The sequence below is a fragment of the Amycolatopsis albidoflavus genome (genome assembly GCF_039525725.1).
Classification (GTDB): domain Bacteria; phylum Actinomycetota; class Actinomycetes; order Mycobacteriales; family Pseudonocardiaceae; genus Amycolatopsis; species Amycolatopsis albidoflava.
The window spans coordinates 201,421-257,990 of the sequence record NZ_BAAAHV010000011.1 but is presented as its reverse complement, the minus strand read 5'-3'; the positions used below and the strand labels follow the sequence as shown (position 1 = coordinate 257,990).

Here is a 56,570-nt window from a genome sequence, read left to right as displayed (position 1 = left end):
GCTGCCAGGCGGCGTCGATGGTCTGCGCCCTGACGGCGGCGTCGACGGTGACGCGCTGCGAAGGGGCCAGCACGCGACCGGAGCCGCGGGCGGTGCGGGTGACGGCGGTGGCGATGTTGCCGAGCGGGCTGGGCGGCGTGACGGTGCCGTCGTTGTGGAAGGACACGCGCAGCCCGGCGTCGAGCGCGGATTGGGCCGCCATCCAGTGGCCGCCGTGGTCGGGGCCGAAGAGGTCGTCGAGGAGCACGTCGCCCCAGTAGTGCAGGTGCTCGATGAACAGGCTGACGGTGACGCCGAGCTTCGCGGCTCGCTGGAACTGGTCGGGACGCATGGCGCCGGCGTGTTCCAGGCGCAGCCGCCAATCGCCGGGATGCGCGGCGAGGGCGGCTTCGTAGGCGTCCAGGACGTCGTCGACGGCACCGTCGCCGTGCACGTGACAGGCGACTTGGAACCCTTGTCCGACAAAGGAAACGGCGAGTTCGCGGAGCTGGTCTGCGGTCCAGTTCGCGCCGCCGTGGTGGTGCGGTTCGAGACCCATCCGGCGGGTGGCGTCGGTGTCGAGGTAGCCGAAGGTGGTTTTGATGTTGCCCTGCCACGGCGACCCGTCGGCCCAGATTTTCATGCCGATCTGGCCGAACAGGTCGGTGTCGGCGGGCCACGGTCCGCTGCGGCGAGCGGGGTCGCGGGCGAGGTCGAGCGTGGCCATTTCGTACGCGCGCAGCCGGACCAGCGCGTCGGGGCCGGCGGCGGACAGCAGGTGCTGTTGTCCGGCGGAGTACGCGAGTTCGCTGACCGTCGTGGTGCCCGCGGCGGCGTGCTGGCGGAAGGCCCAGGCGAGGTTGGCCGGCAGGTTCTTGGCGATGGTCTCGACGGCGGGGCCGCCCAGCCGCTGGATCGCGGCGGCTTCGAGAACCTCGCCGGTGAGGTCGCCGGAATCGTCGCGGACGAAGGACGCTCCGGGCGGGTCGGGGGTGTCGCGGGCGAGGCCCGCGGCGGCGAGCGCGGCGTGGTTTCCGTAGGCGGCGTGGCCGCTGTTCGCGACGACCACCACGGGATTGCGCGGGGCGAGCCGGTCCAGCACGTCGGCGGTCGGCAGTTCCAGCCCGGGCTGGAGCAGGACGTCGATGCCGTAGAACAGCAGCGGCACGCCCGGTTGCGCCGCGGCGGCGGTGTCGGCGATGGTCCGCAGCACGGCCGCGCCGTCCTGGATCGCGAAGGGCCGCACGTCCACCGACGGCGGAGCGAGCGCCAGCGCCATCTGCGTGGGATGGCCGTGCGCCTCGACGAAACCGGGCAGCAGCGCCGCGCCGCCCAGGTCGACCACCTCGGTGGCGGACGTGCGACGCGCCACGACCTCGTCCCGGTCCCCGACGGCGGTGATGATCCCGTCCCGGACCGCGATCGCCTCGGCCTCGGGCCGCCCGCCGTCGGCAGTCAGGATCGGGCCGCCGGTGAAGATCAGGTCGGTCATAACCCGACAGTCGACCATGGATCCGCCCGCCGCGCCCTCCCCGGACGGCCTCGGCATCCACGGCAGGGTGTCGGTCGCGGCAGCCGGCCTGCCGAATTGGTTCCGGCCGCCGCCGAAAAGGGCCTGTTCGGCGAGCCCGATTCACGAACGATGTCATTGGCCAACGAATTCGTGGTCCGCGAATCAGGTGGCGCGCCGCCCATTCGAACTGGAATCCGCACGACGAATCACGGTTTCCGTTCCGCGGCGCGGCCCCCGGGCGAGACCTAAGCACATCCCGCCTTCGCGCTGCTCCGCTGAGCGGGATCTCCTTGACAGCACCTCGGTGCGCGCCGACGATGATTCATCAGATGTATCGGCCACTCGCTCGCCCAGATTCCCCTGATGATCGAGAAATTCCCGCTAGGCATCGGACCACTGGACTTCACCGTGGAGGTTCCATGACGACCTTTCCTCGTCGGCACGCACTCGGCATGGCACTCGGCGGCGCGGTGCTGCTCGGCACAGCGGGCACCGCGGCGGCCGCGAGCGGGCCTGCGCAGCCGGTGGTCACAGACGGCGCTGGCACCCCGGTCGTCCCGCCGCCTCCGCCCGTCCCCGTCCCTCTCGACGCGTGGTTCGACAACGACGGCATCGACTCCGCGAGCGCGCACGACGGGAACTTCGACGGATCCGGCTACACCTTCCCGGCGGAGCAGATCCCCGCAGGCAGCACCGTCACCGCGGGCGGCGTGCCCTATCTGCTCGGCTCGGCCGCCGCCGGAGCCAAGAACAACGTCATCGCGCTGGGCCAGCGCATCGACCTGCCGAAGGGCCGGTACTACGGGGCCGCGTTCCTCGTCGCGTGCAGCTACGGCAGCACCGGAGGCGACGCAACCGTCCACTACGCCGACGGCAGCACCAGCACCGCCGCCCTGTCCGGTTCCGACTGGTGGGGCTCCGGCGGCGCCGTCGTCTCCACCTTCCGCTACGGCCCGGGCGGGGTCACCGACCAGAACCCGGTGTCGATCAGCACCGCGCAGGTATGGATCGACCCGGCGCGCGAAGCGGTCGCCCTGACCCTGCCCAAGACCGCCCCGCCCGCCGCGAATGTGCCGAGCCTGCACGTGTTCGCGCTGACGCTGCAACCGATCGCGCAGGGTCGTTCGGCCACCGTCCTCGACGCCCGCGCCACCGCCAACCTGCTGCAAGACGGCGGTCCGCAAGCTGTCGAGGCGACGATCGTCAACACCGGCACCGTCTGGCTCGAAACGCGCGACCGGATCACCGTCACGCTCGACGTTCCCGGCGGCCGGGTCCGCACTCCCGCGCCGATTCCCCGCCTCGCGCCGGGCGAACAGACCACCGTGCGGCTCGGCCTCACCCCCGACCGCGGCCTGCCCGCCGGAACCCCCGCGACCGGCCGGATCCGCGTGCTCGCCGACCGTTCGACCATCGCCACCCAGACCCTGCCGGTGCCGCTCGGCATCCCGGACTTCCGGCCGACCGACGCGTCGCTGTCCACGCATCGCGCGCCGTATTGGTTCTGCGACGCCAAATTCGGGATCTTCATCCACTGGGGCGTGTACTCGGTGCCTGCGTGGGCGCCGGTCGGGCAGCAGTACGCCGAGTGGTACTGGAACAACCAGCAAGATCCCAATGGTCCCACCTATGCCTACCACGCGAAGACCTACGGCGAGTCGTTCGTCTACGACGACTTCATCCCGAAATTCACCGCCGCGCGGTTCGATCCGCGTTCGTGGGTGCAGCTGATCGAGGACGCGGGCGCGCAGTATTACGTGCTGACGTCCAAGCACCACGACGGTTTTGCCTTGTGGGACACCAAAGTCAGCGGCCGCAACGCGAAGAAGCTCGGCCCGCGCCGGGACCTCGTCGCCGATCTGTTCGCCGCCTCGCGCAAGTACACGCCCGGTCTGCGCAACGGTCTGTACTTCTCGCTGCCGGAGTGGTTCAACCCGGACAACCCGTGGATGGGCCACGCGCCGCGCAACCCCTACACCGGCGCTCCGGTGCCCTACACCGGCTACACCGCCGGCCGCGATTTCGTGAAGGACCTTCAGGCGCCGCAGGTGCTGGAGCTGATCTCCGGCTTCGACCCGGACGTGCTCTGGTTCGACATCGGCGGCGTGAACGACAGCCGCGACGTGCTCACCGAGTATTTCAACCGGGCCAAGAACCGCCGTCGCCCCAAGGACGTCACGTACAACGACCGCGGCGGCATCCCGGACCACGACTTCACGACGCCCGAGTACACGACGTACCCGAACACTGTCGTCGCGAAATGGGAGTCAAGCCGGGGACTGGACCCGTACTCGTACGGCTACAACCGCGCGACGCCGGACGACAAGTACATGACCACCGACGACGTGGTGCACACGCTGGTCGACGTGGTGTCTAAGAACGGCAACTTCCTGCTGGACATCGGCCCGGATTTCGACGGCACCATCCCCGCCGTGATGCAACAGCGGCTGCGCGAGACCGGGGCTTGGCTGCGCACCAACGGGGAAGCGATCTACGGCACGACTTACTGGTCGCGCATGGCCCAGCTCGGCGACCTGCGGTTCACGGTCCAGCCCGGTTCGGCTTTCTACCTCATGTCGCTCGTCGCCCCTGGGTCGCAGCTCGTGGTCGACGCCCCGATCCCGATCCGCCGCGGCGACCGCGTGTCGATGCTCGGCTACGGCGGCCCGCTGCACTGGAGTCAGAGCGACGGCCGCCTGGTGATCGACGTTCCCGCGGCCGCGCGTGCGGCCGGGAAGCACGCATGGGTGTTCAAAGTGGACTGGCGCTGACCCTGACCGGGGCGGTCCGCGACGGGCCGCCCCGGCAACCGCTCTCCAGATCCCTCGCCCGGGCCGCCACATCGGCGTCCGAGCAAAACCCGCGGCCGCTGCGCTTCAAACACAGCAGCCCCAGCAGCTTCCCGCACCTATCCACCACAGCCAACCGCCGACGGGACATCCCCAGCCACGTCGAATGCAGATCCGCGTCCGGGCCAACGACCCGACCAGACAACCGCCCCGCCCGATACGCCGGAAGCCCCTCCTCCAGCCCGTCAAGATCCGGCCGTTCCACGACGCTCAGCAGCGTCTCCCCGGAAACGACCAGCGCGGCATGCACATGATCATCCTCGAACAGCCCCCGAACCTCACCGACGGTCGCCGACGCGTCGAGCACCTTCGGGGCCCGGAGCATCGCCTCGCCGGCCGTCGACGCGCCGCGGAAATCCGGAGACGTCACTGCGGGTTGTTCCACTCCGCGTCGGACTGGTCCTCCGCCGCCGTGCGCTCCCGCGCCAGTTCCAGCGCGCGCCGGGCGGTGGCCTCGTCCGGGTACGGGCCGAGCCGGTCGACGCCGCGCGACTGGCGGCCGCGTTCGACCTCGTTCGTGCGCGTGTTGTAGTACCACTCTTCGGACATCGTCAGCTCCCCAACGAATCGATCGAGCGAGCCGAATCGACTCGCAGCGCCTGCATCGCGGTGACCAGTTCGGCCAGGTCCCGCGGATCGGTCAGCGTCCGGTCGGTGAGTTCCCGGATCCGGCGCAACCGGTACCGGACCGTGTTCGCATGGCAGTGCAGCACCTGCCCCGCGCGTTCGGACGAACCGCCGTGCGCGAAGTACGCGTCCAGCGTCTCCAGCAGCACGTCGCGTTCCTCGGCGGGCAGTTCCAGCACCGCCCCGAAGACCTGCTCCCCCAGCCGGCGGCCCTCGTCCGGGTCGTAGGCGACGAACGCCGCCAGCGGGCTCGGATCGAACGCGCGGACCTCGCCGCGCTCCGGCGGGATGCCGGACAGCGCGGTCCGCGCCAGGTGGACCGCGCGCGGGGTTTCGGTCAGGGAGCGAAACAGCGGGCTGACGCCGGTGCGGGCCAGCGCCAGCTCGCGCAGCAGGGCGAGCATCGCGTCGTACTGCTCCTCGCGCAGCGAGACGACGCCGGCCTGCAGCGTCGGCGAGAGATGCCACGCCGACACGATGCCGAGCTGCCCGAGCCGTCGTTCGATCCCGACCAGGCTCTCCTCGGCCAGCCCGCGCGTCTCGGCGGCGACCACGGTCAGCTTCCCGTCCAGCGACAGGCCGAGCAGCCGTCCCGCCTCCCACGGCCCGGAATCGGATCCGCGCGCGCCGGTCAGCAGCACCTCGGCCAGCGCGGACCGCCGCCGCTGCTGCGCGACCAGCAGTTCCGCGCTCGCCGCCCGGTACGCCTCGGTCACCCGGACCGCGTGCTCGTCGGTGACCTGCCACAGCAGGCTCGCGACGTCGATCAGCACATCGGTGCTTCCCGTCGCGCGGGCGCGGCCGACCAGCAGGTCCCACAGCATCGCGCAGGCGATCCGGTACACCTGCAGCACCTCGGGCAGCGGCGCGCCCTGGTGCGCCCGCCGCCGGCCGGTCTCCTTCGGCGCGCGCTGGTCCGGGGCCTCGGCGCCGCCCAGCGCGTCGACCATGAACCGGAGGTTCACCGCGATCGAGCGGTGCAGGTCGGCGCGCGGGACGATCTTCTCGTCCCGGTACATCCCGATCCGCTCGCAGCTGGCCGCGCAGACGTCGTCGATCAGCCGGGGCAGCCGTGCGTCGGCCCAGGCGACGAGTTCGGTCAGGGCGGCGGTCCGCACAGCGTTTTCCTCCCGGTCGGCCACGTCCGGGATCGTACCCGCGCCCCGGACCGGCCGCCCGCGCGGATTTCCCCCGCCCGGAAACGCGCGACGATTTACCGCGCATTTTGTGGGCCGCTACAGAAATGTTTGTCGGCGCCCACAATGGTGCCGTTCGCATTCTCCGCCCGGATGCCCCGCACGGTCCGCTGTGCTTGAATCAGAGAAGAGAAGCACAGATTCGGGCCGAGAGGGTTACGGTGGACGAGCAGCGCGAGGACCAGCCGGAGTTCAAGCCTTACCACCATCCGGCCGCGGGCTGGGGCGCGGCGAAAAGCGTGACGCAGTTCCTCGTCCGGGAACGGGAACTTCTCGCCGGACCGCGCGCGATCGTGAAGATGAACCACGAGAACGGCGGGTTCGACTGCCCGGGCTGCGCGTGGCCGGACGACACCAAGGGCCTGCATCTCGACATTTGCGAAAACGGGATCAAGCACGTCACCTGGGAGATGACGCGGAAACGCGTCGGCGCGGAATTCTTCGCCGCGCACACGGTGTCCGAACTGGACGGCTGGAGCGACACCGCGCTGGAGGCGCAGGGCAGGCTCACCGAACCACTGCGCTACGACGAGAAGACCGACCGGTACGTCCCGATCTCGTGGGACAAGGCGTTCCAGCTGGTCGGCGACACGCTGCGCGGCCTCGACTCCCCCGGCCAGGCGGCGTTCTACACCTCCGGACGGCTGGGCAACGAGGCGACGTTCCTGTACCAGCTGTGGGCGCGCGAGTTCGGCACGAACAACCTGCCGGACTGCTCGAACATGTGCCACGAGGCGAGCGGCCGCGCGCTGCAGGCCGCCATCGGCACCGGCAAGGGCACCGCGGACATCCACGACTGGGAGGCCGCCGACGCGCTGTTCATCATGGGCGTCAACGCGGCGTCGAACGCGCCCCGGATGCTCACCGCACTCGCCGAAGCACATCGGCGCGGCGCGCAGATCGTGCACATCAACCCGCTGGTCGAGGCCGGGGCCACGCGCACGATCATCCCGCACGACTTCGCCCGGATGGCCACTTTCCGCGCCACCCCGACGTCCACGCTCAACCTGCAGCCGCGCATCGGCGGCGATCTCGCCTTCATCCGGGGCATGGCGAAGGCCCTGCTCGAGATGGCGGAAACCGATCCTGCGGCGATCGACTCGGACTTCCTGGAGACCTACACGAGCGGCGTCGAGAAGTACCGCGTCGTCTGCGAAACCACGTCCTGGGCCGATTTGGAGCGGCAGTCCGGGCTGTCCGAGGCCGAAATCCGGGCGGCGGCGAAGATCTACCGCGACGCCGACCGGTCGGTCATCAGCTGGTGCCTCGGCGTGACGCAGCACGAGCACGGCGTCGACACCGTCCGCGAGATCGTGAACCTGTTGCTGCTGCGCGGAAACATCGGCCGCCCCGGCACCGGGCCGTCGCCGGTGCGCGGGCACAGCAACGTGCAGGGCAACCGCACCTGCGGCATCGACCACCGCCCGGCGCCGGAGTTCCTCGACAAGCTCGCGCGGGTCTGCGGCATCGACCCGCCGCGCCACCACGGGCTCGACACGGTCGGCACGATCGAGGCGATGCACCGCGGCGACGTGCGGGTGTTCGTCGGCATGGGCGGCAACTTCGCGCTCGCCGCGCCCGACACTCCCTATACCTTCGCGGCGTTGCGCAAATGCGAGCTGACCGTGCAGGTCAGCACGAAGCTCAACCGCAGCCACCTCGAACACGGCAAGCAGGCGCTGATCCTGCCCTGCCTCGGCCGGACCGAAAAGGACTTCCAGACCGCCGGGCTGCAGTCGACGTCGGTCGAGGACGCGATGAGCATGGTCCATTTGTCGACGGGGATGAAGAAGCCCGCCTCGCCGCACCTGCTGTCCGAACCCGCGATCATCGCCGGGATGGCGAGCGCGACGCTGCCGGGAAGCGCGACGCCGTGGGCGGACTACGTCGGCGACTACGACCGGATCCGCGACACGATGGCGCGGGTGCTGGACGGTTTCGAGGATTTCAACACCCGCGTCCGCGAACCGCTCGGCTTCCGCATCCACCAGGCCGCGCGCGAACGGGTCTTCCACACGCCGTCCGAACGCGCCGAGTTCTCGACCGCGGACCTGCCGGACGTCGTCCCCGCCGCCGGCACGCTCGCACTGGGCACGATGCGCTCGCACGACCAGTGGAACACGACGATCTATTCCGACGACGACCGGTACCGCGGCATCAAAAACCTCCGCACGCTGGTGTTCCTCAACGCCGAAGACATGCGCGACCGAGGTCTGGGCGAGTTCGACGAGGTCGACATCACTGCCACCGCGAAGGACGGCACGACGCGTTCGGTGCGGCGCTACCGGGCGATTCCCTACGACATCCCGCGCGGCTGCGCGGCCGGGTACATGCCGGAGATGAACGTGCTGTGCGCGATCGGCGACTACAGCACGCAGAGCGATCAGCCGCTGATGAAGCATCTGAAGGTCACGGTCGAACGCTCCGCGTGAGACCGGCGGTTCGGCACGGGGCGCGGACCAGCACCGCTGCCCCGATGCCGGCCGCGACGCCGACGAGCGTGTCCGCCACCCGCGCCGTGAGCAGCGTCTCCGGCGCGGCAGGCGCGGCCAGCTCCGTCATCACCAGGATCAGCGGCGTGAAGAACCCCAGCGCGATTCCGTAGTGGCGGGACATGAACAACTCCGTCGGGAACAGCAGCACGATCACCGCCGACGCCAGCGGTGCCGCCCCGAATCCGGGAAGCAGCAGCAACGCCGTGACGACCAGCCCGGCCAGCGTCCCGAGGACCCGGTGCGCGCTGCGGTCCAGCACGCTGCGCAGTCCCGGATGCAACCGGCTGCGCGGATCGGCCGCCGCCAGCGGAACCGCCGCCGAGGCCATCGCCCAGTTCGCGTGATCCACGCCGAGCAGCAGCCCGACCGCGCCCGCGGCAGCGATCGCCAGCGCGTACCGAGCCGCGTGCACAACCGCACACGCCGTACCGCAACCCGGCGCGCACCCTGGCGTTCCCGGTGCGGCCGAACGCTCCGGACCAGTCAGTCCAATAAGGACACACCCGGCGATTGTGCCCGCACACAACGCGATTCCCGCCCACGGCCCGACCCGCCCGGCAGGCACCAACGCGATCGCACCGAGCGCGAAAATCCCGAAGAACGGCCCGCGCGGGCTCAAGTCCAGCCGATTCGTCACCAGCGCACAGCCGAACGAGAACGCCGCTTCGGTGACCACCAGCAACCAGGCCGGTGCGTGAGATGCTGACAAGAGGACGCCCAGCGAGACCCCGCTCAGCAGCACCGCGCCCGCCTGAAGCTGATGTCGGAAGCGAAGAGCCCGCGTCTCGGCGCGGCCGTACATCCCGGCGAACGAACCGAACGCGGCGAAAATGATCAGATCCGGACGCCCCGCCGCGAGAAGCGCCAGCCCCGGAACCAGCAACCCCGCCGCGACCCGGCTTGCGTGCCACCATTCGCCGCCGCCGAACGAGCGCGCGGCCGCGGCCGAGGTCGCCACCGGCACGCTGTCCTCCGCTTGGTTGTTCTTGGCTGTTCGAACGTCGGCTACCGGGATCCGCCGGTCGTCCCACGATACCCGCGCGAGGGGCGGCGACCGGCCGGATTGTGGCGAGCCACAACGAAGTCTGCGCCGGGTGCCAATCAGCCGAGCTGGCTGAGCGCGCGGGCGATGTTCTGGTCCACGATGTCCAGCGTTGCCGCCCGGCGAGGTCCAGCGTGCCGCCGGTTGTCCAGGAACAACCGGTAGACGCCCTTTTCGAACCGCCCCGCAGCCTCCGCACCGACATCAGTTCGCGCGTGCCGAACGCCGCGCGCGCCACCCCGGGCCAAGTCCTGGTGGCCGAGCCACCCCGGGTTTCGCTCGGTTCCGCACCCTGCTGCCGCGGCGGATGTCCTTCTTGGCGGGAAACGTGGTACTCACTGCCGCTGGCGCGACGGTCCCCGCCGGTTCCGGCGCACACTCTCCCCACGAAAGGACACGAGACCACCAGCAGCCTCGGGAGCCTCCAGTGAGACGCACCAGAATCGCTCTCTTCGCCCTGCTCGTCCTCTGCGCCGCGAGTTTCAGCCCCGCCGCCGCGTCGGCGAACGCCAAACGCGACGCCTTCGCTCTCTCCAGCACCGCCTTCGCCGACGGCGGGATGATTCCGAAGGTCCACGACTGCGCCAGCAGCGGCGACGGCGACCCCGAAAAGAAGGACGAGTCGCCGCCGCTGGCCTGGTCCGGGGCGCCGGAGCAGGCCAAGAGCTACGCGGTCGTCATGCACGACCTCGACAACGGCATCATCCACTGGGTCATCTACGACATCCCGGCCGCCACCGCCGAGCTGCCGCAGAACGTCGACCACGCGTATCAGCCGGCCGTTCCCGCCGGGTCGCGGCAGGCCTACTACCGCGGCAGCGCGAACTTCTTCGGATACCAGGGGCCGTGCACGACGAACCACACGTACGAGTGGGCCGTGCACGCGCTGAACAAGGAGTCGCTCACTGAGCTCGACTCCAGCTCGTCCACCCAAGCCGCGGAGACGGCCATCGACGCGGCCACCATCGCGACTGCTTCGCTGCGGGGCAACTCGTAGGCGGGGTTCGAGGGGCGCGGCACCAGAAGGCGATCACCTGACGGGCCGCGCCCCGTCCAGCGCCCGCGTTGATCTCCGCCAGCGCGACAACCGGCGGTCACCTGAAGCGAGACGCGTCCGGGCGCGGGTTCAGAAAGCGATCACCTGGCGGACCGCGCCCCCGTCCCGCAGCCGGGCGAACCCCGCATTGATCTCCTCCAGTTCGATCGAATGCGTCAGCAACGCTTCCACCGGCAGCAACCCCGCTTGGTACAGCGCGATGAACCGAGGCACGTCCCGCCGCGGCACGCACGAGCCCAGGTAGCTTCCCCGCAGGGTTTTTTCCTCCGCTACCAGGCTTTGCGCGGGCAAGGTCAGTCCGGCCGACGGGTCCGGCAGGCCCACGGTGACCGTCGTCCCGCCCGGCCGGGTCGCTTCGTACGCCTGGCTCAGGGCGGCGACCACACCGGTGGTGTCGACGGCGTAATCCACCCCGCCGCCGGTCAGCTCGCGGATCTCCGCGACGTCACCGGTCAGCACCGTGGCTCCCAGCGAACGCGCCAGGTCCCGCTTGCTCGGCACCGGATCGATCGCGAGCAGAGTGCTGGCGCCGGCGGCCTTCGCAGCGAGCAGCGCGGACAGGCCGACTCCGCCGAGGCCGAACACTGCCACGCTGTCCCCGGGGCGCACGTCCGCGGCGTTGAACACCGCGCCCGCGCCGGTCAGCACCGCACAGCCGAACAGCGCCGCGATCTCGAACGGCAGCGCCTTGTCGATCCGCACCGCCGACCGGTCGGCCACGACCGCGTGCGAGGCGAACGCGGAAACTCCGAGGTGGTGCAACGGATTCCCGGCCGGAGACGACCACCGGACGCCCCCGCCGAGCAGCGTGCCCTCGCGGTTCGCCGCCGCTGCCGGTCCGCACAGCGCGGGGCGGCCCGCCGTGCACGGGGCACAGTCGCCGCAGGAGGGCACGAACGTCAGGACTACATGTTCGCCGGGCTGGAAATCGCTGCCCGGTCCGGCTTCGACGACTTCACCGGCCGCCTCGTGGCCGAGCACCATGGGCACCGGACGGGGGCGTGAGCCGTCGATCACCGACAGGTCCGAATGGCACAGCCCGGCCGCACGCACGCGCACCAGAAGCTCGCCGGGTCCCGGCGGGGCCAGCGTCAGCGTCTCGATCTCCAGCGGCTTCCCGACCTCGCGCAGGACCGCGCCGCGAACCTCCATCACGCGCCGACCGGGACGCAGCGGGTGACGAGCCGTTCGGACAGCAACGGCACGACCTCGCCGAGCACGATCCGCGTGAAATGCTCCGACGCGCAGTGCGCGGTGAAGTCCGCCTCGCTGTCGTACTCCTCGACGATCACCACGACCCCGTCCTCGATTCCCGTGTGGACGGTGTACCGCAGGCAGCCGGGCTCGCGCCGCGACGCCTCCGCCATCGGGCCGAGCAGTTCGACGACCCGGTCCCGCTCCGCGGTCACATACCGGGCCACCACTACGAAACTCATTCTTCTCCTGTACGCAGCCGGGACCGGGTCAGCGACCACAGCCCCGGATCGGAGGACGCGGCGGCCGCCGCGCCCATCGCCAACGAATGCGCCACGCCGTCCCGGTCGGTGACGAAACCGGCCGCGACGAACGGCGACATGACCTCCCGCGCCGACTCCGACATCCACGGGATGATCGGGGCCGGCATCAGCTCGACCAGGTCGGGACCGCTGCGCTTGACCGCCTCCAGGCTCCGGTTGAGGTTCGAGCGGTCGGTGACGAACACCTTGTGCATCGTCAGCATCGACAGCGCCCGCGCCCGTTCGATCGGCGCGACCCGGGTGCTGACCACCCCGGCCGCCCCGATCTCCTGGAGGAAGTCCACGCCCGCGCGGTCGGTCGCGAGGCCGGGGCACGAATCGATGTTGACGAACACGAGCTTCTCCCGCCCGGCCAGCGCCGCGACGATCTTCGGCAGCTGCCCGACCGGGACCGACGCGAGGATCCCTACCCTCGACGCGGCGGTCAGGAAATCCGGCACCTTCGCGACGCCGACCACCGACGCGCACACCGGGACGTCTTCGAACGCCGCTGTGATCTTCTCGTTCATGCGGTTCACCGTTTCATGCCTTCCGCGACTTCTCTCTCCCGTCCCGACCGCCTGGTCTGTGTGGGGTCCCGTCCCGAAACCAGCGTGTGATGGGGCCCCGCACCCCGAAGCTTGATTGTGCTGACGGTCGGGGGTTGCTTGTCAAGGCGGGAAAGATGCCTTGACAAGCAACCCCCGACCGCAGGGAGGCTTCGTATCGGGGTGCAGGGCGGGGGCTGGGTGCCTCGATTGTCGGGTGCGCGGGTGCGGTTTAGGGACGTGAGGGGAACCCTGAGGGACTCAGAGTCCCTCAGGGTTCCCCTCACGGACGACAACCCAGCCGCGCCGCCCGCTCGGCCAGGCAGCGGGCTAGCGCCGCGGTCCATCAGGGACCGGTCAGCTGGCCTAGCCCAGCGGGTTCGGGCCCAGGTCGGTGGGCAGGCCGAGCTTGCCGGGGTTGAGCAGCCCAGCCGGGTCCAGAGCGCGCTTCACGTCGACGAACGTGCCGAACCCAGTGCCGAGTGCGTCCGCCAGGTAAGGCCCCCGCAGCAGACCCGAACCGTGGTGGTGGCTCAGCGCTGCCCCGTGCCGCACCAGCACCGCGTTCGCCGCGTCCCACGCCGACCGGTACCAGTGCCGGCGCTTCTCCGGCTCCACGTCCCCGCGCAGTGAGAAGTACAGGCAAGCCCCATCGGTGTAAGCGTGCGATTGGTGCGCCGAAGCGGCCAGAGTCCCTGGCACCGCCTGAATAGCGGCCACTACCTCGTCGTAGATCGCCGGGAGCGCGGACCACGCACCGGCCATTTCGAGGGTGTCGGCGACGAAACCCGGGCCGGGCGTGAACCCGTCCGCGGACTTGCCGACCAGCATCCGCTCGTCCAGCCAGCGTTCGAACACCGGCTGACCGTCCAATTCGGACCCGCCAGCCGCGCATTCCTCCGCGCTGACCTTGATCATCGCGTCGACCAGCACCGGGTCGCCCTCGTCGGCGATGAGCAGCAGGTTGGTGTCCGGCTGCCCGAAGTGCGTGCCGCTCTCGTGCTTGTCGTACAGCCGCATCGCGGCGGGAGTCGCGCCGCGCTGCATGATCCGGCGGCAGGCGTCGAGCCCGGCGGCGAAGGTCTCGAAGCCGTAGGCGACGGCCTTCGAGTACGTCGGCAGCGGGTGCGTGCGCAGCCGCACCGAGGTGATCACGCCGAGCGTGCCTTCCGAGCCGACGAACAGCTGCCGCAGGTCCGGGCCGGTCGCGGCGCGCGGGTAGTCGCCGAAGCGGGCCAGTGTGCCGTCGGCGAGGACGACGTCGAGGCCGACCACCATGTCCTCGATTTTCCCGTACCGAGTGGACAGCTGACCGGCGCCGCGGCAGGCCACCCAGCCGCCGACCGTCGAGATCGCGAACGCGGACGGCCAGTGCCCGGTGGTCGCGCCGTGCGTCTCCTGCAGCTCCTTCTCGAACAGGTCGCCGAACATGCCCGCCTGCACTTCGACGATCTGCGACTCGGCATCGAAGGACACGATCTTGTTGAGCCCGCACACATCCAGCACGACCCCGCCGTACACCGGCAGCGCGGCACCGGTGACATTGCTCCGGCCCGCCGACACGGTCAGCGGCACCCGGTGCTCGCCGCACAGCCGGACGGCGGCTTGGATCTGCTCGACGGTGCTCACCTCGGCGATCACCGCGTCCGGCGTCGCCGGGGTGCCCGCGGTCTCGCCGATCATCGAGCCTGCCCACCAGTCGCGGGTGCGCAGCACGACCTCGTCGCGTTCGGTGTGCACCGAGTCGGCCAGTTCGCGCAGCGCCTCGGTCAGCGCGGCGGGCACGGCCACGGCCGCCGTCTGCAGCGACGCGTCGCCCTTGCCGGGTTCGGTGCGTCCGCCCCAGCGCGGCGGCGTCGGCGCGCCGACCACGTAATTGCCCCGGTTGAACGGGTGCGTGACGGTCTGGCGGCTGATCATGCGTTGGCTCCCAACAGGTTGTCTCCGAACAGGATCGACTTCTCCCGGGCGACGTCCGCCCGGTACTGCTCCACTTGCGCCGCAACGGTTGCCGGACTGAGGCCGAGTTCCGCGCCGAGCAGTTCGCCCACCAGCGGCGCGGCCTCGACCGACGCGTCCCGGGCGAACAGCCGCAGCCGGGTCCGCCGCGACAGCACGTCGTCCACCGAGCGCGCCATCTCGGAACGCGCCGCGAACACCACCTCGGCCTTGAGGAACGGCTGCCCCTCGATGAGCGGCTCCCCCAGTGCCGGGTTCTCGTCGACCAGCGCGCTCACGAACCGGGCCTCGGTGCCGTAGCGGCCGCCGAGGTGCGCGGCGACGCCGCCGGTCGCGGCCGTGGCCTCCGCGTCGTATCCGGCACCGCCGATCAGCGGCAGGTTCTTGGTGCGGCACTTGGCTTTCCGGCTCAGCAGGCCGAGCGCCTTGTCCACGACCAGCTCACCCATGTGCCGGCTCGTGGTGAGCTTGCCGCCGGTCACCGTGACCATGCCCGCGGACACCGTGATGTGGTGGTCGCGGCGCATGTCGAGCGTCGCGCCCTCCTTGCCGCCGACCAGCGGGCGCAGGCCCGCGTAGCTGCCCAGCACGTCGCTGGCGTCCAGCTTGGTGTCGAAGGCGATCTGGGCTCCTTCGAGGAGGAAGTCCATTTCCTCGCGGGTGCAGTGCACGTCGTCGGTCGAGCCGGTGTAGTCGGTGTCGGTGGTGCCGACCACGACGACGTCGCCCCACCGCGTGCAGGTGGCCCGCCGCGCGCGGCCCGGAATCGGCACGGTGACCGTGCAGTCGTTGCGGATCTTCGACCACGGCAGCACGATGTGCACGCCCTTGGCCGGACGAACCTGCGGCTGGTGCCCGTGATCGGCCATGCCCTCGACCCGGTCGGCCCACACGCCGGTCGCGTTGACCACGACGCGCGCCCGGATGTCGATCTGCTCGCCGTCGGCCCGCACCGTCGCACCGGTGACCCGTCCGCCGGCGGTGCGCAGCCCGGTCACCTCGGCACCGTTGACGACCACCGCGCCGTGCCGGGCGGCGCTGCGCACGATCGCCAGCGTCAGCCGGGCGTCGTCAGCGCGGCTGTCGTAATACATCAGGCCGCCCTTGAGGTTCTCCGCACGGAGCGTCGGGGCGTGCGAGAGCACCTCGTCGACGGTGAGCCGCTGGTGCAGCTTCCCGATCCGCCAGCCGCCCGCGAGGTCGTAGGTCCACAAGAGACTCTCGAAGGCCTTGGCGATCCGGGCGTCGAACACTCCGTCCTTCGCCAGGATCGGGAACAGGAAAGGCAGCCGCTGCACCAGATGCGGGGCGTTGCGGCGGAACCGCTGCCGCTCCAGCAGCGAATGCCGGACCAGGTCGAGGTTGCCCTGCTCGATGTAGCGCAGGCCGCCGTGCACCATTTTGGACGACTTGGACGAGGTTCCGGACGCGAAGTCGTCGCGCTCCACCAGCGCCACTTTCAGGCCGCGGGAGACGGCGTCCAGCGCGGTGTAGGCGCCGGTGACGCCGCCGCCGATCACCAGCACGTCGAACGTGCCGGTTTCGAGGTCGGTCAGTGCCGCGCGGCGGTCCAGCCGCAGCGGCGCGGACAGGGTCGCCCTCGCGGCGACGGCGTTCGGCCGTCGGGACGGCAGTGTGAACATGAGCTTGTCTCTCCACTCAAAAGTTGAAAACGTCCACAAAGGACGGTTAGGACAGCGAGACCGCGAGCACGTCCTGCCAGCGGGCGCGCAGTTCGCGCCGTTCGTCCTCGGGCAGCCGAGGCTCGAAGACCTCGCCTTTGCCTTGGTGCGCAACGGCTTCGGCCAGAGACGGCCACACGCCCAGCCGGACGCCCGCGAGATACGCGGCGCCTCGCAGGCTGGCGGTCGCCGAATCGGCTACTCGTTCGATCTCGACACCGGCGAAATCGGCTTGGCTTTGCAGGAGGACGTCGCTGGCGGCCAATCCGCCGCCGGCGCGCAGGCGGGTCACCGGCCGGTTCATCGTCGTGCGCAGCGCGTCAACGGTGTCGCTCACGGCGTGTGCGATGCCGTCGAGCACCGCACGCGCCACCACATCGCGGGTGGTGGCCAGGCTCAGCCCGGTCAGCACCCCACGCGCGCCGGGCCGTTGCACCGGTGTGCGCAGCCCGGCCAGCGTCGGCACGAACCAGGTCGAAGTGCTTCTCGGCTGAGCCGCGGCCAGTTCGCTGATCTCGGCGGCAGAGCGGAACAGTCCGAGATCCTCGGTGAGCCACCGCAAGGCAGAACCGGTGGTCGAGGTGTAGGCCTCCAGGCTGAACCGGCTGTGTCCGGCGCTGCGCCAACCCACCAGGCACAGCACACCGTCGACCTTGCCGAGCCCGTCCGGCGGTTCGTCACCGGCCAGCGCGCCGACGAAGGTGCCGGTCCCGTGCACGCACGTGCCCTGACCCGGAGTCAGGGCGCCGAGCGCGATCAGCGAGGCGTGCTGATCGCCCATCACCGCCGCGATCGGCACCTCGATGCCGAGCAGCTTCTCGTCGGTGTAGCCGAAATCGCCGTCGTCGTCGACCGGCGGAGGGGCCAGCTCAGGCGGGAAACCGAGTGCTGCCAGCCATTCCTGGTCCCACGCGTGTTCGCGCAGCCGGTATCCGCCGAACGCGACCGCGTTGGTCGCCGACATGACATATCTGGTGCATCCGCTGAGATGCCACACGAGCCAGGTGTCCACCGAACCGAACAGCACCCGGTCGGCGGGCACGTCGAGCCGGTCGAGCTGCCGCGCCGCCCACAGGAACGGGGCGCGAGTGCCGACCGGGCGGCCGGTTCGCTCCCACAAGACCGGATCCCAGTCCGGAGACAGCTTCGCGAGCTCGTCCGCGTACCGGGTGTCCTGCCAGACCACGGCCGGAGCCAGCGGCTGCCCGGTCTCGCGGTCCCACAGGATCGCGGTGGCGCGCTGCGTGCACACCGACATCCCGACGATCTCGACGCCGTTCTCCCCCGCCCACGCGATCGCCTGGCGGGCGACGTCGACGGTGCGCTCCAGCAGTTGCGCCGCGTCCTGCTCCACACGCGACGGTTCGGGATGGACGACGTCGACCGAGGTGTAGAACGACGGCCCGCACCCGCCGTCCTCGCCGACCACCGCGGCCCGTGTGCCGGTCGAGCCCTCGTCGACGGCCAGGATTCCGCGCCGCGTCACGCCGTCCTCCCCGGCAGCGAGATCTCCTCGTCGTCCGGGTCGACGCCGCTGCGGGTCGGGTCCCAGCGCACGATCAGGCAGGACACCAGGCCGAGCAGCGGCACCGCGGCGAGCAGCGCGATCGTCGGGCCGAGGCCCATCGCCTCCTTGATCTGCGGGAACACGTACAGCCCGACGACGCTGCCGAAGCTCCCGAGCATGCCGGTCACGCCGGTGCCGAGGGTGCGGATGTCGCTGCGGTAGGACAGCGCCGCGATCGACTTGCCGTTCGCGCCGGGGCCTGCCGAATGGAAGAAGATGAACAGGAACGGCAGCAGGAACCCGATCGCGATCGGCAGCTTCCCGAAGCCCAGCCCCATCACCAGCAGGATGGCGAACGCGAAGGCGTAGCCGATCGCCGAGCTGACCCGCAGCCCGATCTTCCGGCCGAAGTAGGCCGACAGCGCGCCGCCGGCGATCCCGGCGACGTTGAAGATCATCGACCCGAGCGTGGCCGTCTCGAACTTGTCGCCGAAGATCGCGAGGCTGATCACCGGCAGGTACCAGCCGATCGCGAAGTACTGCATCGCCTGGGTCAGCGAGATCGCCGTGGACAGGAAGGTGCGCTGCAGGTACGGCTTGCGGAACAGCACGCCCGCCTGCCGGAACCCGATCTTCTGTTCCTCGGCCGCTTCGTCGCTCGCGGTTCCCGGCGTCACCTGGAAACCGTAGATCCGGCGAAGGCTGCGCGCGGCTTCCGGCAGCCGTCCCTTGGCCGCGAGCCACGACGGGCTTTCGGCGAGGAAGGCGATCTGCAGCACCAGCAGCGCGAGCGCGAAGACCCCGGCCGAACCGACCGACCAGCGCCAGATCTCCACCGAGACCCCGGCCTGGTAGAACGCCAGCGTCAGCGCGAGGTTCACCGTGGTGGCCACGTACCAGACGGACTGCCACAGGTTCAGCCGTCCGCGCAGCTTCGCCGGGGTGTACTCGGCGAGCAGGGCCATCGCCACCGCGAAGTCGATGCCGTAGGCGACGCCGACCAGGCCGCGCCCGGCCCAGACCGCCTCGAAACTGCCGCCGGTGGCGGTGAGCACCGCGCCGAGCCCGGCGATCGCCTTCGCCGCGATCAGCGGTTTGACCCGGCCGATCCGGGCGGCCAGCCAGCCGCCCGCCGGGTTGAACAGGATGGCGACCGCGGGCGCGGTCGCGGTGAGCAGGCCGACCTGGCCCGCGCCGAGCCCCAGTTCCTTGGTCATCGGCGCGAGACCGGCGCCGAGCGCGGCGTTGGAGTAGGCGTCCAGGAACAGCCCGCCCAGGACCAGGTACCACAGCAGGTTCGCCTTGCGCGGCAACTTCGACAACGTGTTGATCAGCGCGGTGACCTGCGAAACATTCGCGATCGATCGCGGCGTTGCGACCGTGGGAGAACTCATGGACCGCCAACTTTCTGCGCTGGCTGTCAGCGATCCCGGCATACGAAAAAACAGACACGACGAAGACCGCTGACAGTGGCTCTTCGTCTGTGCCTGTCTGAGAACGCAAGATTAAGCGGCGCGCTCGCGGGCGTCAAGCTGCCCGCGAGCGCGCGTTCGTCAGAGCACCTTCTGCAGGAAAGCCTGAGCGCGGGGATTCTCGTTGCTCTCGGAGAAGAACTCCGAAGGCGGCAGGTCGGCAGCGATCTTCCCGCCGTCCACAAACACCACCCGGTCGGCGACCTTGCGAGCGAACCCCATCTCGTGCGTCACCACCAGCATCGTCATCCCGTCCTTCGCCAGCTCGGACATGATGTCGAGGACGTCCTGGACCACCTCGGGGTCCAGTGCCGACGTCGGCTCGTCGAACAGCATCAGCTTCGGATCCATCGCGGCCGCACGAACGATCGCCACGCGCTGCTTCTGCCCGCCGGACAACCGGTTCGGGTAGGCGCCAGCGCGTTCGAGCATGCCGACGCGCTCCAGCAGGGCGCGCGCCTTCGTCTCGGCCTCTTCCTTGCTCCGCTTCAGCACATTCATCTGCGGCAGCACGACATTGCGCAGCGCGGTCATGTTCGGGAAGAGGTTGAAGTGCTGGAACACCATGCCCATCCGGGACCGCAGCCGGTCGAGGTCGACGCCGCGGCCGGTCAGTTCCTCGCCGTCGAACGAGACGCTGCCCGAGGTCGGGGTCTCCAGCAGGTTGAGACAGCGCAGGAAGGTGGACTTCCCGCCGCCGCTGGGCCCGATCACCGCGACCACCTGGCCGGGCTCGATCGCGAAGTCGATGCCGTCGAGCACCTTGACGTCGCCGTAGGACTTGGTCAGCCCGCGGACTTCCAGGAGCGCCATCAGATGTACACCGCCATCTTCTTCTCGAGGGTGCGCGTCGTGAAGCTGATCAGGTTGGTGAGCAGGTAATACAGCAGGCCGATGAACAGGTACACGGTCAGCGCGTCGAAGGTGCGGGAGATGATGGTCTGCCCCACCAGGAACAGCTCGTGAATGGTCACGAAGGACACCAGCGCCGAGTTTTTCGTCAGCGACACGAATTCGTTGCCCAGCGGCGGAAGCATCCGCAGGAACGCCTGCGGAATGATCACGTGCCGCATCGCCGACACCTGCGACATGCCGCACGATCGCGCCGCTTCCAGCTGTCCGCGGTCGATCGATTGCACTGCGCCGCGGAAGATCTCGGTCACGTACGAACCGCTGTAGAGGCCGAGCGAAATGATGCCCGCGGTCATCGGCGGAAGTTGCACGCCGAGTTGCGGCAGTCCGAAGTAGATGAAGAACAGCTGCACCACGAACGGCGTCCCGCGGATCACCGACACGTAGACATTGCCGATCCACCTGATGGGCGCGATCTTGCTCAGCTTGGCGAATCCGCCGAGCGTGCCGAGCAGCAGGCTCAATGCCAGCGCCAGCAAAATCACCTGGAGGCTGACCAGCAGGCCCTGCCAAAGCTGTCCCGAGGAATCGACGATGGTGGAGAAGTTGAACAGCGAGTGCCCGCCCGACTTCGCCGCCGTGCTCTCCGCGCCGAACCACTTTTCGGTCGCCTGCTTGTACGAACCGTCGTCGTGCATCTGCTTGAGCGAGGTGTTGAACGCGGTCCGCAGTTCGGTGTCGGCCTTCTGGAAGGCGTAGCCGTAGTTCTCCTCGGTCAGCCGGTCGCCGACCTGTTTGAGGCCGCCCTGCTGCGCGATGAAGTACTTCCCGGCCGGAGCCCCGGTCACGACGGCGTCGGCCTGGCCCAGCTTCACCGACGAGAACATCTGCTCGTTGGTCTGCGCCGTGATCAGCTGCGCGGCGGGCTGGTGCTGCGTGAGCCAGTCGACGGACTTGGTGCCCACCTGGACCGCGACCCGCTTGCCGGCGAGATCCTTCAGCGAGCCGACGGAGTTGTCCTTGTCGGAGACGAAAACCGCGAGGCCGCCCGGGTAGTAGATGCCCGAGAAGTCGACGGCTTTCTCCCGCGCGGGGCTCATGTAGATCGCCGACGCGCCGACGTCGATCTGGTTCGCCTGCAGCGCTGGGACGATGTTGCCGAAGGGCATCTGGACGAAGTCGACCTTCTTGATGCCCGCCCGCTGCGCGAGGGCCCGGACCAGGTCGATGTCGAAGCCGAGCTGGCCACCCTTGGCGTCGGTGAACTCGAACGGCGGGAACGTCGCGTCGGTGCCGACCCGGAGCGTCGTCTGCCCGGACCGCAGCGCGGCGAGCTTCCCGCCTTGTTGTTCGGCCGCGGTCGCCACACTCGTCGGCAAGAACGCGAGCAGGCAGGCCAGCAGCACGGCGCCGAGCCGCGGCCAGATTCGCTGAGGGGGCATTTCAGTTTCCTTCCGGGACCGGACGGCTCGTCACGAGCGTGTGCGCGAGGCGGGCCGCGATCCGGGCTGTGCGGGTGTCGACGTCGTAGACGGGGTTCAGTTCGGTGATGTCGGCGAGGGCGAGCTTCGGGTCTCTCGCGACCAGCCGGCACACCTCGAGGACGACCGCGGCGGGTACGCCGAGGGTCGAGGGAGCGCTGACCCCAGGCGCCTGCGCGGCGGGGAGCACGTCGAGATCGATCGACAGGTACAGCGCGTCGACGTCCGCGACGAAGGCCCGGACGAAGTCGAGAACTGGCTCGAGACGGCGTTCCTGGCAGTCGACGTCCAGGAGGTGGCGGACGTTCAGCTCGGCGGCCGTCTCGAACAGCACGCCGGTGTTGCCGGGTTCGCTGATCCCGACCACGGCGTAGGCGAATTCCGCGCCGCGTTCGGCTTCCCTGGCGGCGATCTGCCGGAACGGGGTGCCCGAGGACGCCCGGTCGGCGGTCCGCAGGTCGAAATGCGCGTCGAGGTTGAGGATCCCGAGGCGCCGGCCGTCCAGCAGACCGCTGCGGGCGAGGCCGAGGTAGGAGCCGTACGCCGTTTCGTGGCCGCCGCCGAGCACGAGCGGCAGATGTCCGTCGTTGAGCTGCTTCGCGACCAGCTCGCCGAGGTTTTCCTGCCCCGCTTCCAGCGCATCGCCCTCGACGGAGACGTCGCCCGCGTCCCTGATGACGAACTCGGGCTGGATCGCGAACGACGCCAGCGCCTTGCGGATCGCTTCGGGCCCCGCCTGCGCTCCCGGGCGCCCGCCGTTGCGCCGGACCCCGGCGTCGCTGGCGAACCCGACCAGCGAAACGCCGCGCCCGCTGGAGAATTCGTTGACGGCGTGGTGCCATCGGCGATGTTCCGGACCGCTGCCGTCCTCGCGGCCGGTCCATGGGATGGTGCTCACACGTGCTCCTGCAATCGGCTGATGTCCTGCGCGGCGGCGTGGGTGAGCGTGACGAGGGAATCTCGGCGCGGGCGCACGCGGAAATCCGGGGCCATCGTGCTCACCGCGCCGACGAGCTTGCGGTGCCGGTCCAGCACCGGCACGCTCACGCCCCACACCCCCGGATCGACCTGGCCGACGCTCTCCGCGAACCCCTGGTCGCGCACCCGGCGCAGCTCCCGCTCCAGCTTCCCGACCTGCTCGCCGTCCAGCCCGTGCGCCTCGGCCGTCGCCGCGACCCGGTCCTCCGGCAGATACGCCAGCAAGGCCTGCGCACTCGCCCCGAAGACGAGCGGCTTGCTCAGCCCCGGCGAGAAACTGCACCGGATCACCCGGGTCCCCTCGGCCGCTTCGACGCAGAGCACGTCGTTGTCGCGGGCGATGAGGAACGCGGCGAGTTCGTCGGTGTCGGCCGCGAGCTGCCGCAGCCGCCGCTTGACGCCGCCCTGGCCGAGCGCCTCGCGGCGGTAGTTCTCGGCCATCTGGACGGTCAGCGAGCCCGCACAGTACCGGCCGCGGGTGCGGGCCTGATGGACCAGGCCGATCTCGACGAACGTCGTCAGGTACCGGTAGACGGCGCTGGACGGAATGCCCGTGCCGACGGAGATCTCCTCCGCCGTGGCGCTCTCCCGCTCGGCGAACACCGCCAGGATCCGCGCCGCCCTGGTCCCGGCCTTCCGGTTGGCATCCGCGCTTGTCATGGCGCGCACGCTACGTCGCGGCCGGGCGGGTTCCTAGCGGGTATTCCCAGTTAATGGGAAGTTTATTCCCGGTGATTGGCTGTGTGCGGAGCGGAGCGGAGGCGCCGTCAGTGTCCGGCGGTGCCGTCCGGGCTGTGTTCGCCGTTGGGCAGGCAGTTCGGATCCCGGTAGCCCGGCCCGGTGAACCTGCTGCGGATTTCGTTGTCGTCGCTGACTTTCCGCGCCGAGCGGAACTGGACGCGGAACTGGTCGGCGATGCGCGCGGTGGCGTTCTGGTCCGTCGGCACCACCATGACCGAGGCGGGCATCGCGTCCGCCCCCGTCGTGCTCAACAACTCCGGCTGGTTCGCGAAGATCCGCCGGAACCTCGCGTAAGCCTCCTGCTGAGTCTCGGTGTAGGACCGCAGGACCCGGGGATCACCGCGCAACGCCCGGGCGACGTCCGCCATCTCGGCGTCGGTTTTCAGACTGATGGTCACGGTGCCGGCACAGACGTCGTGGGCGCCGAGCGGTATCGCACCGTCCGGCAACGCGTACCCGTCCATCGCGCGCCCGTTGAACAGCCACCAGCCCGAAGCGCCCAGCACGGCGACGGCGGCCAGCACGACGGCCGCGATCGCCAGCCGGTACCAGCGAGCCACGCGCGGCGGCGCGGCCGGCGGCGGGGCTGTCGTCTCGGGGTTCTCGGGTTCATTGTCCGCACCGGTGTCCCGGTCGTTCATCACGTTTCCCAATTCCGTGTTCGCCTGAATACAGTTCCCGGTTATCGGGCACGGGGACCCCGCCGTTACGGCAGTAAGCACGAAACTCCCGCGACACGGACAAAAGCCGTACGGAATACTCCTCTCTCGTGTTCCTGACAGTCACCACGACCCACCGCCCCGCCTCCGACTTGGGATTCCTGCTGCACAAGCACCCAGGCCGGGTGCAGTCGTTCGAGCTTTCCGCCGGGCAAGCGCACGTCTTCTACCCCGAGGCGTCCGACGAGCGGTGCACCGCCGCCCTGCTGCTCGAAGTCGACCCAGTCGCCCTCGTGCGCGGCAAGGCGGGTTCCGGCGACGGGTTCACCCTCGGCCAGTACGTGAACGACCGCCCCTACGCGGCGTCGAGCCTGCTTTCGGTGGCGTTGAAGGAAGTTTTCCGCACCGCGCTCACCGGCCGGTGCAAGTCGCATCCGGAGCTGGCGGCCCGGCCGATCCCGCTGGACATCCGGGTGCCCGCGTGCCCGGGCGGCATCGAACTGGTGCGCCGGATGTTCGAGCCCCTCGGCTGGACGGTCGAGGCGACGGAGCTCCCCCTGGATCCGGAGTTCCCGCAGTGGGGCGATTCGCGCTATGTCGACCTCCGGCTCACCGGCGAACTCCGGCTGGCCGACGCCCTCAACCACGTCTACGTGCTGCTTCCGGTGCTGGACAACGCGAAGCACTACTGGGTCAGCGAGGAGGAGATCGACAAACTGCTGCGGGCCGGCGGCGACTGGCTTGCCGGGCATCCGGAGAAGGAGCTCATCACCCGCCGCTATCTCGCGCACCGCCGTGCCTTGACGACCGCCGCGCTGACCCGGCTGGCCGAAGTGGACGATGCGGAGCCCGAGGAGATCGACAACGCGCTCGCCGCGCCCGCCGTCCTCGAGGCGCCGGACCGTCCGGTGCCGCTGGCCGAACAGCGGCGCGGCACGATCATGGCCGTGCTGCGGTCGCTCGGCGTCCGCTCGGTCGGCGATTTCGGCTGCGGCGAGGGCGCGCTGGTGCGCGACCTGCTGGCCGAGCGGTCGGTCGAGCGGATCGTGGCCGCGGACGTGTCGGCTCGCGCGTTGCAGGTCGCGGCGCGGAAGCTGCGGCTGGAGCGGATGTCCGAAAGGGACCGGGCCAGGCTGGAGCTGCTGCAGTCCTCGCTCACCTATCGCGACGACCGGCTCGCCGGACTCGACGCGGCCGTGCTGATGGAGGTCGTCGAGCACGTCGACCCGCCGCGGCTCCAAGCGCTGGAGCGGACGGTGTTCGAGTTCGCCGCCCCGCGCGCGGTCGTCGTGACGACGCCCAACCGCGAGTACAACGTGCGGTTCGAGACGCTGCCCGCAGGCAAGCTGCGGCACCGGGACCACCGTTTCGAGTGGACTCGCGCCGAGTTCCGCGAGTGGGCGGACCGGGTCGCGAACAACCACGGCTACAGCGTGCGAATGCTGCCGGTCGGCTCTGACGACCCCGAAGTCGGCCCGGCGACGCAGCTGGCTCTGTTCACGAAAGGCGGTGCGGCATGAGCACGCTGGAAATCCCTGATCTGTGTCTTGTCGTGCTTATCGGCGCGAGCGGGTCAGGCAAATCGACGTTCGGCGGCGCGCAGTTCAAGGCGACCGAGGTGATTTCGTCGGACTTCTGCCGCGGCCTGGTGTCCGACGACGAGAACGACCAGTCGGCGACCAAGGACGCGTTCGACGTCCTGCACTACATCGTCGGCAAACGGCTCGCCGCCGGGCGGCTGACCGTGATCGACGCGACCAACGTGCAGCCCGACGCGCGCAAATCGCTGGTCGCTCTGGCCAAGGAGCACGACGTGCTGCCGGTAGCGATCGTGCTGGACATGCCGGAGTCGCTTTGCGTCGCGCGCAACGAAAGCCGCGCGGACCGGACCTTCGGCGCGCAGGTGATCCGGCGGCAGCGAGACCAGCTCCGTCGCGGGTTGCGCAGCCTGCAGAAGGAGGGCTTCCGGACGGTGCACGTGCTGCGCACCCCGGAGGAGGCCGCCGAAGCAACGATCACGCGGGTCCCGCTGTACAACGATTTGCGGCACGAGACCGGGTCGTTCGACATCGTCGGCGACATCCACGGCTGCCGGGTCGAACTCGAAGCGCTGCTCGCCGAACTCGGCTACGCCATCGACCGCGACGAGCAGGGCCGCGCGATCGGGGCGAAGCATCCGGAGCGGCGGGCGGTGTTCGTCGGCGATCTCGTCGACCGCGGCCCGGACACGCCGGGCGTGCTGCGGCTCGTGATGGGCATGGTGCGCGCCGGAAATGCCTTCTGTGTCACCGGAAACCACGAGCACAAGCTGCTGCGCGCGTTGCGCGGGCGGAATGTGCAAGTCACGCACGGGCTCGCGGAATCGCTGGAACAGCTCGCCGCCGAACCGGCCGAATTCCGTGCTGAGGCACAGGACTTCATGGACGGGCTGATCAGCCACTACGTCCTCGACGGCGGCCGGCTGGTCGTCGCACACGCCGGGATCACCGAACGGTTCCAGGGCCGTGCGTCCGGGCGCGTGCGGAGCTTCTGCATGTACGGGGAGAGCACCGGCGAGACCGACGAATTCGGCCTGCCCGTGCGTTATCCGTGGGCGAACGAGTACCGGGGCCGCGCCATGGTCGTCTACGGCCACACCCCGGTGCCCTCGCCGGAATGGGTGAACAACACCCTGTGCCTGGACACCGGCTGCGTCTTCGGCGGAACCCTGACCGCGTTGCGGTATCCGGAAAAGGAGATCGTCTCCGTCCCGGCGGCCGAGGTCTATTACGAGCCGGCCAAACCGTTCCCGGCCAACCCGTCGGCGGCGGAGCCGGTGGCGCACCGCGACCCGGGCGTACTGGACGTCATCGACGTCCTGGGCCGCCGCGTGATCGAGACCGCTTACCAGAAGCGGATCGGTGTCCGAGAAGAGAACGCCGCCGCCGCGCTGGAGGTGATGTCGCGGTTCGCGATCGACCCGCGCTGGCTGGTCTACCTGCCGCCGACCATGTCGCCGGTCGCCACCGCGACGGCCGACGGGCTGCTGGAGCATCCGAGCCAAGCGTTCGACTACTTCCGCGCGGAGGGCGTGGATTCCGTGGTGTGCGAGGAAAAGCACATGGGTTCGCGCGCGGTCGCGCTCGTGTGCCGCTCGCTCGACGCGGCCCGCGCCCGCTTCGGTGCGCCCGGCGACGCCCTCGGTGCGGTGTGGACCCGGACCGGACGGCATTTCTTCACCGAAACGCTGACCGCCGAAGTAGTCGACCGGATCCGTGCTGCCGCGGAAAAGGCGGGCCTGTTCGACGAACTCGGCTCGGACTGGTTGCTGCTCGACGGCGAACTGCTGCCGTGGAGCGTCAAAGCCGAGCAGTTGCTGCGCGAGCAGTACGCGGCTGTCGGCGCTGCCGCCCGGTCCGCGCTTCCGGCCGCCGCGAGCGCGCTGGCCGCCGCTGATGCGTCCGGCCTCGACGTGTCGGCGTTGTTGGAGCGCACGACTTCGCGCGCAGCCAACGCGGACGCGTTCGCCCAGTCGTACCGACGCTATTGCTGGCCGACCGACGGCCTCGACGGCGTGCGCTTCGCGCCCTTCCAGGTGCTGGCGTCGGCTGGCCGCGCGCATCACCGGCAAAGCCACGACTGGCACCTGGCGCTGGCCGACCGGCTCGTCGAAAGCAGCGACGGCTTCCTCGCCCCGACCGGCCGGATTTCGGTCAGCACCACCGATCCCGCCTCAGTCGCGGCGGCCGTCGACTGGTGGACCGGACTCACCGCGGAAGGCGGCGAGGGCATGGTGGTCAAACCGGCCGCCAACCTGGTGCGGGGATCGCACGGCCTCGTGCAGCCGGGGTTGAAGGTCCGCGGACGCGAGTACCTGCGGATCATCTACGGCCCCGACTACACCGAGGAACGCCACCTGACCCGGCTGCGGCAACGAGGCCTCGGCCACAAGCGCTCCCTGGCGCTGCGCGAGTACAGCCTCGGCCTCGAAGCACTGGACCGGCTCGCCCGCGACGAGCCGATGTGGCGCGTGCACGAGTGCGTTTTCGCCGTGCTGGCACTGGAATCCGAGCCGGTGGACCCTCGCTTGTAGCCAGTCCCGGCGGCGCTCGTGAACCGGTGCGTTTTCGCGAATACTGCGAAAACGCACCGGTTTCCCGTCCTTACGCCGTATACGGCGACCGCTGCTCCAACGACGGGCTCACGTCCGGATGCCGCCCCTCCTGACCAGGAACCGGCGTGACCGTCGGAGCCTGCAGATCCGTCTCCGACCTCCGCGCCAGCCGCTCGTCCCGATGAGCGATGGCGTCCGCCACGTCCTGCTCGCCGCGGATCCGGGCCAGCGCGCCGAGCGTCGCCGCGTGCGCCAGCGCCAGGATCAGCAGCAGCACGCCCACCCGGCCGACGACGCCCGGCAGGTCGCTCCCGCCGATGTCGACGGTCGAGATCAAGGCCAGGATGCCCAGCGTCCCGAGGTGGAACAGCACGGTCACCAGGCGGGTCATCGAGGCGCCGGCTCCGGGGTCCCCGTAGGCGTTCGCGAGGTAGCGGCGGCCGCTGCGGTAGATGATCTGGCCGTCCACCAGGACCAGCGCGATCCCGATCGCGAGGAACGAGAGGTAGGCGTTGGTGCTCATGCCGGGTGCTCCTTTCCCTGCCGTGCTCCCGTTCCCTGGTTACCCGCGGCGCGGCGCCGGAAACGGGGCCTTTCGGGTGCCGCCGATGCGTCCGGCGGGTGATGATTGGCTCGGCCCGGGGCCGGGTAACCCGCACCGCATGGTTCAGCGCGAAGAGGACGGAAGAGGCACGCTCACCGCGGCTGCGCCAGTGGTCGAGCTGCGCCTGCCGGCGAACGGGGAGCTGCTGTTCCTCGCCAGGCTGGTGGCCGAGGACCTCGCTTCCTCGGCGGAATTCCGGCTCGACGAGGTCGCCGACCTCCGGTTGGCAGTCGACGAAGCCGTCGCGGCGCAGGCACGGCGGGCGGACGACGGCGCGGTCCTGGAATGCGCGTTCCGCTGCGCCAGCCGGATAACGGTCACCGTCACCACGACGTCGTCGTCGGAGTTCCCGCCCGGGCCGGACGAGGTCGGCTGGCTTATCCTGCGCGCGCTCACCGATTCGCTCGCCGCGTGGACTGAACCCGCGCCCGGTGCGGACGGGTGGCGGCTGTGCGTCGAATTCACCAAGGAGCCGTACCCCGCGATGCGCTGAGTTTCGCTTCCGTCCGAACGGGAATCCGGCCCGCATGCGCCGAGTGGACGAACTTCTCGCCGAGCACGGCACGACTTTCGCCGAAGAGGCGGGCATCAAGCTGGCCGACAAACCGCAGCCGCTCTACCGGTTGCTGGTCCTCGCCACACTCCTGTCCACGCGAATCAGCGCCGACCTGGCCGTCGCCGCCGCGCGGGAACTCTCGCGTTCGGGCTGGCGTTCGCCGGCGGCGATGCGCGATTCCACGTGGCAGCAACGCGTTGACGCACTCGGCCGCGCCCACTACGTCCGGTACGACGAAAGCACCTCGCACCACCTCGGCGAAGGAGCCGATTTCCTCCGCGACCGCTACGGCGACGACCTGCGCCGGATGGCCGACGACGCCGACGGAGATCCGCGACGGCTGGAGAAACTCCTCGCCGAGTTCCCGCGGATCGGCCCGACCGGCGCGCAGATCTTTTGCCGGGAAGCACAGGCGGTCTGGCCGTGGCTGCGCCCGTATTTCGACCGCAAAGCCTTAGCCAGTGCGAAAAACGCCGGACTGCCCGACGATCCGCAACGGCTGGCGAAGCTGGTTCCTGGCAACGATCTGGCCAGGCTCGCGGCAGCGTTGGTACGACGAAGCCTGCGGCGTTAGCCCGGGTGCTCCTCGACGCCCTCGCGCACGATCGCCACCGGGCACGGCGCGTGATACGCCATCGCGTGGCTCACCGACCCGAGGAACGCGCCCCGCAGCGCACCGCGGCCATGCCCGCCGACCACGAGCAGCGTCGCCGCCTCCGCGTGGTCCAGGAGCACCTCGGCCACGCTGCCCAGCGCCACTTCCCGGTGCACCACGACGTCCGGATGCAGCTCGCCGAGACCGGTCAGCGACTCCGCGAGCAGCCGCTCGCCCTCGTCTTGCGGGCTCTGCTGCCCCTCGCCGCCGGAGCGGGCCGGGCCGAAGACGTCCTCCGGCGGTTCCGACCACACGTGCACCGCGTGCAAGCCGCACCCGTGCCGGTCGGCGAAGTCGTACGCGTACCGGACCGCCGCGACGCTGGCCGGCGACCCGTCCACCCCGACGACGACCCGCCGGGCCTTCTCCCTCCCCGGCCGCACCACGACGACCGGGCGCGCGCTCGCGTGCACCACCTGCGAGGCCGTCGACCCGAGCAGCAGCCGGGGCAGCCCGCCGCGCCCGGACGCGCCGACGACGATCAGCTCCGCCTGCCGCCCGATGTCGGCCAGCTCCCAGCTCGCCCGCCCGAACCGGACCCGGGTGCGCACCGGCAGCCCCGGCCGCTTCCGGCCGACCTCGGCGGCGACGCCGGCCAGCTCCTTCTCCGCGTAGTCCACCACGGACTGATCGGCCACGATCTCGCCCGCGACCGGGGTGATCACGCCGGGAACGAAGTCGACGTTCGGCATCGGCAACGTCATGGTCCGCACGAGGACCAGACACGTCCCGAGCGCCTCCGCCTCGGCGGCGGCCCAGTCCACGGCCAGCCGGGCGCCCTCGGAACCGTCGTCCCCGACGACGACTCCCGGCTCGGCCCGGTTCTCCTCGTCCATCACCCGCCTCCGTTCGCGCGCGACGCTTTCCCGCTAGGTACCCGGTCGCCTGGCACGGCAATCGGGCGCTGCCCGGTCCGGCGGCTTCCGCGCTGGTCAGCGGGGTTCGGGCGGCACCGGCGGTTCCGGCGGAGGCTCGGTGACCCGCTGCTCAGCAGGCACAAGGCCGAGGTGCGCGATGCGGCACGGACGCGGCCGCCCGGGCTCCTCCGCGCCGGGGCGTTCGACGGGGAGGCCTGAACCTCGGCAGCTCGGCGGCCCGTCACACCGGGTCCGGCGCCGATCTGCTCCACCGGCCCAGGCACCGCCCTGCCAACCACCCGACAGCCAGGCCCGAACCCTGGGCGAACCCAGCCGTCCCGCACACCGCGTCCGGCCCCGATCTGCTCCACCGGCCCAGACACCACTCGATCGCCGGGCCAGAACCCCGCCAGCCCAGCCGCTCTCACACCGGGTCCGGCTCCCCCAGCTGCTCCACCGGCCCGTCCAGTTCCTCATGCCGAGCTGCGAGCGTTCCCGCCAGATGCACCAGCTTCACGTTCAGCTGCTGCGAAGTCCGCCGCAGCAGGTCGAACGCCGCTTCCGCGTCCAAGCCCCGGCGGGCCATGATGATGCCCTTCGCCTGGCCGATCACGTCCCGGCTGTCCAGCGCGCGCCGCAGCTGCGCCTGGTGCAGTTCGCTCCGGGTCACCGCGTCCGTTTCGGCCACCGCGAGGGTCGCGTGGCTGGCCAGGAGCAGCACGACGTCGCGGTCGGCGTCGGCCAGGCCGCCGGGAGTGCGGGAGTAGAGGTTGAGCGCGCCGGAGAACCGCGCCACGGCGTCGTCGGCCAGCGCCGTCGCCAGCACCGCGCGCCAGCCCGCCTCGGCCACCGCCGGGGCCCAGCGCGGCCACTGCTCGTCGCTGCGCAGGTCGGCGCTTTCGAGGAATTCGGGCCGGTCGGGGATCGCGGCGTCGTGACACGGGCCCTCGCCCAGCGTGTACTGCAACCGGTCCAGGTCAGCGGCCTTCGGGTCGGTGTAGGCGGCGGTGTGGAAATGCCCGTCCGGCGCGCGCAGCGTGATCGACACCAGTTCGGCCGCGGGCACCAGCGACGCGGTCGCGTCCACGATCAGCTGCAGGACCTCGCCGACGGTCCGCGCGGCCAGGAGCATCTCGGTGAGCGTCCGGAACTGCTCGCCCGAGGGCCGCGGCGACTCGTCCTCGAAGGCCAGCGCCGCGGACGCGGAATCGGCGACCGGGACGCCCTCCTCTTCGAGCACCCGGCGGGCCACCCCGCCCTCCCGGCAGGCGAACACCGCTTCGCTCGGCCGGGCCGTCTTGCGCAGCGCGGCGAGGTCCTGGCTCGAGAACGAGGTCAGCTCGCTCAGCTCGAAAACCACCATCCGCGGCTCCGCGGCCAGCACCTCGCCCACCTCGGCGCGCAATCCGGCCGGGTCGCCGCTCAGCCGCACCACGGCCGAATAGTCGATCGACGCTTCCACGTTTCCCTCCCCGCCAGCCCGGTTCACCAGCAGTCGTTCCTGCCAACTTACTCGGGTCGAGGGCTGCGCAAGCCAGGTGCGCGTGCTGGGGAACAGCCGCCGCGACCCGGCCCGAGGGCACGGCTTTCGCCCGGCCCCTCCGGAAACCGGGAGGGCCGGACGAGCCGGGAACCGCTAGCCGACCTCGGCCGCCAGGTTCCGCGCGGCGGAGCCTGCTTCGACGGCGTCGGCAAGGCGTTCGACCACCCGCATCTCCCGGTCGAGCCCGAGAACTCGCAGCGGCCGCAGCACCGCGCGCCCCGCGGCGACCACGGCGAACGCGACGCCCGCCGCGTCCGCCGCCCGTGCGGCGCCGGTCAGCACCTCGAGCCCGCTGACCGAGCAGAACGTGACTTCGGTGGCGTCGACGATCAATACGAGCGGGCGCAGCGCCGTTTCGTCGGCCAGCACCTCGCGCAGCCGATCGGTGGAGCGCAGGTCCAGTTCGGCGGAGACCGCGACGACAGTCTCGCCCGCGGTGGTGGTGATCAGGGTTCTCGCCGGCGTTCCCGGCAGACACGAAAGCGTTTCATGCACCATGGAGCCCTCCTCGCAGATGCGAGACCGGGCCCGCGTTCGCGGCCCGGCCCTGGGCCCGAAGGAACGGGCCACACGGGATCAGGCGACGGCACGTGGGCTGAACCGCTCCTGGCAAGACCCTACCGCAGCACGGGGCCCGACGCACTGCCCGCCGCTTGCCGAAGCATCGATCTCGCCGGAGGAACTGTGGACAATGGACGGTCTCGGGCACCCCGGCCGCAACGACGAAACCGTTCCATGCCAGTAATTATCTGAAGTCCATAATGGACTGAACGAGCCGCGCCGCCGGAACGGGAGCGGGCACTCGCCGCCCAGGTTTCGCCCGAACCGGCTCGGGTACCCGAACAGGACGCGACCACCCGCGCGACCGCGAGCCCGGACGTGTCCGATCTGCCCCCGGCCGACGTCCGCGCGCGATGGCCGCCGCTCAGAAGCCGCCGCTCGACCTGCGCCAACGCTGCGGAAACTCGCCAATAGCGTCCTCGAACCCTGAACCGGGAGGACCGGCGCCGCCAGTTCCAGTCCCTTCTCGACCGTCCGGCTCTGGCCCACGACGCCCGCGCTCTCGCAGCAAGCTGGTTCAGCGCCGCGAGGCACCGCCGCCGACCTTCAGCCGGGACGGCTCCCCGCGACGCCGAACCACTTCGCTATCCGGTTCGCGCTGTCCTGACGCTTACTTCAACCGCTCGAGCAGCGCGTCGCAGAACGCCGGCAGGTCGTCGGGATTGCGCGACGTGATGACGCCGTCATCCGTCACGACCTCGCGGTCCACCCATTCCGCGCCCGCGTTGCGCAGGTCGGTTCGCAGCGACGGCCACGAAGTGACGGTCCGGCCGCGCGCGAGCCCGGCTTCGGCAAGCAGCCAAGGTCCGTGGCACACCGCCGCCACCGGCTTGCCCGCGGCGGCCGTTTCCCGGACCAGCGCGACCATCGGCTCGCTGGTGCGGATCTTGTCCGGCGAATACCCGCCGGGCACCACGACCGCGTCGAAGTCCGCCGCGACGGCCTCGTCCGCGGCTTGGTCGGTGGTGATTTCGGTGCCGTGCAAGGCAGTGAGCTTCTTGCCCCGCTCCAGGCCGACGACCACCGCCTCGTGCCCGGCGGCGCGCAACCGCTCGCACGGCACCAGGAATTCGTCGTCCTCGGTCATCTCGTCCACGAGCACTGCCACGCGGGCCATGTTGGTCTCCTTTCTGATCGGCGTCCGTTGCCGCCCGGTTACCCGCCGTCCGGCCGGGCCATGCCGCTTGTGCGGTGTCCCACGGCAGCCCCGCGGTCCCACGACGGAAAACGCCGTAGAACCGCGGGGATAACCGCGTCAGCCCGGAGGTTCGACGTCCCCGCGCCACGACCCCGTTTCGCGTCCGCGCTGCTCGATGAACTGCTTGAACCGCAGCATGTCCCCCTTCACGCGCCGGTCCAGGATCCCGAGCTTGTCGGCGGCGTTCTCGGCGAGCCCCTCCGGGTCGATCTCCATCTGCGCGGTGACCCGCGTTTTGGTGTCGGCCAGCCGGTGGAACGTGATCACCCCGGCGTGGTCCGGCCCGGAATCCGAGCGCCACGCGACCCGTTCGTCCGGGTGCTGCTCGGTGATGGTCGCGTCGAACTCCCGGCCGACGCCGCCGAACCGGGTGACCCAGTGCGTGTGCGTCGCGTCGAGCTGGCGGATCTCCTCCACGCCCTCCATGAACTCGGGGAACGATTCGAACTGCGTCCACTGGTTGTACGCGGTCGACACCGGGACGTCGACGTCCACGATTTCGGTGATCGTGCTGCTCATCCACTCCTCCTCGCAGGGCGGGTACCGGCCCCGGGTGCCCGGGGCGCGGCGGGGCGAAACCGGCGCGATTGCCCGGCCGCGCGCCGGGTACCCGTTCAGCGGAAAGGAGGCGCCCATGCGAGTCGTGATCGTCGGCGGCGGGTTCGCCGGATACCACGCCGCGCGGAAACTGCTGCGCACCCTCGGCGACCGCGCCGAGATCGTCGTGCTGAACCCGACCGACTATTTCCTGTACCTGCCGCTGCTGCCGGAGGTGGCCAGCGGGATCGTCGACCCCCGGCACGTCGCGGTGTCCATTCCGGACACTCTGCGCGGCGTGCGGCTGGTGCTGGGCACCGCGGAGTCGGTCGACTTCGACGCCCGCACCGTGACCTTCACCGACCCGGAGGACCAGCAGCGGAAGCTGCGCTACGACCGGCTGATCCTCGCGGCGGGCAGCGTCAACAAGCTGCTGCCGATCCCCGGGGTCGCCGAATGCGCGCACGGTTTCCGCGGCCTGCCCGAAGCGTTGTACCTGCGCGACCACGTCACCCGGCAGATCGAGCTGGCCGCCGCGACCGACGACCGGGCCGAACGCGACGCCCGGTGCACGTTCGTCGTCGTCGGCGCGGGTTACACCGGCACCGAGGTAGCCGCGCAGGGCCCGGAGTTCACCGCCGCCCTCGCGCGCCGTCATCCCGAACTCGACGGACAGCCGATTCGCTGGCTGCTGCTGGACATCGCCGACCGCGTACTGCCCGAATTGGACCCTCGGCTCGGCGCCACCGCCGACCGGGTGCTGCGCGAACGCGGCGTCGAGGTCCGGATGAAGACGTCGGTGGACCGGGCGGACGTCGAAGGCGTGACGCTGACCACCGGCGACGCGGTGCCGACGCATACGCTCGTGTGGTGCGTGGGCGTCCGCCCCGATCCGCTGGTCTCCGACCTGGGCCTGGAAACCGTGAAGGGCAGGCTGATCGTCACGCCGGAGCTGAACGTGCCCGGCCGCGACGACGTGTACGCCTGCGGCGACGCGGCCGCGGTGCCGGATCTGACCCGTCCCGGCGAGACCACCCCGATGACCGCGCAACACGCGCAGCGGCAAGGAAAACTCGCCGGGAACAACGTCGCCGCTTCGCTCGGTGTCGGCCGCCGTCGCCGGTACCGGCACCACGATCTCGGCTTCGCCGTCGACCTCGGCTCGGGCCAGGGCGCGGCGAACCCGCTGCACATCCCGCTGGCCGGCCTACCCGCCCGGCTGGTGACCCGCGGCTATCACCTGCTGTCCCTGCCGGGAAACCGGCTGCGCACGGCCGCCGACTGGGCGCTGCAGAAGATCGGGCGGCGCCAGACCGTGCAGCTGGGGCTCGTCCGTTCGGGCGCGGTCCCGCTGGACACCGCGTCGCCCGAGCTGCCTCGGACCCGGTGAGGCTTTCCCGAACGTTGGGAGGAAGAAATGGACACGCACGAACTCCGCGCGCTGCTGACCGACGGCCCGTTCGTCTCGGTGCACTTCGACGAATCGCACGACACCGAGGACGCGGCCAAGCAGTTGCGGTTGCGGCTCAAGGAAATCGAGGCCGCGCTCGAAGGCCAGGGCGCCGACCGGCCGACTGTCGGCGAAGTGCTCCGTGCCGTGGAGGAAAGCCCTCCGCCGGTCGGACGGGCCGGCCGCACCATCGTCGCCGCGCACGGCACCGTCCTGCTCGACCGGCGGCTCGCCGCTCCGCCGCCGGCGCAGGAGGCGCGTTACTCCGCACTGCCGTACTTCCTGCCGACGGTAAGCCATCTCGAAGAAGCGCCCGCCCATCTGGTGGTGCTCGTCGACCGGACCGGCGCCGACATCGAGGTGCACCGACCGGACGGCAGCGTCGAGACCGAAACCGTGCGCGGGCAGGAACACCCGGTGCACAAGGTCCGCGGCGGCGGCCCGGCGCACCGCGACATCCAGTCGCACGCCGAGCAGACCGCACACCGCAATCTCTCGGAAGTCGCCGAGCACGTCGCGAAGGCCGCCGAACGCGTGCGTCCGCGAGCGATCGTCCTGGCCGGCGAAGTCCAGGCCCGCACCGAACTGCACGAGCGCCTGCCGGAACCGGCGCGCTCGCTCGCCGCGGAGGTCGACGCGGGCGGCCGGGCCTCCGGCGCCGATCGGTCCGAACTGGACCGCGCCGTGCACGAACTGCTGACCGGGCAACGGTTGCGCGAACTGGACGACCTCGCCGAACGCTTCCGCGCCGAAGCCGCACGCGAATCGGCGCTGGCGGTGAGCGGGTTGTCCGCCGTGACCGCCGCGCTGGCGGAGGCGAACGTGGCGACGCTACTGGTGGGAGACTCCGGCGAGGCCAGCGTGTACACCGGCCCGGGACCGACCCAGATCGGCGTAGCGCGGCCCCGCCTCGACGCACTCGGAGCGGACGACCCAGCCCGCCGCCGCGCGGACGAGGCCCTGCCCTACGCGGCGGTGGCAGTCGGCGCGGACGTCGTGGTGATGGACGAACGACTCGACCTGGCCGACGGATTCGGTGCCCTGCTGCGCCATCCGTGACGCGCATGGCTGGGCCCGGGTGCCTCGACACCCGGGCCCAGCTCGTGTCTACAGTGGACTCTCAGCGCAACGCGGGCAGCAACTCCCGCTCCGCGAACTCCACGAACCCCGGCTGCTGCTCCGCACCGCCGATCTGCACCAACGCCACATCGGTGAACCCCGCCTGCGCGAACTCCTTCACCGCGTCCACAATCGGCCCCGCGTCCGGACCGCACGGGATCCCTGCCGCCACATCGTCCTCACGCACGAATTGCGTCGCCGCGTCGAACGCTCGCGTCCCCGGCAACTCCGCGTTCACCGGCCACCCCGAACCGAACCACCGGAACTGTTCGTGCGCCCGGCGGATCGCCGCCCCGCGGTCCGGGTCCCAGCTGACCGGCAGCTGGCCGATCTTGCGTGTCGGCGGCCCGAGCCGGGCGTGGTCCCATTCCGTGCAGAGCTCCGCGTTCGGTTCGACCGCGACCATCGCGTCGGCCACCGGCGCGAAGCGCTGCACCGATTTCGGGCCGGACACCGCGATCGCGAGCGGCACCCGCGTCGGCGACAGGTCCCACAGTTTCGCCCCGTCGGCGCGATAATGCTGGCCGGTATAGGTGAACGTGCCGCCGTCGAACAGGCCGCCGATGATCTGCACCGCCTCGGCGAGCCGGTCGTGCCGCACCGACACCGACGGCCAGCCCCGGCCGACGACGTGCTCGTTCAGGTTCTCCCCCGAGCCGAGCCCGAGGGTGAACCGGCCCTCGGACAGCAGTTGCACGGTCGCGGCCTTCTGCGCCACCACCACCGGGTGGTACCGCATGGTCGGGCAGGTCACGAGCGTCATGAGTTCGATCCGCTCGGTCGCCTGGGCCACCGCGCCGAGCACGCTCCACGCGTACGGCGCGTGCCCCTGTTCGGCCAGCCACGGCGAATAGTGGTCGCTGCAGGCCGCGAAATCGAATCCGGCCTCCTCGGCGGCGGTCGCGCAGCCGACCAGCTCGCGCGGCCCGGTCTGTTCAGTCATCAAGGTGTAGCCGATGCGCATGTTCTCCCCGTTCGACGGGCTCTTCGCAGGGCGCGTACGCCCCGGAACCTCTTTCTCCCCGCCCGGTTACCCTGTCCCGGCCCGGTTCACCCGTCGCGTCTGTCCGAAAGAGACTCCGGGCGTCAGGACCCGGCCAGCGCCGCCTCGACCGTCGGGTACAGCGGGAGGCTCCGCTCGAGGCCGGTGAGCTGGATGGGCCGCACCGTCGCCCGGCCGGACGCGACGATGCGCAGGCTGGCGCGCGACGCCCGGTCCTGCGTCATGGTCACCAGCGCGGTCAGCCCGGCCGAGGCCAGGAACTCCACCGCGGCGAGATCCACCACCAGCACCGGAGGAGCCGCGGCCAGCGCCTCCTCGACCGCCGCGGTCAGCAATGGTGCGGTGACCATGTCGACCTCGCCGTAGACCGTCAGCACCGCGACCGGAGGACGGTCGTCGCGCTCGACGCGAAACTCGCGCACCGGGTCGCTGCCGGGATCGGTCGGCTCGTCCATCGTCATGGTCCCGTCGTCGGTCGCCCCTGCCCGGCCGGGCAGGCGGGAGGCACCCCACCATGATGCCCGTCCTTCCGCGACGACGCAGGCGAGCGGCGGTCGATCCGCTCCGCCCGGTTCCGCCGAAGCATTAACGCCGACGCTCGTCCTTACGCCGTTTGCCTGATCCCTTGCCTTCCCGTCGATCAATGCGGTGACAAATTCACGCCGGGCGATCAGGAAACGGGCACGGCCCCGAAGAATTGCCCGCCGATCCCATGTTTCACTCGACCGAGTGAGGGTATCCGACGGTGAGCACGCCTCATTCCCCACTGAGAGAAGGAAGACGAGGTTCTCCCCGTGATTGTTCTCGGCGTCATTCTGCTCGTGATCGGGTTCGTCGCCTCGATCCAGATTTTGTGGAGCATCGGGATCGCCCTCGTGGTGATCGGCGCGATACTGGCGGTGCTCGGCGGGACCGGGCGCCGAATCGGCGGCCGCGCCCATTGGTACTGATCGCCGGAAACGGAAACCGCCGGCTGAGGCTCCGGGACGAATCCCGGAGCCTCAGCCCGTTCCGGTCAGCCGGGCCGCCAGTTCCCGCGCGGCCCGCACCGTCGTCGACCCTCGTTCGCGGGCGCGCGACAGCACCGCGCTCGTCGTGTCCGCGATCGCGTCGACCTTCGCGTTCGCCGCCGCCTCGTCCCAGCCGAGTTCCTCGCGGCCGACCGCGTGGATGATCCCGCCGGCACTGGCGATGACATCCGGAATCCACGTGATCCCCCGGTCCCGCAACACCGTCGCGACCTCGTCGGCGACGAGCTGGTTGTTCGCCGGACCCACGATCAGCGACGCGCCGCACGCCGCGGCCGACTCCGCCGTCAGCAGTCCGCCCGTCGCGGCGGGCACGAGAACGTCCAGCCGCTCCCGCACCAGATCCGCCGTCGTCCAGCTCGCCCCGAGTTGTTCCGCCACCGGGCGGAGTTCGCCGTCGACGTCCGTCACGACGACGTCCGCGCCCTGGGCGAGCAGCGATTCGCAGACGAGCCGCCCGACGCTCCCGAACCCGATCACGCCCACCCGCGACCCCGCGACCGAACCCGGCGCGACCCCGGCCCGAAGCGCCGCCAAGACTCCCCGCGCGGTGGCCGCGCTCGACGTCCCGCTGCCGCCTTGCGCCTCCGGACGGCAGAACGCCCAGCCGTGCGCGAGGCGGTGGATCTCCGCCATGTCCTCGGATGTCGACCCGATGTCCGGCCCCGTGCGATATCGCCCGCCCAGCGCGGAAATCGCCTCGGCGATGTCGGCGATCAGGTCGCGCCGCCGCGCTCCCTCCGCGGGCAGCACCGCGACAGTTTTGCCGCCCCCGTAAGGAAGTCCGGCCAGGGCGCACTTCATCGTCATCGCCGCCGACAACCGCAGCGCGTCGTCCACCCCGTCCCGCCACGACGGATACGGCTTGATCCGGCACCCGCCGATCGCGGGCCCCCGCTCCGTCGAATGAATCGCGACGGCGATCGGGACCCCCGAGCGGGTGCCGCGAACAACCCGCAGTACTTCCCCTTCGAAACTCTCTGTTCGGTTCACGGCCGCAAGCCTGCCCCTTCCGTCGCCCTTGCTAGCCCGTAGACAGTGATATGTTCGGAAAATGCCCGAACTTCCGAACCTGGATCGGATCGACAGCCTCATCGTCCACGAACTCCAGCAGGACGCCCGGATCCCGATGCGCGACCTCGCCGAACGCGTCGGCGTCGCCGCGTCCACCTGTTCCGAGCGCATCGGCAGGCTGCAGGCCCGCCGCGTGCTGACCGGATTCCACGCCGAGGTCGACCTGCCCGCGCTGGGCAGGTCGGTGCAGGCCATGGTGTTCGCCCAGATCCGTCCGCTCAGCCGGCCGGTCATCGACCGTTTCCGCCGCGACGCGCTCGCGATGCCGGAGGTGATGGCCGTCTTCGTCCTCGCCGGCGGCGACGATTTCCTGCTGCACGTCGCGGTCCCGGACGTCGCCCGGCTGCACACGTTCCTCGTCGAGGATCTCAGCAGCCGCAAGGAAGTCGTGCAGTTCCGCAGTTCGATCGTGTTCGACCACAGCCGCAAGCGGGCGATCGAAAACCTCGCCGGGGAGCAGTGACCGGGCGTCGCCGGTCGCCAACATTTCGTAAAGACCAATTAATCCGCCCCGCCAAAAGATACCCACCTCGCGGAACTGCTTTCCCGATAAGAACACCTTAGAGCTTCCCTGACCATTAGGTCGCGTGCGATTCTTTACCTGTTTCCTCATGCCGAAGTGCGCCCGTTCGGACGCTGGGTGGCCGATCCGGCCGCTGCTAGTGTCGCCAGCACGGGCAGGGGGTCGCCGTCGCGCGAAATTGCCCGGAACAGCCACTGGCGCAATCGAGTTTCCGAGGGAGTCGGCATGACCGCTGTCGCCGTGCATCGCTATCTCATTCCGTCCCAGCCCCACCGCAAGACACTGCACGAGCTTCTGGACATCGCGCTGCGAGTGGAGTTCGCCACCATTCCGCCCTATCTCACCGCGATGTACTCGATCAAAGACAAAGCTTCCCCGGCCTACCAATTCGTGCGCGGGGTCGCGCTCGAGGAAATGCTCCATCTGAATCTGGCCGCGAACCTGCTCAATGCAGTCGGCGGCACACCGACCCTGGTCGCCGAGCCAGGAGCCGCGCCTCCATTTCCGCCGAGCTATCCCACCCATCTTTCCGAGGACGCGGAGGACGGCGGGCCGTATCTGCAGCTCATGGCGGCGTCGCCGGAGCTGTTCCGCAGCACCTTCATGCGGATCGAACAGCCGGCCCAGCCGGACGCGGTCGCGCAGGAGGAGGATTTCTCGACCATCGGCCAGCTGTACTCGGCGATCCTGAAGAAACTCGAGGAATACGACCGCACGCCCGGGCGCGCCTACGACGTCTCCCGGCAAAGCGACCAGTGGAACTTCGGCAACAGCGGCGGAACGGTCGTCCTCGTGAAGGATCTCGAGTCCGCGAAGAAAGCGGTCAACGAGATCGTCGAACAGGGCGAGGGCGCCGACCTCAGCGGCGAACTGGACGATCCGAAATACCGCGTTCGCGAGCCGTGGGGCCAGTACGAGTACTACGGCCCGCGCGCCGACGGCACCTACGGACCGGTATTGGGCACGCCGCTGGAAATGTCGCACTACTTCAAGTTCAAGGCGATCGCCGACGGCACTGTCCCGCTGCCCCCGACGTATCCGATGATCGCCAATCCGGCCAAGGCCAAGTACGAAAACCAGACGGCGGCCGCGCTCAGCGACCTGTTCGACCACGCCTACAGCGCGATGGTCGACGATCTGCAGAAAGCGCTGCGCGGTGACCGGGATCTCTTCTTTACCAGCGTCGTCCCCGCGATGCGGGTGACCCTTCCGTCGCTCGCCACGCAGCTGATGCGGACCCCGATCGCCGCCGAAAGCCACACCGCCGACGATCCGACCGCCGGACCGGCTTTCCGTTATCTGCCGGTGAAAGACCGTCGGAAACCGCAGGAACTCGACCGACTCGTCGCGGATCTGGCCGCCGGCGGATCGGCGACGCTCGCCGCCACCCTGCGCCGGATCCAGGAGAACCGGCCCGAGACGAGCACGGAGGCCAGCCATGTCTGAAGCGTTGGCGCAGCTCGCCCGCACGGTCTCGATCTTCCCGGCGATCGGCGTCGCGCGGCTCGGCAACACCGGTCCGGGCGACAGCACCGAGGACTACTACCTGCCGCCGGACGGGATCGGCCGGCTGCCCCGCGAAAGCGAGGGCGATCTGCCCTTCGAACCGGCCGGCTTCCGGGACCGGCACGGCCGCCTCCGCAAACAGGCCGCGACCTTCGCCCTCTATGCCGCCGACCGCCGGGAACCGCTCGCGACCGGGACCCGGCTGCCGCTGTCCGACGGCAGCACCGCGACGATCGTCGACATCGTCTGGACGGCGCATCTCGCGAACAAAAAGCCGTCCTGGTACCAAATCCAGGACCGGATCGGCGAGACCGGCTATCCGGCCGGGCACCCGCTGCGCAACGAGGACGTCCAGGGCGAGGCGCGCAAGAAGCTCATCATCGACCCCGGCCCGCGCACGGTGAGCGGCCGCGGGACCAGGATCGGCGAGTTCGACCGGAACGACGGCCGCGGCCGGAGCACGTTCCCGCCGGACAGCCCGGATCCGGCGAGGCAGCGGATCACCACGCTCGGCCGGATCGCGGTCCGGCCCGACGGCAGCCTGCTCCTGCTCGGCGGATCCGGAATCTCCTACTCCACCGCCGCCGAGCCCAGCATCCCCGACGACGACAACAACGACGGCTGGTGGGACGACGTCTCCGACGGCCCGGTGTCCGCGACGATCGTCGTGCGCGTGCTCGACCAGCACGGCGCCGTGCTCGGCCCGGACCAGGAGATCAGCCTGGACGACAAGGCGTGGGCGATCGTCGCCCCGCCCGCCTACGCGCCGGAGATCGTCAACCTGGTCACCCTGTACGACACGATCTTCGACATGGCCGTCCGGTTCGCCGGCCTGCGCCCGGACCTCTACGACAACGGCCAGTGGCAGGAGACCTACCAGCCGCACTACCCGACGGAAATCGAACCGATCCTGCGCCGGGCGGCCGTGCTCCCGTGGGTGGTGGCGGTCCCGCCCAAGGTGCACACCTTCGACCTGGCCCGGCTCGGCGCCAAAGACCCGCGCTACGACCAGATCCGCCGGCGGCTTTTCGAGGTCCTGCGCCCGCCCACCACGCCCAACACGCTCGCCTCGGCCAAAACCGGCTACCGGATGATGCCCTACATCGTCGGGGAAGACGCCGCCAGCGACAGCCAGCTGACCGCGAAGTTCCACTCCCTCACCGCGACCCAGTACTTCCTGCTGAGCCAGTGGGCCGACGGGAACTTCCTGACAGCCGACCAGCCCCCGAACCCCGGCTCCGCGGCGGAACGCCGGCCGGGCCACCACCTGACCGAAGCCGCACTCGGCAACTGCTGCGGCCCGCCCTTCGCGCCCGGAATCGAGATGTCGTGGCTCTCGCGCGTCCCCGCGGTCTACTCGGCGCCGTTTCGGCTCCGCCCGGTCCCGCACCTGCCGGTCGAAGCAGGACAGCTGAGCCTGATCGCCGACCCCGCGCGCGGACTCGAACCCGGCGACGTCACGAAGTACCTTTCCGTTCCGTGGCAAGGAGATTTCAACACCTGCTCGGTCCTGAAGGTCGACGACCACTACCTCTGGTGGTGGCCGGCCCACCGCCCGATGTTCGTCTACGCCCGCCGCGACAAGCCCGGCCCGGCCGACTGGAACCACGTCAGCTGGGTAGGCACGGTCCGCGACCAGACGGTGAAGGGCTACGTGGCTTTCGCCGACAACCTCGGCATGGCCCAGCATTGGCACGAACTCGGCTTCGTCGCCCGCAACACCCGCCTCCGGCCTGCCGACGACACCCAGCCGCCGGAACCGCAATACATCGAAGTACGGCGGACACTGCCCCGGCCGGGGTACGTCCTCGACGACCACAACCAGCCGCATGCCTAGGGTCCTCAAGGTGGCGGTGCTGGGAGCAGGACCGGCCGGGTCGAGCACGGCAATCGCCCTGCGGCGCGCAGGGTGCGAGGTCGTGCTGATCGACCCGGACGGTTCCTCCTTGACGGGCGAGGCGGTTCGTCTCGGTTCTTCGCGGGCTGCGGTCGGCGGTGGGAATGGCTTCGCTCGTGCCGCGGCCGAGGCCCTTGCCTGTGGATCCGCCGGTGTGGCAGGCCAGCCGCTTGCTCGCCGGGGGTCCCGCGAGCCCGCCGCTGCCACCACCGAGCCCCCTGCCGATGGATCCGCCTCCGCGGAAGCTCAGCCGCTCGCCCAACGGCGTTCCCCCGAGTCCGCCGCTGCCGCGACCGCGCCCCCTGCGTGTGGATTCCCCTCTGCGGCAACTCAACCGCTAACCCACCGGCGGACCCCCGAATCCGCCGCTCCCACCACCGAGCCCCCTGCCGATGGATCCGCCTCCGCGGAAGCTCAGCCGCTCACCCACCGGAGGTCCCCCGAATCAGCCGCTGCCGCGACCGCGCCGCCTGGCCGCCCGGACGCCGGGTCCCTCTGCGCTGCAACCGGAATGCCCGCCGCCAATCCCATTTCCCACATTCACCCGAATGCCGCCGGATCCTCATCCGCGCCAACCGAGACCTCCGTCCCACCCGGCGCGGTCGGGCCGCGCGGCAATCGCGAAACCACCGATTCCTCCCGCGCCGCGTCCTTCAGCACCGGGTCGCCGCGCGGGGCCGGAGAACCCGGCCCGTCCACCGATGCACCCTTCGACCCCGATCTCCCCCGCGCCGCCGGAGAACCCGCACCTCCCATGATGGCCGGACCGCCCTTCCGGAACGGCGCGCCACACGCACCCGGCGAATCCGTCCCGCCCTCGATTGCCGGAGCCCTCGCCCGGCTCGGCCTCAGCACCGCCGTCCTCGACCGCGACCACCTGCGTTCGCTCGGCACCGCCTCATCCTGGGGCACCCCCGAACTCCAGTACCGCGACTACCTCCACGACGGGCTCGGCCCCGGCTGGCACCTCGACCGCCCCCGGTTCGACCGGATGCTGCGCGCCGCCGCGGTCGCCGCCGGAGCCGTCTTGGTCCGGGATCGCTGGTCGTCCGCCCGCCGCACGGCGGAAGGCTGGTCGCTCACCTGCCACGGAACCCGCCTGACCGCCGACGTCGTCGTCGACGCCACCGGCCGCCGCGCCGCGTTCGGCACCGCGCAAGGGGCCCGGCGCTGTTTCGCCGACCGGCTGGTCGGCATCGCCGCAACCGTGCCCGATCCGGACGCCCGCAGGCATGTCATCCTCGAATCGGCGGAAAACGGCTGGTGGTACGCCTCCCCGCAACCCAGCGGCCGGCTCACGCTCGCCCTGCTGTCCGACGCCGACCTCGTCCGCCGCGAAGGCTGGGCCAGGCCACCGGGATGGCTGGCGGCACTCCGCGAAACCCGGCACCTCGCTCTGCCGCCGGACGAACCTTCCCTGACCGTCCGCGACGCCCGCTCCCATCTGCTCACCCCGAGCGCGGGCCGGGGCTGGATAGCCGCCGGGGACGCGGCGATGGCGCTCGATCCGCTCAGCAGCGCCGGAGTCACGCTGGCGATCGAGTCCGGGCTGGCCGTGGCGGACCTGATCGCGTCCGGGCACGTCGACTCGATCCGGCACCGGCAGCAGCTGCGCCGCCGGTTCGACGCCTACCTCCGGCAACGACGCGACGTCTACCGAGCGGAACAGCGATGGGACAGTCCATTTTGGACCCGCCGCCACGAGGGGGCCGTCGAGGCTCGGCACCTCGTCCTCCGCTGATCGCGGTGTGGCCGCCAGCTGGGATCTCACGCGAGCCCTTTTTCAGGCCGCCGCCCGAGGTGCGCGGGTAGCCCCGCGGCGGCCAGCCGGCGGTTGCCGCCCGACCCTCAGCGATCGGCCAGAGCTTGCCGCACGACCTCTCACCGGCCAGCCCGCGGCTACCGCACGACGCCTCGGCGGTCGGCGGTCGGCGGTCGGCGGTCGGCGGTCGGCGGTCGGCGGGAGCCTGCCGCACCGCAGCTCGGCGGCCAGCCCGAACTAGCCTCACTCCCCTCGGCGGTCAGCCGGACCCGCTCGCCCGACAGTCAGCCAAAGCCCGCCGCACAACGCCTCACCGGCCATCCCGACCATGCCCCACCACCCCAGCCTCAGCCAAGATCAGCCTCCGGACGGATCTCGATCTCCGACCCCGGCTGGTCCAACTCCAGCACCACCAATTCATTCTTCCCCTTCCGCCACAACGACTTCGGCGCGTAAAGCGTCTTCTGCGGCCCGATCTTCCAATACCGCCCCAGGTTGAAGCCGTTCAGCCACACCACGCCCTTCTCCCACCCAGGCAGGGCCACGAAACCGTCCGCCGGGTCGGCGATCATCGCGGTCGCGCGGTGGAACGCCGGGCCGACGCCGGGCGATCCGGACGAGAATCGCAGCCGGGACAGGTCGTCCAGTGGGAGCGGCCGGATCTCCCATCCGAACAGTTTCTGCTGGGTGTTCATCGCGACCCAGCCGTCAATGCCCTTGCGATCCGCCAGATACGGCCCGTAATTCACCCGGCCCATGGCGTCGACCAGGATGTCGAGGCGTGTGCGCGGTTTGTCGAGTTTCAGGTTCAGCGTCGCGTCCGGACGGTTTCGGTCCAGCACACCCAACCGCACGCCGTCGACAAACACCAGCGCCCGGTCCGCCAGCCCGTGAATGCTCAGTGGACCGGAATGCGGTCCCTGCACGGTCGTGCGGTAGTGGATCAAGCCCGTGGACTGGCCCAGCCGTTCCATGGACATTGGTTGTGCCGATCGGACCACTGTGGACAGTGCGGGCAGGGAGTCCAAAAGGGACACTGAATCGGCCGGACGCACAGTTTGCGCAGGCAGGCGCGGCGATCGAGCGGGTGGCGGAACGACCGGTTGCTTGGTGTATCTCGTGAGCACGGCCTGCAGCGCGGTGAACTTCGCGCCGATGTCGCCTGCTTCGCCGACGGGGGAATCGTAGTCGTAGCTGGTCACGGTGGGCTGATATTGCAAGCCAGCCGTGTTGGCACCAGCAGTGAAGCCGTAGTTGGTACCGCCGCACGCCATGTACAGGTTCACCGAAGCGCCCGTCGCCAGCAACTGGTCGACGTGAGCGGCGGTTTGCCGAGGATCGGTGGTGTGGTGCGGTTCGCCCCAGTGGTCGAACCAGCCGTCCCAGTATTCGGCCATCATCACCGGCGCGCCGGGGCGGAAAGCCTTCAGCGCGGCAATGCTCGGAGCCGGATCGCCGTCGCCGGTTCCGACTTCCAGAGTGCCCGGCAGTTCACCGAAGCGCATGAAGAACTCGGAAGCACCGTCTGCGACGAAAAGAAGGCTCGTTATTCCGCGCGAACGCAGACTGTCACGCAAATGCGCGAGATAGCTCGTGTCATTGCCATAGCTGCCGTATTCGTTTTCGATCTGCACGGCGACGATCGGCCCGCCATGCTGCGCTTCCAATGGCTCGAGCTGCGGGATCAGCTGGTCGTACCACGCGTCGACGGCCTTGAGATAAGCCGGATCGGCGCACCGCAGTTCCATGTTCCGGTCCGCGAGCAGCCAAGCGGGAAGACCGCCGAATTCCCATTCCGCGCAAATATAGGGACTCGGGCGGACGATGACCTGGAAGCCGAGTTCCCCGGCCAGGCGGATAAAAGCCGCGAGATCGCGAGGGCCGCGGAAATCGGCGCGGCTCGGCGTCGGCTGGTGGAAATTCCACGCCACATAGGTTTCGACGGTGTTGAGGCCAAGCGCTTTGAGCCGCGACAGGCGGTCGTGCCACTGGTCCGGACGCAACCGGAAATAGTGGATCGCGCCGGACACGATCTGGAATGGCTTGCCGTCCAGCAGAAAATGGTCGCCGGACACACTGAGCCCGCGCCGTCCGGCCGCGCCCGCCGGTTCGGCGAACACCGTGCTCGCGGCGACTGCGGCCGCGCCGCCGAGGAAGGTCCTCCTGCTCACGTCCATCACTCCCCCGCTCAGCCGGCCGTCGCCGCGCGGACCTGGACGAGGAACGCGTCGAGCACGCCGTCGCCGACGAGTGCCTGCCGCACGCCCCACCGGTTGCTGTTGCCCGTCTTCACCGCCTCCGCACGCGTGACCAGCGCATCCGCCGCAGCCGTCAGTTGCTCGGCCTTGGCGTCGTCACCGCGGGTCGCCGCGGCGAGCGCGTCCAGCCGGGTGACCATCGCGTCGCCCCACAGCGCGGTCGCGTCCAGCCAGGGACCCGCCTCTGCGACGAAAGCGCTCTGCACCTGTCCGCCCCGGATTACCGCGGGAGCATTGCGGATCTGTTCGGCATACGAACGCAGCTTGTCCAGCGCACGATGATCGCCAGAGTTCCAATGCTGCCAGAAATCGGCCGCCTTAGCCGCGAGAACCGGTGCCTGCGGCTGCCATGGCGTCGGCCCGAAGACCGGTGCCAGGTGTTCGAGGTCGGCGAACACTTTCAGCGCCGCCGTCGCGCGGGGGTCGCCGCCCGCGAGCCGCGCCAACGCCTGCGGCCACGACCGCTCCGGCGAGTATCCGGCGTCGTTCCAGGAGAAATCGGCGACACCGAACTCGGCGACCTCGCTGGCTGCCTCCTGGTTCATCGGATTCGAGACGATTCCGTTGAGATATTTCGACAGTCCCGCTTCCCGATGCGCGTACGGCGCGAGCAGCAACCGCCCGGCCGACTGCTCGTAGTCGTTGACCGGGTAGTTGTCCCAGAGGAACACTTTCCGTCCGTACACTGTGGACACCTGCTGGGCTTCGTCGTTCGTCACGCTCGGCGGCACGACCGCGGTGCCGGTCCATTGCACGACGACGGACGGGTCGAGATTCTCCCGCAGCTGCGTCTTGTACGGCGAATCCTTGAGGTCGCTGTATTCCGTCGGCACTGTCTGCAAAGGACGGACGCCGTCGTGGTTCTTCACGAAGTTCTTGGTGATCTCGTTGAGCAACGAGACCTGCGCCTTGCCCGCGGCCGCCTGTCCGGGCGCTCCGAACGCCGTCTGGTCGCCAGCGCAGTTCCACTTGGTGTACGAGATGTCGTCGAACGGCAGCGAGAACGACCGCACGCCGAGGTCGTAGACAGCCTCGAACTTCGCCTTCACCGCCGCGACATCCTGCGGCGACGAGAAGCAGATCGACACGCCAGGCGACAACGCGTAGGTAAAGTCGACGTGGTTCGCATTCGCCGTACGCACGAGCTGGCCGAGCGCGTCCAGCTCCTGCTGCGGATACGGATCCCGCCACCGATCGCGCAGATACGCGTCGTCCTTCGCGCTGTAAATATAGGTGTTCGCCTTGGTCTCGCCGAGGAACTTGAGCTGCCGAATCCGATCGTCGTTAGTCCACGGTGGACCGTAGAAGCCTTCGATCGACCCGCGCAGCGCCATGTTCGGCCAGTCCCGCACCGCGACACCGCTCAGCGACCATCCCTGTCCACTTCGGACAAACAGCTGCCGCAGGGTCTGCACGCCGTAGTACTGTCCGGCGCCGTCCCGGCCGTTGATCGTCACTCCGCCGCGCCGCACGGCGAGCGAATAGCCCTCCGCCTGCGTCGGCGCATCCCCGCCCTTGGCGAGCCGGACGACGAATCCGCCGGCGCCGATCTTCTTTACCCCGTGCTGTTTCAACAGGGAAATCAGAAGATCCTTGGCCGGACCGTCCGTGGTGCTGTCCGTTACTAGCGTCACCGAGGACGGCAACGGCACATCGGCGGCGTCGCGTCCAATCTGTTGCGGTGTCGGGGAAACGACCGGCACCGAGCCCGGCCTGGCCGCAGCCGGCTGGACGACGGTGAGGGCACTCGTCGCGACGACAGCGGCGAGCCAAGCTCTGCGGCGTAGAGTCATGACTTCCTCTCAGGCGGCGGGGACAGTGCGGTACAACGCGAAGGTAGCCAGATACGGCGTCGCCCGCGACTGTGTGACGACGACGCGCAGGTGGCGCGCGGTGATCGGCGAGGGAAGGGTGACCAGACGGTTGGCGCCGATCGTGGTGACGGTCGCGATCGTGCGCCAGGAACCGTCCACTTCGGCCTGAACGGTCGCGCCTTCGACGTGCTGGCCCCGGGTGATGTCCTCCCCCAGCCGGATCTGATCGAAGGCAACGTCCGAAGGCAGCACGACGTCCATCGTCCCGGCGAACGCACCGCGCGGCGGCGACCACGACGTGATGAGCGAGGAATCCGTGACCGCGTTCAGCCCCCGCGCACCGGCGGCGAGGTTCTGCGCCTGCGTCCTCGCGATGGCCTGCCCGAAGGACGCCAACGCCGCGCTGTCCGCCGGAGCGACGCGGCCGTCCGGTCCTGGCGGAACGTTCAGCAGCAGCGAGGCATTGCGGCCCACCGAGGCGCGGTAGAGGTCGACGAGTTGCGCGGGTGTCTTCGGCTGTTCGTCCGGGTGGTAGAACCAGCCCGGCCGGATTGACACATCAGCTTCAGCCGGCGCCCACTCCAGGTACCGCACGGAAGGGTCGGCGAGCACCTGCCGCGAACCGAGGTCGGCGCCCTCCGCACCGCCGACGAACAGCTCCTCGTTGTGCGCGGTGTTCGGATCGCCGGTGGTCGGCAGGGAACTCCATTCCGTCTGACGGGCTTGGCCTTGCTCGTTGCCGACCCAGCGCACGCCCGCCGGTCCGGCGAACGTGACCGTGTCCGGCGAGAGCGCGTGGATCATCCGGAACCAGGTCGTGAAGTCGTAGTTCTCGCTGATTCCGTTGCCCCGCCAGGGATTCGCCCCGTCCAGCCACAGCTCGTCGATAGGACCGTACTGCGTGAACAATTCGTAGATCTGATTCAGGTAGTAGGTGTTGTAATCGTCCTCGGCGACGGTGAACTTCGGCAGTTTCCCGGCCGCGAGCGCCGCCGCCCGGTCGTCGTTCGGGACCAGCGACGGGATCGTGCGGACCTTCGCCGCGCTGCCGGTCCCGTACCGGCCCTGGCCAGCGGGCGCATTCGCCCGGTCGTCGTAGGTCGCCTGCTCCTCGATGCTCAACGGCTGTCCCGCCGCGACCTTCGCCTCGACCCGCTTCACCTGGTCGGCGAAGAACTGCGCGGGCAACTCGGCTCCGTCCGCGGGCGACAGGTACACGCCGACTTTCAGTCCGGCTTTCCTTGCCGAATCAACGTAATCGCGCAGGATGTCCCCGCGCGGATTGGCGCATCCGGCGGCGCGGACCTGCCAGTACGCGGACGGATCCTGCGCCCGGCCATCCTGCGCGGCCGCACGGGCCTTGGCCACCGCATCGTCGGCACAGCCAGGCGTGATCCACCACGGGCTCGCGACAACGGAGTGGTTGGTGTAGCGCGTCGGGTAAAGGACAAACCCGTCGTGATGCTTCGCCGTCAGCATCACCTGCGTCACGCCGGCCGCCTTCATCGACCGCATCCACTGATCGGTGTCGACTGCGGCCGGCGCGAACGTCGACTCCTTTTCCGCGCCGGAGCCCCATTCCCGGTCGGTGAAAGTGTTCATGCCGAAGTGCGTGAACGCGGTGACCGGCCGCTGCTGCCAGGCGACCTGCCCGGCGCGCGGCACGGTCGCGGCGGCTTTGGCGAGGATCCGGTCCATGCCGTCGCACGACTGCAGGGCCTGGATCGCCGCCGGGCGGATCGGTCCGTGGCAGCCGGTGGTGTCCGAGACGGCGGGAGCGGCGGTTCCCCCGGCCGCCAGTACCGCGGCAAGCGCCAGGCTCGCGGGAATCGACACGGCGGTCCTCCTGTCGGATCCGTGACCGAACGGTGACGGCGGGGAGCCTAAGTCGGGCATCCATCGGATGTCTAGACCTGATCGGCGGAGGCGGACCGGCTTTCACCCGAGCGCCGAGGCTTGGATCAGCCCTGTTCCAAGCTCTCTGCCTGGTTCCCGGCTCGTGTTGTCGCGGAGGCCCAGTGATCAGATGGATTGCCGTGTAGTACCACGGTCATCTACGCGAGGGGGTCACATGACAGTCACTGCAGGCGAGCCGCCGGTTCCGGCCGCGTTGACCAGCGCCGTCCAGCGCTGGCGGGAACAGGGCAAGCCCGTGCAGCCGCCGATCCACTGGTCCCGCGAGGCTTGGCGCAGGCACTTCCCAAGTCAGCACGCGTTCCTCGACGCCCTGCCCGAACGCATCGACCGAGCCGAAGCCACCCGCCACGCGGCGGACGCGACGACCCCGGAGGGTGCGGAGCGCGCGTTCCTGGCCGCGATGATCTGGGGATACGGACGCGTCGGTTACGGCCCTTGGCGCACCGCCCGCGTGCTGACCACAAACCCGGACGCCGTCGATCGACTGGCGGAGGTGGCTGTCGTCGCTCGTGAGCAGGGCGGGTTGGCGGCGTTCCGCGATCTGGCGGAGAAACCACTGCGCTACCTGGGCGTGGCTTTCGGCACCAAGTACCTGCGGTTCGTCACCGCCGCTCGTTCCTCGGACAGAGCCCCGATCCTCGACGCCGTTGTCCGCCGGTGGGTCTCGACGCACACCGGCCAGCACCTGATGATCGACGCATGGCGGCCTGCCGTCTATGCGAAGTACATCGGATTGCTGACCTCATGGGCGGCTGAACTCGGGTTGGCCACGGATACCGTGGAGGAATTGATCTTCCGGTCCGCGGTGAGCCGGGAAGGGTCCGGCCAGTGGAGCGAGCCCTGGGCGGGCTCACGCTCGCCGGAGCAGCGGGCGCAAGCCGCGCTTCTTGAACTGGAGCAGCTCTTCGACACGGCCGAGGCCGAGCAGGCTCAGGAAGCCCGGCGTCATCTGGATGAGCTGGAACGCCTCATCCGGCAGTGCTGGACCGATTGACTTCTCACCGGGTCGGCTCCAGCGAGTGGAGCACGGAGCGCCAATGCCGGGCCCGCTCGATGATGTCGTCGGCGAGCTGCTGGTGGAACCGGCTCAGGGCGTGCAGCCGCGCGCCGGCCGGAGTCGACCGGCCGAGGCGAGCGGAGCCGCGGCGCGCGGCGTCGGCGAGCTGGTGATTCCGCTGCGCGCTGGCGAGGAAGGCCTGAAACCAGGCGTCGGGACCGACCTCGTACCGTTCCGCACGGCTTTTCCCGATGCGCTCCCGGCGCAGCAAACCCTCGCCTTCGAGGTACCGGACCGTTTTGGAGATCGACGCCGGGCTCACCCGCAGGTGCTCGACCAGCTCCGCGGCGCCCATTCCGGCGTCGTCGGTGACGAGCAGCGCGGCGAGCACTCGCCCGGCCATGCTGGGCACTCCGGTGCCGATCAGCGTGGCAGCCAACTGCTGCTCGACCGCGGTTTCCGTGCGACGGCTTTGGACAGCACCGGGTTTGCGGTGGTGCGCGCGCCGTTTCGTGGCTTGGTGCGCGGCGTCCGGCGCGTACCCGGCGCGACCGCCGTTGCGCGTGACCTCACGGCTGACGGTCGAGGTCGGCCGGGCCAGCCGACGCGCGATCTCGGCGTAGCCGAGCCCGTCGGCCAGACCGGAGGCGATGACCCGCCGGTCTCGGCGAGTCAGCCGCGACCCAGGCATCTCAGACCCCCCTCGTTGCAATAACCCTAGTCCTGATGCACCAATAAGACGAACCTGACCTGTGCAAACAACTCAACGCAGCGAGATGCGAGGTTTCCCTGGCACGGAAGACCGCCGATAAGTTCCGGCCGTTCATCCGCACCGAGGAAGGAAGGCTCCGATGCCCGCGACCTCCGAACCCGCGATCCGGGTGCGAGGGCTGGAAAAATCGTTCAAAGCACTCCCAGTGCTGCGCGGCGTGGACTTCGACGTGGCGCGGGGCAGCATCTTCGCGCTGCTCGGCTCGAACGGGGCGGGCAAGACGACGGTCGTGCGCATCCTCGCCACCCTGCTGAAGGCCGATGCGGGAACGGCACACGTCAACGGATTCGACGTCGCCGCGCACTCGGCGGACGTGCGGGAATCCGTCAGCCTCACCGGCCAGTTCGCCGCCGTGGACGAAATCCTCACCGGCCGGGAGAATCTCGTGCTCGTCGCCCGGTTGCGGCACCTCCGAAACCCGGGCCGCGTCGCGGACGATCTGCTCGCCCGGTTCTCCTTGGAGGACGCGGCCGCGCGGAGGGCGGCGACGTATTCGGGAGGACTCCGCCGCCGCCTCGACCTCGCGATGAGCCTCATCGGGAACCCGCCGGTCGTCTTCCTCGACGAGCCGACCACCGGCCTCGACCCGCGGGCGCGCGCCGAGGTGTGGCTGGCCGTCAAGGAACTCGCCGGGCACGGCACGACCGTGCTGCTCACGACCCAATACCTGGACGAGGCCGAACAACTCGCCGACCGGATCGCGATCCTGCACCAAGGCCGGATCATCGTGAACGGCACCCTCGCCGAACTCAAGCAACTGCTGCCGCCGGCCAGGGTCGAATACGTCGAGAAACAGCCGACGCTCGAAGACGTCTTCTTCGCGATCGTCAAGGAGCACCGATGAGCAAACGCTTCTTCGCCGACACCACTGTCCTGTTAGGACGCTCACTGCGCCGCATCGCGCGCAGCCCGGATACCGTCATCACGACCGCCGTTCTGCCGATCGCGTTCCTGCTGATGTTCGTCTACGTCTTCGGCGGCGCGATCCAGCACGGTTCCGGCAGCTATGTGACCTACCTGCTGCCCGGAATCCTGCTGATCACCGTCGCCTCCGGTATCTCCTATACCGCGTTCCGGCTGTTCCAGGACTTGCAGAGCGGGATTTTCGAGCGGTTCCGGTCCATGCCGATCGCCCGGTCCGCTGTCCTGTGGGGACACGTGCTGACGTCGCTGGTCGCTAACCTCGTCTCGGTCGCGGTCGTCGTCGGCGTCGCCGTGCTGATGGGATTCCGCTCCGGAGCGGGAATAGCGGCCTGGCTCGCGGTCGCCGGCATCCTGCTCCTGTTCACCCTGGCGCTGACCTGGCTCGCCGTCATCCCCGGCCTGACCGCGAGGTCGGGCGACGGTGCGAGCGCGTTCTCCTACCCGCTCGTCTTCCTGCCGTTCGTCAGCTCGGCTTTCGTCCCGACCAGCACGATGCCCGGGCCGGTGCGCGCCTTCGCCGAACACCAGCCGACGACGTCCATCGTCAACGCCATCCGCGGCCTGTTGACCCAGCAGCCAGTCAGCACCGAGATCTGGACCGCCCTCGGCTGGTGTATCGGCGTCCTCGCCCTCGCATCTGTCTTCGCCACGCTGATCTACCGCCGCAAGCAACGTGGTTAGCGGTCCAGGAAGCGCTCCAACTCCCCGGTAACGAACTGCGGGTTCTCCTCAACCAGCCAATGCCCCGCGTGCGGTACGTCCGCCGCCTGGACGATGTCGGTCACCCGCGGAGCCACCGTCGCCCGGATGGCATCCAACTGGCCCTGGGCGGTCAGGAGCAACGTCGGCGCCTCCACCGGCGCCGCGGCCACCGTGTCGCGGACGTCCTTGTCCAGTGCCCGGTAAAGCTCGAAGCCGCCGGACAGGATCGCGGGCTGGCTGTAGGTTCGGGTGTATTCGTTGACTTCGGCGTCGGTGAACGGAGACTTGTCCGAGGTGCCGCCGAATGCGGTCCCGCCGAAGGAAACCTGCGGATAGAACAGCGCGAGATACTCGCGGACATCATCCCCGACAACCGCTTCCGGGACCCGGCGCTGGGAGTGGAAGGCGATGTGCCAGCTCAATGTCCGGTAAACAGCCGCATTGATCGCGGGGCCTGGCAGCGGCAGGTCGAAATAGCCGAGCCGGGAGGTGTCGCGAGGGAATTGGCTCGCGTACTGAAAAGCCACTGCCGCACCGAAATCGTGGCCGATGACGGCGGCGTCCCGGATCTTCAGCCGTTCAGCGATCAGGGTGTGCACGTATCGCGCCAGGGTGGCTTTGTCGTATCCGCTCGGGGTGCCGGTGCTGTCGCCCAGCCCGGGGAGGTCGATCGCGTAGACGGTGTGGTGCTTCGCGAGCGCGGGCATGACCGGCCACCAGCCGTACCAGGTCTGCGGCCAGCCGTGGATCAGGACGACCGGGCTTCCGCTTCCGCCCGTCACGTAGTGCATGCGGACGCCGTCGACGTCGGCGAATTCGTGCCGGAAGGTGCCCTGGAACGCGGAATCGTTCTGGGTGGCAGCGGCGTAAGGAGCGGCAGCGGGAGGGGCGGAACAGGCCACGGTGCCGAGGGTGAGCAAGAGGGACAGGGCAAGTGCCGCGACAGAGCGCGGCACCAGCCGGGATGCGGTGATCATGGGGCCCAGTTTCGCCAGGCCGCCCCGGCGATGGCACGCAAACTTGCCGTTCCGGCAAGGGGTTGCGTCCGGTGCCCGTTCGATCAATTCCTTTTAGCCGAACAGGCAAG

The 56,570-nt window shown here is 70.0% G+C and carries 48 protein-coding genes (1 of these 48 running past the window's edge); 17 read left to right on the top strand and 31 right to left on the bottom strand.

Annotation, left to right across the window (positions count from 1 at the left end; translation table 11 throughout):
* Nucleotides 1–1,471 carry the 5' portion of an amidohydrolase gene (locus ABD156_RS15795; RefSeq protein WP_344272998.1) on the bottom strand. Its footprint begins 152 nt before the window's first position, so the window shows 1,471 of its 1,623 coding nt (coding positions 1–1,471); the start codon lies at nt 1,469–1,471; its stop codon lies off the left edge, out of view.
* Between the two features lie 440 nt (nt 1,472–1,911).
* Between ABD156_RS15795 and ABD156_RS15790 the strand changes: the two genes are divergently transcribed.
* A complete protein-coding gene (locus ABD156_RS15790) occupies nt 1,912–4,263 on the top strand; it encodes an alpha-L-fucosidase (protein WP_344272994.1) in 2,352 nt (783 codons plus the stop codon).
* Here the strand turns inward: ABD156_RS15790 and ABD156_RS15785 are convergent.
* Genes ABD156_RS15785 through ABD156_RS15775 form a run of 3 tightly spaced genes read right to left on the bottom strand, consistent with a single transcriptional unit; the run spans nt 4,244 to nt 6,110 of the window.
* Nucleotides 4,244–4,711 carry a CBS domain-containing protein gene (locus tag ABD156_RS15785; RefSeq protein WP_344272992.1) on the bottom strand — a complete coding sequence of 156 codons (468 nt, stop codon included), beginning with the start codon at nt 4,709–4,711 and terminating at the stop codon, nt 4,244–4,246. The genes ABD156_RS15790 and ABD156_RS15785 overlap by 20 nt on opposite strands.
* Nucleotides 4,708–4,890 carry a hypothetical protein gene (locus ABD156_RS15780; RefSeq protein WP_344272988.1) on the bottom strand — a complete coding sequence of 61 codons (183 nt, stop codon included), beginning with the start codon at nt 4,888–4,890 and terminating at the stop codon, nt 4,708–4,710. Before ABD156_RS15780 ends, ABD156_RS15785 begins: the two co-directional genes overlap by 4 nt.
* A 2-nt stretch (nt 4,891–4,892) precedes the next feature.
* Nucleotides 4,893–6,110 (bottom strand): PucR family transcriptional regulator, encoded by a 1,218-nt coding sequence (locus tag ABD156_RS15775; protein WP_344272985.1) that lies wholly within the window; start codon nt 6,108–6,110, stop codon nt 4,893–4,895.
* A gap of 215 nt (nt 6,111–6,325) precedes the next feature.
* Between ABD156_RS15775 and ABD156_RS15770 the strand changes: the two genes are divergently transcribed.
* Nucleotides 6,326–8,596: an FdhF/YdeP family oxidoreductase gene (locus tag ABD156_RS15770; protein ID WP_344272982.1), complete on the top strand. Its 2,271-nt coding sequence runs from the start codon at nt 6,326–6,328 to the stop codon at nt 8,594–8,596.
* Here ABD156_RS15770 and ABD156_RS15765 read toward each other — a convergent pair.
* On the bottom strand, nt 8,574–9,623 hold the full coding sequence (locus tag ABD156_RS15765) for an FUSC family protein (protein ID WP_344272979.1): 1,050 nt from the start codon (nt 9,621–9,623) through the stop codon (nt 8,574–8,576). The two genes, ABD156_RS15770 and ABD156_RS15765, sit on opposite strands and share 23 nt — an antisense overlap.
* Nucleotides 9,624–10,128: 505 nt before the next feature.
* On the opposite strand from ABD156_RS15765, the gene ABD156_RS15760 reads away from it, so the two are divergent.
* On the top strand, nt 10,129–10,698 hold the full coding sequence (locus ABD156_RS15760) for a YbhB/YbcL family Raf kinase inhibitor-like protein (RefSeq protein ID WP_344272976.1): 570 nt from the start codon (nt 10,129–10,131) through the stop codon (nt 10,696–10,698).
* A gap of 129 nt (nt 10,699–10,827) precedes the next feature.
* Here ABD156_RS15760 and ABD156_RS15755 read toward each other — a convergent pair whose 3' ends face one another.
* From ABD156_RS15755 to ABD156_RS15700, 12 genes are all read right to left on the bottom strand, one after another.
* Complete coding sequence (locus ABD156_RS15755) at nt 10,828–11,910, bottom strand: zinc-binding dehydrogenase (RefSeq protein WP_344274462.1); 1,083 nt, start codon at nt 11,908–11,910, stop codon at nt 10,828–10,830.
* A complete protein-coding gene (locus tag ABD156_RS15750; RefSeq protein ID WP_344272973.1) occupies nt 11,910–12,194 on the bottom strand; it encodes a putative quinol monooxygenase in 285 nt (94 codons plus the stop codon). Before ABD156_RS15750 ends, ABD156_RS15755 begins: the two co-directional genes overlap by 1 nt.
* Complete coding sequence (locus ABD156_RS15745; RefSeq protein ID WP_344272970.1) at nt 12,191–12,784, bottom strand: glycerol-3-phosphate responsive antiterminator; 594 nt, start codon at nt 12,782–12,784, stop codon at nt 12,191–12,193. Before ABD156_RS15745 ends, ABD156_RS15750 begins: the two co-directional genes overlap by 4 nt.
* A 384-nt stretch (nt 12,785–13,168) precedes the next feature.
* Nucleotides 13,169–14,722 carry an FAD-binding oxidoreductase gene (locus tag ABD156_RS15740; protein WP_344272967.1) on the bottom strand — a complete coding sequence of 518 codons (1,554 nt, stop codon included), beginning with the start codon at nt 14,720–14,722 and terminating at the stop codon, nt 13,169–13,171.
* Nucleotides 14,719–16,404, bottom strand: coding sequence for a glycerol-3-phosphate dehydrogenase/oxidase (locus tag ABD156_RS15735; protein WP_344272964.1), 1,686 nt, complete (start codon nt 16,402–16,404; stop codon nt 14,719–14,721). Before ABD156_RS15735 ends, ABD156_RS15740 begins: the two co-directional genes overlap by 4 nt.
* A gap of 46 nt (nt 16,405–16,450) precedes the next feature.
* On the bottom strand, nt 16,451–17,929 hold the full coding sequence (locus ABD156_RS15730; RefSeq protein ID WP_344272960.1) for an FGGY family carbohydrate kinase: 1,479 nt from the start codon (nt 17,927–17,929) through the stop codon (nt 16,451–16,453).
* Nucleotides 17,926–19,344 (bottom strand): MFS transporter, encoded by a 1,419-nt coding sequence (locus ABD156_RS15725; RefSeq protein ID WP_344272957.1) that lies wholly within the window; start codon nt 19,342–19,344, stop codon nt 17,926–17,928. Before ABD156_RS15725 ends, ABD156_RS15730 begins: the two co-directional genes overlap by 4 nt.
* A 159-nt stretch (nt 19,345–19,503) precedes the next feature.
* On the bottom strand, nt 19,504–20,235 hold the full coding sequence (locus ABD156_RS15720) for an amino acid ABC transporter ATP-binding protein (RefSeq protein ID WP_344272954.1): 732 nt from the start codon (nt 20,233–20,235) through the stop codon (nt 19,504–19,506).
* The gene (locus tag ABD156_RS15715; RefSeq protein ID WP_344272950.1) at nt 20,235–21,716 is read right to left on the bottom strand and encodes an ABC transporter substrate-binding protein/permease; all 1,482 of its coding nucleotides are present in this window, start codon (nt 21,714–21,716) and stop codon (nt 20,235–20,237) included. Before ABD156_RS15715 ends, ABD156_RS15720 begins: the two co-directional genes overlap by 1 nt.
* A 1-nt stretch (nt 21,717) precedes the next feature.
* Nucleotides 21,718–22,653 carry a formimidoylglutamase gene (hutG, locus tag ABD156_RS15710; protein ID WP_344272946.1) on the bottom strand — a complete coding sequence of 312 codons (936 nt, stop codon included), beginning with the start codon at nt 22,651–22,653 and terminating at the stop codon, nt 21,718–21,720.
* On the bottom strand, nt 22,650–23,393 hold the full coding sequence (locus tag ABD156_RS15705) for an IclR family transcriptional regulator (protein ID WP_344272943.1): 744 nt from the start codon (nt 23,391–23,393) through the stop codon (nt 22,650–22,652). Before ABD156_RS15705 ends, hutG begins: the two co-directional genes overlap by 4 nt.
* Before the next feature lie 107 nt (nt 23,394–23,500).
* Nucleotides 23,501–24,115 carry a permease-like cell division protein FtsX gene (locus tag ABD156_RS15700; protein WP_344272940.1) on the bottom strand — a complete coding sequence of 205 codons (615 nt, stop codon included), beginning with the start codon at nt 24,113–24,115 and terminating at the stop codon, nt 23,501–23,503.
* Nucleotides 24,116–24,243: 128 nt separating this feature from the next.
* Here ABD156_RS15700 and ABD156_RS15695 point away from each other — a divergent pair, with 128 nt between their 5' ends.
* Together ABD156_RS15695 and ABD156_RS15690 are read left to right on the top strand one after the other, a co-directional pair.
* Nucleotides 24,244–25,653 (top strand): 3' terminal RNA ribose 2'-O-methyltransferase Hen1, encoded by a 1,410-nt coding sequence (locus ABD156_RS15695; protein WP_344272937.1) that lies wholly within the window; start codon nt 24,244–24,246, stop codon nt 25,651–25,653.
* Nucleotides 25,650–28,205, top strand: a complete 2,556-nt coding sequence (locus ABD156_RS15690) for a polynucleotide kinase-phosphatase (protein WP_344272935.1) — start codon at nt 25,650–25,652, stop codon at nt 28,203–28,205. Before ABD156_RS15695 ends, ABD156_RS15690 begins: the two co-directional genes overlap by 4 nt.
* 70 nt (nt 28,206–28,275) lie before the next feature.
* Here the strand turns inward: ABD156_RS15690 and ABD156_RS15685 are convergent, their stop codons facing one another.
* Nucleotides 28,276–28,749 carry a hypothetical protein gene (locus tag ABD156_RS15685; RefSeq protein WP_344272932.1) on the bottom strand — a complete coding sequence of 158 codons (474 nt, stop codon included), beginning with the start codon at nt 28,747–28,749 and terminating at the stop codon, nt 28,276–28,278.
* Nucleotides 28,750–28,888: 139 nt separating this feature from the next.
* On the opposite strand from ABD156_RS15685, the gene ABD156_RS15680 reads away from it, so the two are divergent.
* A complete protein-coding gene (locus ABD156_RS15680; RefSeq protein WP_344272929.1) occupies nt 28,889–29,323 on the top strand; it encodes an ATP-binding protein in 435 nt (144 codons plus the stop codon).
* Nucleotides 29,324–29,357: 34 nt separating this feature from the next.
* Nucleotides 29,358–29,960, top strand: a complete 603-nt coding sequence (locus ABD156_RS15675; protein WP_344272927.1) for an endonuclease — start codon at nt 29,358–29,360, stop codon at nt 29,958–29,960.
* Here the strand turns inward: ABD156_RS15675 and ABD156_RS15670 are convergent.
* The 5 genes from ABD156_RS15670 to ABD156_RS15650 all read right to left on the bottom strand — a co-directional run bounded on the left by ABD156_RS15670 (nt 29,957) and on the right by ABD156_RS15650 (nt 34,719).
* The gene (locus ABD156_RS15670; protein WP_344272924.1) at nt 29,957–30,877 is read right to left on the bottom strand and encodes a universal stress protein; all 921 of its coding nucleotides are present in this window, start codon (nt 30,875–30,877) and stop codon (nt 29,957–29,959) included. The genes ABD156_RS15675 and ABD156_RS15670 overlap by 4 nt on opposite strands.
* Nucleotides 30,878–31,322: 445 nt before the next feature.
* Nucleotides 31,323–32,360, bottom strand: a complete 1,038-nt coding sequence (locus ABD156_RS15665) for a GAF and ANTAR domain-containing protein (protein WP_344272921.1) — start codon at nt 32,358–32,360, stop codon at nt 31,323–31,325.
* A 174-nt stretch (nt 32,361–32,534) separates the two neighbouring features.
* Nucleotides 32,535–32,939 (bottom strand): STAS domain-containing protein, encoded by a 405-nt coding sequence (locus ABD156_RS15660; protein WP_344272918.1) that lies wholly within the window; start codon nt 32,937–32,939, stop codon nt 32,535–32,537.
* 673 nt (nt 32,940–33,612) lie between these two features.
* Nucleotides 33,613–34,119: a type 1 glutamine amidotransferase domain-containing protein gene (locus tag ABD156_RS15655; protein WP_344272915.1), complete on the bottom strand. Its 507-nt coding sequence runs from the start codon at nt 34,117–34,119 to the stop codon at nt 33,613–33,615.
* Nucleotides 34,120–34,257: 138 nt separating this feature from the next.
* Nucleotides 34,258–34,719, bottom strand: a complete 462-nt coding sequence (locus ABD156_RS15650; RefSeq protein WP_344272912.1) for an SRPBCC family protein — start codon at nt 34,717–34,719, stop codon at nt 34,258–34,260.
* 115 nt (nt 34,720–34,834) lie between these two features.
* On the opposite strand from ABD156_RS15650, the gene ABD156_RS15645 reads away from it, so the two are divergent.
* Entirely contained in the window at nt 34,835–36,127 is a 1,293-nt protein-coding gene (locus ABD156_RS15645) for an NAD(P)/FAD-dependent oxidoreductase (protein WP_344272910.1), read from the top strand.
* 27 nt (nt 36,128–36,154) lie between these two features.
* Entirely contained in the window at nt 36,155–37,246 is a 1,092-nt protein-coding gene (locus tag ABD156_RS15640) for an Rv2629 family ribosome hibernation factor (RefSeq protein ID WP_344272906.1), read from the top strand.
* Between the two features lie 61 nt (nt 37,247–37,307).
* On the opposite strand, the gene ABD156_RS15635 is transcribed toward ABD156_RS15640, so the two are convergent.
* On the bottom strand, nt 37,308–38,270 hold the full coding sequence (locus ABD156_RS15635; RefSeq protein WP_344272903.1) for a TIGR03557 family F420-dependent LLM class oxidoreductase: 963 nt from the start codon (nt 38,268–38,270) through the stop codon (nt 37,308–37,310).
* Nucleotides 38,271–38,392: 122 nt separating this feature from the next.
* Nucleotides 38,393–38,770: an STAS domain-containing protein gene (locus ABD156_RS15630; RefSeq protein WP_344272899.1), complete on the bottom strand. Its 378-nt coding sequence runs from the start codon at nt 38,768–38,770 to the stop codon at nt 38,393–38,395.
* A gap of 333 nt (nt 38,771–39,103) precedes the next feature.
* Here ABD156_RS15630 and ABD156_RS15625 point away from each other — a divergent pair, with 333 nt between their 5' ends.
* On the top strand, nt 39,104–39,259 hold the full coding sequence (locus ABD156_RS15625; protein ID WP_344272896.1) for a hypothetical protein: 156 nt from the start codon (nt 39,104–39,106) through the stop codon (nt 39,257–39,259).
* 51 nt (nt 39,260–39,310) lie between these two features.
* Here ABD156_RS15625 and ABD156_RS15620 read toward each other — a convergent pair whose 3' ends face one another.
* Entirely contained in the window at nt 39,311–40,330 is a 1,020-nt protein-coding gene (locus tag ABD156_RS15620) for a Glu/Leu/Phe/Val dehydrogenase dimerization domain-containing protein (protein WP_344272893.1), read from the bottom strand.
* A 61-nt stretch (nt 40,331–40,391) separates the two neighbouring features.
* On the opposite strand from ABD156_RS15620, the gene ABD156_RS15615 reads away from it, so the two are divergent.
* The 4 genes from ABD156_RS15615 (at nt 40,392) to ABD156_RS15600 (ending at nt 46,078) form a co-directional block, all read left to right on the top strand.
* The gene (locus tag ABD156_RS15615; RefSeq protein WP_344272890.1) at nt 40,392–40,874 is read left to right on the top strand and encodes an Lrp/AsnC family transcriptional regulator; all 483 of its coding nucleotides are present in this window, start codon (nt 40,392–40,394) and stop codon (nt 40,872–40,874) included.
* A gap of 285 nt (nt 40,875–41,159) precedes the next feature.
* Nucleotides 41,160–42,380, top strand: coding sequence for a ferritin-like domain-containing protein (locus ABD156_RS15610; protein WP_344272887.1), 1,221 nt, complete (start codon nt 41,160–41,162; stop codon nt 42,378–42,380).
* Nucleotides 42,373–44,277: a LodA/GoxA family CTQ-dependent oxidase gene (locus ABD156_RS15605; RefSeq protein ID WP_344272884.1), complete on the top strand. Its 1,905-nt coding sequence runs from the start codon at nt 42,373–42,375 to the stop codon at nt 44,275–44,277. Before ABD156_RS15610 ends, ABD156_RS15605 begins: the two co-directional genes overlap by 8 nt.
* An 817-nt stretch (nt 44,278–45,094) precedes the next feature.
* On the top strand, nt 45,095–46,078 hold the full coding sequence (locus tag ABD156_RS15600; protein ID WP_344272881.1) for an NAD(P)/FAD-dependent oxidoreductase: 984 nt from the start codon (nt 45,095–45,097) through the stop codon (nt 46,076–46,078).
* A gap of 368 nt (nt 46,079–46,446) precedes the next feature.
* On the opposite strand, the gene ABD156_RS15595 is transcribed toward ABD156_RS15600, so the two are convergent.
* Genes ABD156_RS15595 through ABD156_RS15585 form a run of 3 tightly spaced genes read right to left on the bottom strand, consistent with a single transcriptional unit; the run spans nt 46,447 to nt 52,007 of the window.
* Nucleotides 46,447–48,276, bottom strand: coding sequence for a glycoside hydrolase family 35 protein (locus ABD156_RS15595; RefSeq protein ID WP_344272878.1), 1,830 nt, complete (start codon nt 48,274–48,276; stop codon nt 46,447–46,449).
* An 11-nt stretch (nt 48,277–48,287) separates the two neighbouring features.
* On the bottom strand, nt 48,288–50,150 hold the full coding sequence (locus ABD156_RS15590) for a glycoside hydrolase family 84 protein (RefSeq protein WP_344272875.1): 1,863 nt from the start codon (nt 50,148–50,150) through the stop codon (nt 48,288–48,290).
* A 9-nt stretch (nt 50,151–50,159) separates the two neighbouring features.
* Nucleotides 50,160–52,007 (bottom strand): alpha-L-fucosidase, encoded by a 1,848-nt coding sequence (locus tag ABD156_RS15585; protein WP_344272872.1) that lies wholly within the window; start codon nt 52,005–52,007, stop codon nt 50,160–50,162.
* A gap of 235 nt (nt 52,008–52,242) precedes the next feature.
* Here ABD156_RS15585 and ABD156_RS15580 point away from each other — a divergent pair, with 235 nt between their 5' ends.
* Nucleotides 52,243–53,082, top strand: a complete 840-nt coding sequence (locus tag ABD156_RS15580) for an 8-oxoguanine DNA glycosylase OGG fold protein (RefSeq protein ID WP_344272869.1) — start codon at nt 52,243–52,245, stop codon at nt 53,080–53,082.
* A gap of 4 nt (nt 53,083–53,086) precedes the next feature.
* On the opposite strand, the gene ABD156_RS15575 is transcribed toward ABD156_RS15580, so the two are convergent.
* Nucleotides 53,087–53,776, bottom strand: coding sequence for a GbsR/MarR family transcriptional regulator (locus ABD156_RS15575; RefSeq protein WP_344272866.1), 690 nt, complete (start codon nt 53,774–53,776; stop codon nt 53,087–53,089).
* Nucleotides 53,777–53,936: 160 nt separating this feature from the next.
* Here ABD156_RS15575 and ABD156_RS15570 point away from each other — a divergent pair, with 160 nt between their 5' ends.
* On the top strand, nt 53,937–54,701 hold the full coding sequence (locus ABD156_RS15570) for an ABC transporter ATP-binding protein (protein ID WP_344272863.1): 765 nt from the start codon (nt 53,937–53,939) through the stop codon (nt 54,699–54,701).
* Entirely contained in the window at nt 54,698–55,462 is a 765-nt protein-coding gene (locus ABD156_RS15565; protein WP_344272860.1) for an ABC transporter permease, read from the top strand. The genes ABD156_RS15570 and ABD156_RS15565 overlap by 4 nt, the downstream gene beginning before the upstream one ends.
* Here ABD156_RS15565 and ABD156_RS15560 read toward each other — a convergent pair.
* Nucleotides 55,459–56,460, bottom strand: coding sequence for an alpha/beta fold hydrolase (locus ABD156_RS15560; protein WP_344272857.1), 1,002 nt, complete (start codon nt 56,458–56,460; stop codon nt 55,459–55,461). The genes ABD156_RS15565 and ABD156_RS15560 overlap by 4 nt on opposite strands.
* Nucleotides 56,461–56,570: the final 110 nt, after the last annotated feature.

What these genes read in the sequence shown, in the direction of transcription:
- ABD156_RS15590 (WP_344272875.1), bottom strand. Translation starts at nt 50,150, where the DNA reads ATGACTCTACGCCGCAGAGCTTGGCTCGCCGCTGTCGTCGCGACGAGT.
- ABD156_RS15750 (WP_344272973.1), bottom strand. Translation starts at nt 12,194, where the DNA reads ATGAGTTTCGTAGTGGTGGCCCGGTATGTGACCGCGGAGCGGGACCGG.
- ABD156_RS15680 (WP_344272929.1), top strand. Translation starts at nt 28,889, where the DNA reads ATGGTTCAGCGCGAAGAGGACGGAAGAGGCACGCTCACCGCGGCTGCG.
- ABD156_RS15660 (WP_344272918.1), bottom strand. Translation starts at nt 32,939, where the DNA reads ATGGTGCATGAAACGCTTTCGTGTCTGCCGGGAACGCCGGCGAGAACC.
- ABD156_RS15565 (WP_344272860.1), top strand. Translation starts at nt 54,698, where the DNA reads ATGAGCAAACGCTTCTTCGCCGACACCACTGTCCTGTTAGGACGCTCA.
- ABD156_RS15595 (WP_344272878.1), bottom strand. Translation starts at nt 48,276, where the DNA reads ATGGACGTGAGCAGGAGGACCTTCCTCGGCGGCGCGGCCGCAGTCGCC.
- ABD156_RS15570 (WP_344272863.1), top strand. Translation starts at nt 53,937, where the DNA reads ATGCCCGCGACCTCCGAACCCGCGATCCGGGTGCGAGGGCTGGAAAAA.
- ABD156_RS15640 (WP_344272906.1), top strand. Translation starts at nt 36,155, where the DNA reads ATGGACACGCACGAACTCCGCGCGCTGCTGACCGACGGCCCGTTCGTC.
- ABD156_RS15725 (WP_344272957.1), bottom strand. Translation starts at nt 19,344, where the DNA reads ATGAGTTCTCCCACGGTCGCAACGCCGCGATCGATCGCGAATGTTTCG.
- ABD156_RS15645 (WP_344272910.1), top strand. Translation starts at nt 34,835, where the DNA reads ATGCGAGTCGTGATCGTCGGCGGCGGGTTCGCCGGATACCACGCCGCG.
- ABD156_RS15780 (WP_344272988.1), bottom strand. Translation starts at nt 4,890, where the DNA reads ATGTCCGAAGAGTGGTACTACAACACGCGCACGAACGAGGTCGAACGC.
- ABD156_RS15610 (WP_344272887.1), top strand. Translation starts at nt 41,160, where the DNA reads ATGACCGCTGTCGCCGTGCATCGCTATCTCATTCCGTCCCAGCCCCAC.
- ABD156_RS15790 (WP_344272994.1), top strand. Translation starts at nt 1,912, where the DNA reads ATGACGACCTTTCCTCGTCGGCACGCACTCGGCATGGCACTCGGCGGC.
- ABD156_RS15675 (WP_344272927.1), top strand. Translation starts at nt 29,358, where the DNA reads ATGCGCCGAGTGGACGAACTTCTCGCCGAGCACGGCACGACTTTCGCC.
- ABD156_RS15735 (WP_344272964.1), bottom strand. Translation starts at nt 16,404, where the DNA reads ATGTTCACACTGCCGTCCCGACGGCCGAACGCCGTCGCCGCGAGGGCG.
- ABD156_RS15720 (WP_344272954.1), bottom strand. Translation starts at nt 20,235, where the DNA reads ATGGCGCTCCTGGAAGTCCGCGGGCTGACCAAGTCCTACGGCGACGTC.
- ABD156_RS15560 (WP_344272857.1), bottom strand. Translation starts at nt 56,460, where the DNA reads ATGATCACCGCATCCCGGCTGGTGCCGCGCTCTGTCGCGGCACTTGCC.
- ABD156_RS15615 (WP_344272890.1), top strand. Translation starts at nt 40,392, where the DNA reads ATGCCCGAACTTCCGAACCTGGATCGGATCGACAGCCTCATCGTCCAC.
- ABD156_RS15745 (WP_344272970.1), bottom strand. Translation starts at nt 12,784, where the DNA reads ATGAACGAGAAGATCACAGCGGCGTTCGAAGACGTCCCGGTGTGCGCG.
- ABD156_RS15685 (WP_344272932.1), bottom strand. Translation starts at nt 28,749, where the DNA reads ATGAGCACCAACGCCTACCTCTCGTTCCTCGCGATCGGGATCGCGCTG.
- ABD156_RS15600 (WP_344272881.1), top strand. Translation starts at nt 45,095, where the DNA reads ATGGCCGGACCGCCCTTCCGGAACGGCGCGCCACACGCACCCGGCGAA.
- ABD156_RS15605 (WP_344272884.1), top strand. Translation starts at nt 42,373, where the DNA reads ATGTCTGAAGCGTTGGCGCAGCTCGCCCGCACGGTCTCGATCTTCCCG.
- ABD156_RS15740 (WP_344272967.1), bottom strand. Translation starts at nt 14,722, where the DNA reads ATGATCAGCCGCCAGACCGTCACGCACCCGTTCAACCGGGGCAATTAC.
- ABD156_RS15700 (WP_344272940.1), bottom strand. Translation starts at nt 24,115, where the DNA reads ATGAACGACCGGGACACCGGTGCGGACAATGAACCCGAGAACCCCGAG.
- ABD156_RS15755 (WP_344274462.1), bottom strand. Translation starts at nt 11,910, where the DNA reads ATGGAGGTTCGCGGCGCGGTCCTGCGCGAGGTCGGGAAGCCGCTGGAG.
- ABD156_RS15650 (WP_344272912.1), bottom strand. Translation starts at nt 34,719, where the DNA reads ATGAGCAGCACGATCACCGAAATCGTGGACGTCGACGTCCCGGTGTCG.
- ABD156_RS15635 (WP_344272903.1), bottom strand. Translation starts at nt 38,270, where the DNA reads ATGCGCATCGGCTACACCTTGATGACTGAACAGACCGGGCCGCGCGAG.
- ABD156_RS15580 (WP_344272869.1), top strand. Translation starts at nt 52,243, where the DNA reads ATGACAGTCACTGCAGGCGAGCCGCCGGTTCCGGCCGCGTTGACCAGC.
- ABD156_RS15670 (WP_344272924.1), bottom strand. Translation starts at nt 30,877, where the DNA reads ATGGACGAGGAGAACCGGGCCGAGCCGGGAGTCGTCGTCGGGGACGAC.
- ABD156_RS15575 (WP_344272866.1), bottom strand. Translation starts at nt 53,776, where the DNA reads ATGCCTGGGTCGCGGCTGACTCGCCGAGACCGGCGGGTCATCGCCTCC.
- ABD156_RS15705 (WP_344272943.1), bottom strand. Translation starts at nt 23,393, where the DNA reads ATGACAAGCGCGGATGCCAACCGGAAGGCCGGGACCAGGGCGGCGCGG.
- ABD156_RS15690 (WP_344272935.1), top strand. Translation starts at nt 25,650, where the DNA reads ATGAGCACGCTGGAAATCCCTGATCTGTGTCTTGTCGTGCTTATCGGC.
- ABD156_RS15630 (WP_344272899.1), bottom strand. Translation starts at nt 38,770, where the DNA reads ATGACGATGGACGAGCCGACCGATCCCGGCAGCGACCCGGTGCGCGAG.
- ABD156_RS15715 (WP_344272950.1), bottom strand. Translation starts at nt 21,716, where the DNA reads ATGCCCCCTCAGCGAATCTGGCCGCGGCTCGGCGCCGTGCTGCTGGCC.
- ABD156_RS15655 (WP_344272915.1), bottom strand. Translation starts at nt 34,119, where the DNA reads ATGGCCCGCGTGGCAGTGCTCGTGGACGAGATGACCGAGGACGACGAA.